General features: G+C 49.3%; 55 protein-coding genes (1 of these 55 only partly in view). 24 read left to right on the top strand and 31 right to left on the bottom strand.

Translation table 11 applies throughout. The features are described 5' to 3' along the window. Positions 1–10: 10 nt before the first annotated feature. The 4 genes from B153_RS0117760 to B153_RS0117745 are packed head-to-tail and all read left to right on the top strand — an operon-like array spanning position 11 to position 2,762. On the top strand, positions 11–478 hold the full coding sequence (locus B153_RS0117760) for a QcrA and Rieske domain-containing protein (protein ID WP_026262241.1): 468 nt from the start codon (positions 11–13) through the stop codon (positions 476–478). Between the two features lie 14 nt (positions 479–492). After that, entirely contained in the window at positions 493–912 is a 420-nt protein-coding gene (locus B153_RS0117755; RefSeq protein ID WP_020598087.1) for a ribosomal maturation YjgA family protein, read from the top strand. A 9-nt stretch (positions 913–921) separates the two neighbouring features. Further along, a complete protein-coding gene (locus B153_RS0117750) occupies positions 922–2,007 on the top strand; it encodes an AMP-binding protein (RefSeq protein WP_020598086.1) in 1,086 nt (361 codons plus the stop codon). A gap of 23 nt (positions 2,008–2,030) precedes the next feature. Continuing rightward, positions 2,031–2,762, top strand: a complete 732-nt coding sequence (locus tag B153_RS0117745; protein ID WP_020598085.1) for a hypothetical protein — start codon at positions 2,031–2,033, stop codon at positions 2,760–2,762. Between the two features lie 18 nt (positions 2,763–2,780). Here B153_RS0117745 and B153_RS0117740 read toward each other — a convergent pair whose 3' ends face one another. The 12 genes from B153_RS0117740 to B153_RS0117685 form a co-directional block, all read right to left on the bottom strand. Continuing rightward, positions 2,781–3,425 (bottom strand): class I SAM-dependent methyltransferase, encoded by a 645-nt coding sequence (locus tag B153_RS0117740; RefSeq protein ID WP_020598084.1) that lies wholly within the window; start codon positions 3,423–3,425, stop codon positions 2,781–2,783. 55 nt (positions 3,426–3,480) lie between these two features. Continuing rightward, on the bottom strand, positions 3,481–5,919 hold the full coding sequence (locus B153_RS0117735) for a hypothetical protein (protein WP_157634735.1): 2,439 nt from the start codon (positions 5,917–5,919) through the stop codon (positions 3,481–3,483). After that, a complete protein-coding gene (locus B153_RS0117730) occupies positions 5,882–6,904 on the bottom strand; it encodes a hypothetical protein (RefSeq protein WP_157634734.1) in 1,023 nt (340 codons plus the stop codon). Before B153_RS0117730 ends, B153_RS0117735 begins: the two co-directional genes overlap by 38 nt. A gap of 112 nt (positions 6,905–7,016) precedes the next feature. Continuing rightward, a complete protein-coding gene (locus B153_RS35380) occupies positions 7,017–7,364 on the bottom strand; it encodes a hypothetical protein (protein ID WP_020598081.1) in 348 nt (115 codons plus the stop codon). A 192-nt stretch (positions 7,365–7,556) separates the two neighbouring features. Continuing rightward, complete coding sequence (locus tag B153_RS0117720) at positions 7,557–8,888, bottom strand: sensor histidine kinase (RefSeq protein WP_020598080.1); 1,332 nt, start codon at positions 8,886–8,888, stop codon at positions 7,557–7,559. A gap of 282 nt (positions 8,889–9,170) precedes the next feature. Beyond that, the gene (locus tag B153_RS0117715; protein ID WP_020598079.1) at positions 9,171–11,492 is read right to left on the bottom strand and encodes a glycoside hydrolase family 65 protein; all 2,322 of its coding nucleotides are present in this window, start codon (positions 11,490–11,492) and stop codon (positions 9,171–9,173) included. A 24-nt stretch (positions 11,493–11,516) separates the two neighbouring features. Next, a complete protein-coding gene (locus B153_RS0117710) occupies positions 11,517–11,960 on the bottom strand; it encodes a type II toxin-antitoxin system VapC family toxin (RefSeq protein WP_020598078.1) in 444 nt (147 codons plus the stop codon). Further along, complete coding sequence (locus tag B153_RS0117705; RefSeq protein WP_020598077.1) at positions 11,957–12,166, bottom strand: hypothetical protein; 210 nt, start codon at positions 12,164–12,166, stop codon at positions 11,957–11,959. Before B153_RS0117705 ends, B153_RS0117710 begins: the two co-directional genes overlap by 4 nt. A gap of 9 nt (positions 12,167–12,175) precedes the next feature. Continuing rightward, the gene (locus tag B153_RS0117700; RefSeq protein ID WP_020598076.1) at positions 12,176–12,757 is read right to left on the bottom strand and encodes a DinB family protein; all 582 of its coding nucleotides are present in this window, start codon (positions 12,755–12,757) and stop codon (positions 12,176–12,178) included. Positions 12,758–12,850: 93 nt separating this feature from the next. Continuing rightward, complete coding sequence (locus tag B153_RS0117695; protein WP_026262240.1) at positions 12,851–13,456, bottom strand: nucleotidyltransferase family protein; 606 nt, start codon at positions 13,454–13,456, stop codon at positions 12,851–12,853. 97 nt (positions 13,457–13,553) lie between these two features. Then, positions 13,554–14,315 carry a tRNA pseudouridine(38-40) synthase TruA gene (truA, locus tag B153_RS0117690; RefSeq protein ID WP_020598074.1) on the bottom strand — a complete coding sequence of 254 codons (762 nt, stop codon included), beginning with the start codon at positions 14,313–14,315 and terminating at the stop codon, positions 13,554–13,556. A gap of 312 nt (positions 14,316–14,627) precedes the next feature. Beyond that, the gene (locus B153_RS0117685; protein WP_020598073.1) at positions 14,628–15,815 is read right to left on the bottom strand and encodes a helix-turn-helix domain-containing protein; all 1,188 of its coding nucleotides are present in this window, start codon (positions 15,813–15,815) and stop codon (positions 14,628–14,630) included. 251 nt (positions 15,816–16,066) lie between these two features. Here B153_RS0117685 and B153_RS0117680 point away from each other — a divergent pair, with 251 nt between their 5' ends. The 5 genes from B153_RS0117680 (at position 16,067) to B153_RS0117660 (ending at position 22,028) form a co-directional block, all read left to right on the top strand. Further along, complete coding sequence (locus B153_RS0117680; protein ID WP_020598072.1) at positions 16,067–17,497, top strand: aldehyde dehydrogenase family protein; 1,431 nt, start codon at positions 16,067–16,069, stop codon at positions 17,495–17,497. 101 nt (positions 17,498–17,598) lie between these two features. Further along, a complete protein-coding gene (locus tag B153_RS0117675) occupies positions 17,599–18,612 on the top strand; it encodes a bile acid:sodium symporter family protein (RefSeq protein WP_020598071.1) in 1,014 nt (337 codons plus the stop codon). 120 nt (positions 18,613–18,732) lie between these two features. Beyond that, positions 18,733–19,134, top strand: a complete 402-nt coding sequence (locus tag B153_RS0117670; RefSeq protein WP_020598070.1) for a hypothetical protein — start codon at positions 18,733–18,735, stop codon at positions 19,132–19,134. A 141-nt stretch (positions 19,135–19,275) separates the two neighbouring features. Continuing rightward, the gene (locus tag B153_RS0117665; RefSeq protein WP_020598069.1) at positions 19,276–20,652 is read left to right on the top strand and encodes a GH1 family beta-glucosidase; all 1,377 of its coding nucleotides are present in this window, start codon (positions 19,276–19,278) and stop codon (positions 20,650–20,652) included. A gap of 98 nt (positions 20,653–20,750) precedes the next feature. After that, the gene (locus B153_RS0117660; protein WP_020598068.1) at positions 20,751–22,028 is read left to right on the top strand and encodes an acetyl-CoA hydrolase/transferase family protein; all 1,278 of its coding nucleotides are present in this window, start codon (positions 20,751–20,753) and stop codon (positions 22,026–22,028) included. Between the two features lie 22 nt (positions 22,029–22,050). Here the strand turns inward: B153_RS0117660 and B153_RS0117655 are convergent, their stop codons facing one another. From B153_RS0117655 to B153_RS0117635, 5 genes are all read right to left on the bottom strand, one after another. After that, a complete protein-coding gene (locus B153_RS0117655) occupies positions 22,051–22,407 on the bottom strand; it encodes a hypothetical protein (protein WP_020598067.1) in 357 nt (118 codons plus the stop codon). A gap of 41 nt (positions 22,408–22,448) precedes the next feature. Continuing rightward, entirely contained in the window at positions 22,449–22,919 is a 471-nt protein-coding gene (locus B153_RS0117650; protein WP_020598066.1) for a hypothetical protein, read from the bottom strand. 20 nt (positions 22,920–22,939) lie between these two features. Further along, the gene (locus B153_RS0117645) at positions 22,940–23,227 is read right to left on the bottom strand and encodes a hypothetical protein (RefSeq protein WP_020598065.1); all 288 of its coding nucleotides are present in this window, start codon (positions 23,225–23,227) and stop codon (positions 22,940–22,942) included. 14 nt (positions 23,228–23,241) lie between these two features. Then, entirely contained in the window at positions 23,242–23,412 is a 171-nt protein-coding gene (locus tag B153_RS38010; protein WP_020598064.1) for a hypothetical protein, read from the bottom strand. Between the two features lie 76 nt (positions 23,413–23,488). Then, a complete protein-coding gene (locus tag B153_RS0117635; RefSeq protein ID WP_020598063.1) occupies positions 23,489–23,758 on the bottom strand; it encodes a hypothetical protein in 270 nt (89 codons plus the stop codon). 209 nt (positions 23,759–23,967) lie between these two features. Here B153_RS0117635 and B153_RS0117630 point away from each other — a divergent pair, with 209 nt between their 5' ends. Next, positions 23,968–24,159, top strand: coding sequence for a cold-shock protein (locus tag B153_RS0117630; protein ID WP_020598062.1), 192 nt, complete (start codon positions 23,968–23,970; stop codon positions 24,157–24,159). A gap of 177 nt (positions 24,160–24,336) precedes the next feature. On the opposite strand, the gene B153_RS0117625 is transcribed toward B153_RS0117630, so the two are convergent. From B153_RS0117625 to B153_RS0117590, 7 genes are all read right to left on the bottom strand, one after another. Further along, a complete protein-coding gene (locus B153_RS0117625) occupies positions 24,337–25,239 on the bottom strand; it encodes an SAM-dependent methyltransferase (protein WP_020598061.1) in 903 nt (300 codons plus the stop codon). Between the two features lie 56 nt (positions 25,240–25,295). Then, positions 25,296–26,378, bottom strand: coding sequence for a fatty acid desaturase family protein (locus B153_RS0117620; RefSeq protein WP_026262238.1), 1,083 nt, complete (start codon positions 26,376–26,378; stop codon positions 25,296–25,298). A 792-nt stretch (positions 26,379–27,170) separates the two neighbouring features. Continuing rightward, on the bottom strand, positions 27,171–28,064 hold the full coding sequence (locus B153_RS0117610) for a sugar phosphate isomerase/epimerase family protein (protein WP_020598057.1): 894 nt from the start codon (positions 28,062–28,064) through the stop codon (positions 27,171–27,173). A gap of 143 nt (positions 28,065–28,207) precedes the next feature. After that, complete coding sequence (locus B153_RS0117605) at positions 28,208–28,933, bottom strand: DUF72 domain-containing protein (RefSeq protein ID WP_020598056.1); 726 nt, start codon at positions 28,931–28,933, stop codon at positions 28,208–28,210. Between the two features lie 58 nt (positions 28,934–28,991). Then, on the bottom strand, positions 28,992–30,314 hold the full coding sequence (locus tag B153_RS0117600) for a PQQ-dependent sugar dehydrogenase (RefSeq protein ID WP_040761630.1): 1,323 nt from the start codon (positions 30,312–30,314) through the stop codon (positions 28,992–28,994). Between the two features lie 180 nt (positions 30,315–30,494). After that, positions 30,495–32,207: a GMC oxidoreductase gene (locus B153_RS0117595; RefSeq protein ID WP_020598054.1), complete on the bottom strand. Its 1,713-nt coding sequence runs from the start codon at positions 32,205–32,207 to the stop codon at positions 30,495–30,497. Positions 32,208–32,321: 114 nt separating this feature from the next. Next, the gene (locus B153_RS0117590; RefSeq protein ID WP_020598053.1) at positions 32,322–32,819 is read right to left on the bottom strand and encodes a gluconate 2-dehydrogenase subunit 3 family protein; all 498 of its coding nucleotides are present in this window, start codon (positions 32,817–32,819) and stop codon (positions 32,322–32,324) included. A gap of 429 nt (positions 32,820–33,248) precedes the next feature. Between B153_RS0117590 and B153_RS0117585 the strand changes: the two genes are divergently transcribed. The 13 genes from B153_RS0117585 (at position 33,249) to B153_RS0117520 (ending at position 47,355) form a co-directional block, all read left to right on the top strand. After that, positions 33,249–34,718: a S41 family peptidase gene (locus B153_RS0117585; RefSeq protein ID WP_020598052.1), complete on the top strand. Its 1,470-nt coding sequence runs from the start codon at positions 33,249–33,251 to the stop codon at positions 34,716–34,718. Between the two features lie 345 nt (positions 34,719–35,063). Further along, positions 35,064–36,137, top strand: a complete 1,074-nt coding sequence (locus B153_RS0117575; RefSeq protein ID WP_020598051.1) for a Kelch repeat-containing protein — start codon at positions 35,064–35,066, stop codon at positions 36,135–36,137. After that, positions 36,137–36,502: a DUF4907 domain-containing protein gene (locus tag B153_RS0117570; protein ID WP_020598050.1), complete on the top strand. Its 366-nt coding sequence runs from the start codon at positions 36,137–36,139 to the stop codon at positions 36,500–36,502. The genes B153_RS0117575 and B153_RS0117570 overlap by 1 nt, the downstream gene beginning before the upstream one ends. A gap of 11 nt (positions 36,503–36,513) precedes the next feature. Then, positions 36,514–37,821 carry a DUF4270 family protein gene (locus B153_RS0117565; RefSeq protein ID WP_020598049.1) on the top strand — a complete coding sequence of 436 codons (1,308 nt, stop codon included), beginning with the start codon at positions 36,514–36,516 and terminating at the stop codon, positions 37,819–37,821. A gap of 753 nt (positions 37,822–38,574) precedes the next feature. Beyond that, positions 38,575–38,823, top strand: coding sequence for a hypothetical protein (locus B153_RS0117560; RefSeq protein ID WP_020598048.1), 249 nt, complete (start codon positions 38,575–38,577; stop codon positions 38,821–38,823). Between the two features lie 100 nt (positions 38,824–38,923). Next, positions 38,924–39,337, top strand: a complete 414-nt coding sequence (locus tag B153_RS0117555) for a hypothetical protein (protein ID WP_020598047.1) — start codon at positions 38,924–38,926, stop codon at positions 39,335–39,337. 107 nt (positions 39,338–39,444) lie between these two features. Then, entirely contained in the window at positions 39,445–40,854 is a 1,410-nt protein-coding gene (locus B153_RS0117550; protein ID WP_020598046.1) for a CotH kinase family protein, read from the top strand. Between the two features lie 411 nt (positions 40,855–41,265). Then, complete coding sequence (locus tag B153_RS0117545) at positions 41,266–41,799, top strand: Rieske 2Fe-2S domain-containing protein (RefSeq protein ID WP_026262237.1); 534 nt, start codon at positions 41,266–41,268, stop codon at positions 41,797–41,799. A 35-nt stretch (positions 41,800–41,834) separates the two neighbouring features. Then, positions 41,835–42,278, top strand: coding sequence for a thioredoxin family protein (locus B153_RS0117540; protein ID WP_020598044.1), 444 nt, complete (start codon positions 41,835–41,837; stop codon positions 42,276–42,278). Next, a complete protein-coding gene (locus B153_RS0117535) occupies positions 42,275–43,225 on the top strand; it encodes an FAD:protein FMN transferase (RefSeq protein WP_020598043.1) in 951 nt (316 codons plus the stop codon). Before B153_RS0117540 ends, B153_RS0117535 begins: the two co-directional genes overlap by 4 nt. A gap of 54 nt (positions 43,226–43,279) precedes the next feature. Next, positions 43,280–43,474, top strand: a complete 195-nt coding sequence (locus B153_RS0117530; RefSeq protein WP_342664808.1) for a DUF4266 domain-containing protein — start codon at positions 43,280–43,282, stop codon at positions 43,472–43,474. 12 nt (positions 43,475–43,486) lie between these two features. Next, positions 43,487–44,692, top strand: coding sequence for a DUF3570 domain-containing protein (locus B153_RS0117525; protein WP_020598041.1), 1,206 nt, complete (start codon positions 43,487–43,489; stop codon positions 44,690–44,692). A 296-nt stretch (positions 44,693–44,988) separates the two neighbouring features. Further along, positions 44,989–47,355 (top strand): T9SS type B sorting domain-containing protein, encoded by a 2,367-nt coding sequence (locus B153_RS0117520; protein ID WP_020598040.1) that lies wholly within the window; start codon positions 44,989–44,991, stop codon positions 47,353–47,355. 19 nt (positions 47,356–47,374) lie between these two features. On the opposite strand, the gene B153_RS0117515 is transcribed toward B153_RS0117520, so the two are convergent. From B153_RS0117515 to B153_RS0117500, 4 genes are all read right to left on the bottom strand, one after another. Next, the gene (locus B153_RS0117515; RefSeq protein ID WP_020598039.1) at positions 47,375–49,069 is read right to left on the bottom strand and encodes an N-acyl-D-amino-acid deacylase family protein; all 1,695 of its coding nucleotides are present in this window, start codon (positions 49,067–49,069) and stop codon (positions 47,375–47,377) included. A 128-nt stretch (positions 49,070–49,197) separates the two neighbouring features. After that, on the bottom strand, positions 49,198–49,998 hold the full coding sequence (locus tag B153_RS0117510) for a carboxypeptidase-like regulatory domain-containing protein (RefSeq protein ID WP_020598038.1): 801 nt from the start codon (positions 49,996–49,998) through the stop codon (positions 49,198–49,200). Between the two features lie 237 nt (positions 49,999–50,235). Next, positions 50,236–50,784 carry a YceI family protein gene (locus tag B153_RS0117505; RefSeq protein WP_020598037.1) on the bottom strand — a complete coding sequence of 183 codons (549 nt, stop codon included), beginning with the start codon at positions 50,782–50,784 and terminating at the stop codon, positions 50,236–50,238. A gap of 210 nt (positions 50,785–50,994) precedes the next feature. Further along, the gene (locus B153_RS0117500) at positions 50,995–52,560 is read right to left on the bottom strand and encodes a serine hydrolase (protein ID WP_020598036.1); all 1,566 of its coding nucleotides are present in this window, start codon (positions 52,558–52,560) and stop codon (positions 50,995–50,997) included. A 111-nt stretch (positions 52,561–52,671) separates the two neighbouring features. Here B153_RS0117500 and B153_RS0117495 point away from each other — a divergent pair, with 111 nt between their 5' ends. Continuing rightward, positions 52,672–54,177 carry a M28 family peptidase gene (locus B153_RS0117495; protein WP_020598035.1) on the top strand — a complete coding sequence of 502 codons (1,506 nt, stop codon included), beginning with the start codon at positions 52,672–52,674 and terminating at the stop codon, positions 54,175–54,177. Between the two features lie 255 nt (positions 54,178–54,432). Here B153_RS0117495 and B153_RS0117490 read toward each other — a convergent pair whose 3' ends face one another. The 3 genes from B153_RS0117490 to B153_RS0117480 form a co-directional block, all read right to left on the bottom strand. Beyond that, positions 54,433–55,110, bottom strand: a complete 678-nt coding sequence (locus B153_RS0117490; protein ID WP_020598034.1) for a response regulator transcription factor — start codon at positions 55,108–55,110, stop codon at positions 54,433–54,435. Positions 55,111–55,235: 125 nt separating this feature from the next. After that, positions 55,236–56,618 carry a DUF3300 domain-containing protein gene (locus B153_RS0117485; RefSeq protein ID WP_026262236.1) on the bottom strand — a complete coding sequence of 461 codons (1,383 nt, stop codon included), beginning with the start codon at positions 56,616–56,618 and terminating at the stop codon, positions 55,236–55,238. Positions 56,619–56,820: 202 nt separating this feature from the next. Continuing rightward, positions 56,821–57,671 carry the 3' portion of a CvfB family protein gene (locus B153_RS0117480; RefSeq protein WP_020598033.1) on the bottom strand. The gene runs 1 nt beyond the window's last position, so 851 of the gene's 852 nt are visible here — the last part of the coding sequence; only part of the start codon is in view: it crosses the right edge, with 2 bases visible at positions 57,670–57,671; its stop codon occupies positions 56,821–56,823.

Genomic DNA, 57,671 nt, shown 5'->3' with positions numbered 1-57,671 from the left:
CAAAACTATTATGGATACTACGTTTTTGCCTTCAGATCAGCCAACAATGCACCGTCAGGAATTCTTTCGACTAGTCGGAATCAGTATTGGTGCCATTGTACTTAAGCGCTGTATGATTGGTTGTAGTGATCAGGTGAACGGAACTCCCCCACCTACGCCCAGCCAGAAAGTTGACTTTACCCTTAAGCTGGATGACCGAGCCAACGACAATCTGAAAATAAAGGGAGGCTATGTGATCAGCAATGGGGTAATCGTAGCGCAAACCAAAGATGGGCAGTATGTAGCGGTATCGGCCAACTGTACCCATCAGAACACCCAGCTTGTCTACAAATCCGTTGAGAACCAGTTCTATTGCCCGCTCCACCTCTCCCGCTTCGCCACAAATGGCGATGTAATCGCCGGACCGGCAGTCGTTCCACTTACACAGTATATTGTGGAACCCAATCTTACAGCAGGAACCATTCGAATCCATAATTAAGCGACCATAAACCCGTGCGCAATCGAGTTTGGTATGGACTGCTACTGGTGAGTGTAGTAGGATTGGGGCTGGCATCGAGGTCGCTTCAGAGCCATAACGCTTTTGTCAGGAATTATGTAGGGGATGCCCTATGGGCCCTGATGGTCTTTCTGGGGTTTGGATTCATTTTCCGTCGAAAATCGACAACCTCGATTGCGCTGATGGCTTTTCTTTTTGCCGTTTCTGTTGAACGAAGTCAATTGTATCATGCTCCCTGGATCGATCAAGTTCGATCCACACGGCTGGGTGGCCTGGTTTTAGGCTTTGGTTTTCTCTGGAGTGATTTAATCTGTTATGCCGTAGGAATTGCGGCTGGTTTCTTTGCCGAACGGCGTTTGTCAGCCACTCGTCCAGATACCCCTACTACCTATTCATCTCAACGTTTCAATTCCTGATCCATCGGTATGCTCTACATTCCCTCACCTGGGCAATGGCCCCAGCCTAAAACCTCCTATGAATCAGAAGCGCTGGATTTTTGCAAAGCCTGGCAAGATGGACAATCGGAGTTTGTGCTCAATACGTCAGGCTCGACCGGAACCCCTAAACCCATTCGACTAACCCGGGCGCAGATGCAGGCCAGCGCTCACCTTACCGGACAAACACTAGGTTTGCAGACAGGCGATTCGGCATTGGTTTGCCTGAATATCCGGTACGTAGCTGGTATCATGATGCTCATCCGGGGGCTGGAACTTGGCTTACCCATGACCATCATAGAGCCAACCAGCAACCCACTTGAACACGTAGATCCAACAACCCACTTTGCCTTCACGGCCTTGGTTCCCCTGCAACTTCAGACCATCCTGGAAAAATCACCCGAGAAGCTTCCTGTTCTAAATGGTATGAAAGCCATACTGGTGGGCGGTGCAGCTACTAGCCCTGCCCTGGAAAAGTCTTTGCAAGTGATCACCGCCCCCGTTTTCGCTACCTACGGCATGACCGAGACGGTTTCGCACATCGCCCTCCGCCGACTGAATGGGCCCAGTGCATCCGATGTATTCCAGGCTCTGGACGGGGTAACCCTGGGCACCGACGAACGAAGCTGTCTGCACATTACGTCGGCTGCCACCAATTTTGAGCAGATACAAACCAACGACGTGGTTGACCTACTGGATAAGCTGCATTTTCGCTTGCTGGGCCGGGCCGATACCATCATCAATTCGGGGGGGGTAAAAATCCAACCAGAATTGGTGGAGAAGCGAATCAGCCAAGCCCTAACCAACTATGGTCTGGCCTATCGGATCATCGTGGCAGGGCTGCCCGATGACCACCTCGGACAGCGCGTAGTAGCCCTGATTGAACATGACAACCTCGTGCTGCCCGACCTGTTTTCAAAAGCCTGGGAAGCTGCTCAGGGCGAAATCCGCCAGCAGATTGGTCGATACGCGGTTCCCAAAGATGTCATTATTGTCCCTAATTTTGCCGAAACGCCAACCGGCAAAATTGACCGTCGGGCAACCGTTGCCAATTATTTTGAACAATCACCCTCCTAAGGGCTGGTTTTCGATCAACATCTATGTTTAAACACCTCCAGATTCGTTATCAAACTGCTCGTTCGCTACCGGCTCCGTATGCCTATTTTTATACGCTCAGTGCCCGACCGGTTGGCTCAACTGCCCTACAGATTGAACTCGTAATCACGTATCCCGACCGCGATGATATTGATGATGATGAACTACAGGCAGAAGGTTTTACCCGTGATGACGACTTTAGCTGGAAAGGTCAGTTGCCCAAAACCTGGCTGGATACGCTGACAGCCCTGATCCGAAAGACTGAATTGCAGCCGCTGGAAGAGGATTCGCTGGAGGAAGATGACGATTTCTGGAACATGACCATCGAAGCCAACGGCAAGCAGCAAGGCCAGCCCAGCAACATCGACGATTGGCACTATCTGGTTCAGGAATTGATGCAGGCCACTTATGAAATCACGGGCCGGGAACGCCCGTTCGAACTGATTTACCTGAACCTCGACAGCCGCCAGGGCGATACAGAACTGTATCTGACGGGCTCTTTTGCCGAACGACAGCTGACAATTCGCAGCCTGCATCAGCGACGGGAGCGTTCGCTAACATTTCCCTGGACAACCCTCCAACAAATCATGAGCAAGATCTACGCCCATGACTTTTCGCCTGACGACGCGCTGCTGAAACGCCCAAAACGTGACGGGCAGTGGCTGAACCTGGGTGGTGACGAGTGGTACGACATCCATGCGATCCCGGCTTTAACCAAACTCTTTAACAACTTATAGGCAGTGCCTAAAAGGGCCTTATCGGACCCAAACATCGGCAGCTACCATTCCCTTCAGATGGCTTCTTTGCTCCCGCACCGTTAAGCTGGCGGTGGCAAGTACCTGTTGCCAGTTGGCCAACTGTTGGATCTTAATACCCGCCGTTAGCCGAAAAAACCGGATCATCGTCCAAAGCAGTGCCCGCTGCCACCCGATCGTTGTAGGCACAAAATCGGTAACCAGCCATAAGCCCCCCGGTTTCAACACGCTGTAGAGTCGGGGCACAAATGACTTTTGCAAAAAAGATTCAGGAAAGAGGTCCAATACAAATGGCGTCAGAACCACATCGAATGGCTCCTGATCGGTCAGGCTGGTTTCATCACCCAGCCGAAACTCGACGGTCCCAATGACCGACTGACGCAACAGACGCTGACTGGCACGGGCAAGCATCTGAGATGAGGTTTCCAGATATACCACGCGCTTCGGCTGGCAGCGCGTCAATAGCTGTTGAAGCAGCCAGCCCGTACCTCCCCCCACGAGCAGCACCGTGGCCCCCGTCGGAATTCGGTTCAGCCAGGTCAGTTGCGCCTGTTGTAGCTTCCTTCCAAATACAAGGAAGGCGAGGAAATCATAAATCGGCGCCACTGCATTAAAGTTTCCGCCAGCGTTCTGTTTGGCCCCCATCTGCAAATGACCAATTTAGTCGGTTTCCGATGCCCCATGCTGAACCAGCTCCACCTTATTTTTCCAGCTCCTCACCAAACGACAGAAAATCGTGGTACATCGCACATTCGCGAATCATCTCCTGATTGAACGAACCATGCCTGTGATTGTTAAAAAAGTCTTTGTAATACTGAGCATATCTGGTTTTGCGTAGGCCCAGCATGTTTTTCACAAAGGTTGAATCTTCCTCATATACATAGCCATTTCGAATCTGCTCAATCGACTTCTGCAACGAAAAAGCATTGGCCTCACACCGGGCGGCCATATACGCCGAGCGGTCGGCCAGAGCGGGGGTTTTAGCCGATTTCACCGACTTTTCGAAATACGTACGGGCGGTCGTCGTCGTGTAATAGTCCGTATGCATCAGTTCATCGAAACGCTTTTGCTTCTCTGTGGGGTTGGTTGACGTATCGTAAACGGGAGGCTCTCCGGCGCTCCAGAAGGATTTTGTCACGAGCCAGGCATTGCCGTACCAGCTCATATTCCAGGCTCCGCACCCTAACTGATAATACAATTCTGCCGCCTTATCGCCCGAAGCCGCTTTGGCCTGCTGTTCCAGTTCAGCCATACGTTGGGCAAAGGTTACAGGGGTATAGGGATTGTCTTCAGGCTCGGCGGGAAAGTTTATGTTCTTTGCCAGCAAACGGGGCATTTTTACAGCAAATGGGTTGCGGGTAAAGAAGGTAGAGAAGGCATCGTCCGTCCAGGTTTTGGGGTCGACTTTGGTGAATGCGTCGGCAGCTTCGGCATATTGATGTTCCATCATCAGCCGTCTACCCAGGAGCAGATTCAGGTGATCGTTGGTCAGGCCCGAGAGTTTTAACAGCCGTTTGTCGAAGTCGGTCTGGCTCGTCTGACTCATATAAGCAAGTGTCTGCCGAACGGTGGACGACGGAACCGAATCTTCAATAGCAATCGGGTCAGCAATACTCGAAAAATCACCGTTCCCCTTTGTCGTCAGCATGGTCAGTAAATACGCTTTTGCCTGGCTCGGGCCGTCAACCTCGGGTGTTTTTGAGCGCGTACAACTGGCGAACCACCCACGTTTAGCGTCTACTTTCTGCTGATATATGGACGCAAATTGTTTGCAGGTCGCCACAAACGCGTTGTTCAGTCGAAAGCTCTGGGTAGTATCAAACGCTTCCAGATAGCCAATCAACTGGTTCTCGATCTCGGGGGTCATGGAAGAGGTTTGGGCAGCCAGTAGCAGCATACGCTGTAAGGCAATCTGCTTTTTCAGATTCGGATTGCTGGTTGGGAACTGAGTGGCCTGATCCAGATGCGTTTGCGCGGCTTTATAGTCTTTCCCGATATAGTCCAGATAGGCAGCCGCTGTGTACCAGAAGGCTCCATCGCCTAGTGCCTTGTTCTCGGCCGCTTCAAGCGCAAATGCCCGAAGTTTATCGAAATACGAAACCGACTCGGCCCGCCGGCCTACGAATCCAACCGAATCAGGTTCGGAACTAGAGGTACTATGCATATACTCCGGCCCATCCATGAAGAAATAATACTCATTCCGGTTTATTTCCCGCGCCATGACCAGCTCGACCAGCGGATTTTTAGGTGCCAGGTGTACCAGCGCCTTTAGTAGTTCCAGTGCATCCTGCCCCGGCTGAATGGCACATAGCGCATAAACGGCTGCTCGCTCCCTATCCGTTTTGGCGTATTGCAAGGCATCGTCACGAAACTTGATTCCATATTTTCGCAGGCTCGTTTCGGCAGCTCTCCGTCGCGACGGGCACCGATCGAACACCTGCGCAAACTCATAAATTGCCTGCGACGTATCGCCCAACGCCAGTGTCGCTCCCGCCCGTCGGCAGAGCGCCCAGTCGCTCATGAACGTTTTCGTAGGCAAAGGCTTTACAAGCTGATCGTACAACTGGGCTGCCTGTTTATAATTGGCTAGTTCGCACGCTAGTTTTACCGCCTGAAACGCATACCGTTCCTTCAAAAAATCATCGTTCGTGGTTTTGTAAGCTGTTTTTGCTTCCTCTAAAAGCTGTGGTAGTCGTGCACTGTCAATAGGGGCAGCATCAGTTGACCAGGGGTTGGCCTGTCCATCATCGGCCGACCAGGCGAATTTCAGGTACGATACGGCAGGCGCTTTAGACTTTTCCAGGGCTGATGTCAACTTCGAAACGGCTTCAGGCTCTTCATTGTAAAGTGCCTTGCTGACTTCGGTTTCGGCCAGCTTCCCTCCGGCATACGCAACCCAGGCCCGCACATTGTCATCGATCACGAGGGAGTCTTCATACGTACCCCATTCGTTATCGGCATAGAGTTGGGGAGAAAAAACAAATCCCCGATCGCTCGGTAACATCGTAGCCGATTCGGGTTGAAAAAAACTCATAAACTCGTTTGGATCGAACGAGGGGCCACAGGCAAACCCCAGTAGTACAGCTACAGAAAGGGCAATTTTACGGAATCGGACGGAGGAGGGTTTGGATGGTTTCACGAGAATAAGCCGCTAAAACGGTAGAATCGAGGTGGTATAAAGCAAAAGTAACGGACGGGTTTCTAATCTGCCGAAGAACCCGCTCTTTTTCTGCCAACAGGACTTCGGGGGACACAGACTCGGTTCGAAACTGGTCACCCCGGCGGATAGAAAACCCAAAATCGGATGTATCGCGATTGGCTACAAAACGGGAGCGATCGGGCTGTGTCGACAGGAACGGGCGGTTTACCAGCATCTGCCGATCCACGTTATTTAAAAACGTCAGAAAGCGCCCGTTTCGATACACGACGGTCCAGCGAAACAACGGGAGTACCAGATCGAGGGGTAAGGGGTAGGCCTTTACGAACGATAGGTACTGGTTTGCCACATCGGCATCATAGATGGAGTTTCGGGTATCCGCCCGTTTCCAGTCGGCCACATTGTAGAGCATGAGCATGCCCCGGCTTACAGGCGGTATACCCGTCTGGTCCGTGTATTTGATCTGATGCAGGCGAATGGTAGCCGAAATCGGACAGCGAAGCTGAGTTGTCAACAGATTCAGTAGGCGGAAATAGCGATCGCGGGTGCGCGTACTCCAGTCGCAGTCGAACTGCACCTCCCGAAACGTAATCCCTTGCTGCTGACCGATTCGCCGGATGGTTTCGGCAATATGCGTAGCCAGTTCCGGTAATCCTGCCGACGATTGATTCAGTAAGGTACGATTGGTAATGAACACGACTGGCACAATGGTCCCAATCGGCTTTTGCCGAAATCGAACCAATGCCTTAGGAATAGCCTGTTGGGTTTTCACCTCCCAATCCACATCGAACAGGTGCAGATATACCTTTTTAACCTGCGCATCCCTGCATAGTTCCAGCTCTGAGGGGTCAGGGTTATAGGTTGACTTCCAGTGATAAAACGCGGTGGTAAGCTGTTTTGGGGAATCGGTTGGCTGGCAGGAAAACAGGGCTAAACTTACCGCTACCAGGCTATATCTGTTTACCAAAAAACGTTTCCGTTTACCCATTTGGCGTAGCTATGCAATTATTTATAGAACACGGGTTTTTACCATTGATAAAGATCTGTGTTAATCCTGACAATTCGTGTTCTATCATTCGTTACCGATATAGTCTGGATGGATTTTTCAGATTATTGATCCATTGCCGAACCTCGGGCAATGTACCGATCATGGCACCTGGCTGGCCCTTTACCCAACCCTGATTTGTCTCAGCATCCAGGGTTACTTCACAGGACAGTAAACCCGGATAGAGCCGAAGGTGCATCGTAACGGTCGAAGGGTTAATCCATTTCACATCATCGCCCGACCAAAGCGAGTCGAGACTAAACAAGGTTACGTTGTCGCTCACCCGTATCAGGTAAGGTTGATCGATCCAGTGGCTCATTCGTATTTCGTTACTGGCCAAACTTACTTTATAGCGCTGATCGGGCGAAAAAAATTCATTCATTGGTCGTTGTGTTTGTCAGCAGCAAAGCTAGGTGGGCAATACCGGTATCATCCAGCCCCATTTAGTAGCTGGCAATCTTGTCTGAATAGCTGGTACAGAAAAGCAAACCGTTTACAGGCGAAAGCGAAAATCCCGAATAAGTCATTGTGGTAATCCTTCAGCGCGCACTATCTACTCCACGGCATCGTTCGATCACTTGATCAGCGGGAGTGCAACGACAAAATCGGTTGACGTTTCCTCAACGGTTGGGGTCATCTGACCCAGAAGCTGGTATTTCGAGAGAATGTTCAATAGCCCTTTCTGCGTTGAATTGACCCGATTAGCCGATTTTCGCTGGAGTGTATTGCTTACCTTTAACCAGCCGTCGGGGTTGGTCGATAAATGAATTAACAAGGGGCGATCGGCTGAAACGATGTTATGTTTTACCGCATTTTCGAGCAGCAACTGAAGGGTCAGGGGCGGAAGCTTATACTGCAAAAACTGCTCATCTACGGTTTTAAACAGGTTTATGCCAGCGCCATAGCGGGTCTTGAGTAGGTGATAATATGACTCCACAAAGCCCAGCTCGGTCTGAAGGGTTGTCAATTCGCTCCCATTATTGCGCAACAGATACCGATATACACTCGACATTTCGTCGACAAATCGTTCGGCCTGTTGCGGATCATCGGCAATCAACGACGACAACGTGTTTAGGCTGTTGAACAAGAAATGTGGATTAAGCTGCGATTGCAGGGCCATCATCTGTACGGCCGACATTTGCTGCTGGAGTTTCTCGGTTATCAGCTCCGATTCAAGCCGTTGTCGTTGTAATTGTTCCCGTTCCCGGGCCAACCGCTGCTCCACAATGGCACTTTTTATGGCTGCCCTTCGCTGCCGATACCCTAAGATCAGGGTAAAACAGATCAACTCGGCCAGTATACCAAACTCGAAATAGGTTAGTGGCGCATCCAGAAACGAATCGGGGGTTTTCATTTGCATACCTATTGCTGTCAGTAGCATCGAAGCCGCTCCACCAGCCAGAATGAATCCTGATCCCAACGCTACATACTTTGGTACTACGCCATTCAACTGGCTGATCCGCCAGACCCCATACCCCGCCAGCCCGATCATAAATAGCCGCATCACCGTGTGGGCAGTATCATACAGGGTCGGATACCACGCATCAGCAACAAAGCAAAGCAACCCCATCAACACTACATAAGCCAGGATGAGGCCCTTTGCGGCTGTAAACCATCGAAACAGACTCGGCAATCGGTCGCGTATCTGAATGAGCGCGTTCGCAAAATCGAAATAGACAAAATAGGCAAACATGGGCGCAGCAACCCGAACAAAGTACCAGGTGCTATTCGACACGTAATGGTAAATCTCGGCCACCCGCAAACTAAAATACACCAACCAGGCCAGCATATACAGCGTGTAAAGGCCATAGAGACGCTCACGGTAAATGCCCCACTGTACGATGTTCAGCATTAAAATCGAGCTGACCATACCCGTAAACAGCAGATTCCAGGTGGTAAATGTCATGAAGTACGATCTCAGTTAGGTAAAAGTGCTTAAAATGGCCATTTTCGGTAAAATGCGTCAATCTTTTTCCGGATGAACCGGACCATCCGGCTTATGAAGCGTCATAAAGTGGGGATGAACCTGCATTCGGCTCCTGTTAAAACATTCGGCAAATTTAGTAAACCCCGAACCCATGAACGCCAAGTATTTCATCATTTGAACGGCACTAAAAAAAATGGGCTTCCTGTAGCCGAACAGCTCAGAAAACCCATTTTCGAGTATGAATTATCCCTTATCAGTTGCTCAAGCGCTTACTTTATTGCCAACTGTTTTTTTGCTCTCTGGGTTTATGACAACCTCTTTTCCAAGCAGACATAGGGTTATTGGCCCCGCAGAAAAATTATGTACCGTAACATCGGCCTGCGTAGTCGTTACCGCCAGCAGGGCATCACGGAATCGAATCTTAAACGAGAAGCCAGCCCAGTTATCGGGGCAATACGGGTTCAATACCAATTGCTGATTTTCGACCCGCAGCCCACCGAAGCCTTTCACCACGGCCAGCCAGGTACCAGCCATACTGGTGATGTGGCACCCATCTTCGGTATCATTGTTGTAATCGTCCAGATCGAGCCGGGCGGTACGCAGATACATTTCATACGCTTTTTCTTTCAGCCCCAGCTTCGACGCTAAAATGCTGTGTACGCAGGGCGAGAGCGACGATTCGTGGACCGTCATGGGCTCGTAAAACGCGAAGTTACGCCGGAGCGTATCGGTGTCGAACTCATCTTCAAAGAAGTAAATCCCCTGTAGTACATCGGCCTGCTTGATGAAACAGGACCGCAGAATCCGATCCCACGACCAGTTCTGGTTGATGGGTCGCTGCCCTTTCGGAATATCCGTCACGGGCATGAGGTCTTTATCCAGAAACCCTTCCTGCTGCAAAAATACCCCGAGCGATTCATCAGATGGCAGGTACATTTTGTCGATGATCTGCCGGGCCGTGGCCAGCTCTTTCTCTTCGCGGAAATGAATCCGGTCGATCAGTTCAGCGTATTTTACCGAATCCAGTTCTTTTACCTTCGCCACCGATTCGGAGGTGTACCGGAGGGTCCAGGCGGCAATGTAGTTGGTATACCAGTTGTTATTGACGTTGTTTTCGTACTCATTTGGGCCTGTTACACCCAGCATCACGTACTTTTCTTTGGCCTTCGACCAGTTGACCCGCTGGCTCCAGAACCGACTGATGGCAATCAGGACTTCCAGCCCATAATCGACCAGATACTGGTCATCGCCTGTATACCGCACATAATCGTAAATGGCATAGGCAATGGCCCCATTCCGGTGTATTTCTTCAAACGTAATCTCCCATTCGTTATGGCACTCTTCACCATTCATGGTCACCATCGGATACAGGGCCGCTCCGGCCCGGAACCCTAGTTTCTGCGCATTTTCGATGGCTTTACCTAATTGTTTATACCGATAAATCAACAGGTTTCTGGCCACTTTCTGATCGGCCGTAGCCAGGTAGAAGGGTAAACAATAGGCTTCTGTATCCCAATAGGTTGAACCACCATATTTTTCGCCCGTAAAGCCTTTCGGGCCAATGTTGAGCCGCTCGTCTTCGCCGGTGTACGTCTGATTCAACTGAAAGATGTTGAACCGGATACCCTGCTGAGCCGCAATGTCGCCCTCGATTACGATATCCGCCATTTTCCACTTATCGGCCCAGGCCTGCTTCTGCTCAAACAGCATTTTATCGAAGCCCTTACGCGTGATCCGCTGGATATACAGCCGGGCATCTTTGATGATGGTATCCGAATCATAGTTCAGCGACGAGAGGTTGACTCCGTATTTATAAATAACCGTTTCCTGCCCCTGCCGACAGTCGAGTGTAATGCGGTTGGCTACATATTTCTCATACTTGATCGGCTGCGACTGATAATCGACCCGTACGCCATCCTGCTCAATCTCCACGCACATACCCGTAGCCACGTGAAAGCCTGTTTTACGGGTCCGTAATTCGATGTATGCTTCACCATACCCGGTTTCCTTACGAACTTCATCCCAGAAGGTCTCGTCGTAGTTGGCATCACGATTCCGGATGTCGCCATCGATGTAGGGGGTTATCGTGATTTTGGCGTCGAAGTTCAGGGGTTTCAGGGCATACCGAATGGCCCCTGATTCATCATCAACAATTGAACAGAACCGTTTGGCTACGACCTGCACTTCTTTGCCACTTTTGAGCCGGGCGATAAACGAACGCTCCAGGAAGCCTTCCTGCATGTTCAACACCCGACGAAAATCGCGAACCTCACAATGGGCCAGATCGAGGGTTTCGTACTCAATATCGATGTCGATACCAATCCAGTTGGCTGCGTTCAGAACTTTGGCAAAGTATTCGGGGTAACCGTTTTTCCACCAGCCTACACGGGTTTTGTCGGGGTAATAGACCCCCGCCACGTAGTTACCCTGCAGGGTCTTTCCGGTAAATTTTTCCTCAAAATTTCCCCGCTGACCTAATCGGCCATTACCGATCGACATCAGGCTTTCGGTAATTTCGTTATAGTCGCGGTGAAAACTTTCTTCAACGATGTTCCAGGGGTCTTGGGTCAAATAGTGTTTCATTCAAATCATAGGTTATACGCTAACTTACAGGGCATTTGGGTTCCAGGTTATGTATGCCAATTCACGAGCCAAACCATTTAAGCGTTCATCAGCACTAGCCAAAATCACGGTTGAATATGGAAGTTGTCGAAACGTTGCTAATTGAATGGCATCTAATGTTCGTAATGCATATCGTACAGCAAATGTCTGAATCAACTGCTCGGCGGACCGACAAATTGCTTCACTAATTGGTTCGATATAGAAATTAGTTAATGATTGCTCAAATGCCTGCATAGCACTTTGCCATTCCTGAAGGTTGATTTGATTTGTTCGGCATTTAGTGGCTAGAGAACTCTTGATTTCAATACAAGCCAATTGCGAAATAAACAGGTAGGTATCAGGGTCCTGAATAATTGCGGTTACCTGTTCACTGCCTTTTTCATTTGTATAATATTTTACTAATGCCGACGAATCAAAGAAATAAATCATAATCGATCTTCACGTTCATCAATAATAAACTGACTCATAGAACCGCTAACATCTTTAAATGCTTTCCGCACATCCAAATACGCGTCATTCTTAACACGCCGTGGAGGCAACTGTCCCTTTAATTCTATGATATACTGTGAAACCTTTGCCAGTTCTGCTTCTGACAGTTGATTCAACTGAGAAGATACTTGTTCTTTCAGGCTCATAAACAGTTTTCATTTAGACTGAGCAAAAGTACCCATTTCTGCTTTAACTCGCAGGGCTTGTTTCAGATGCCGTTCGGTATGAGCCAGCAACATCAGAAACGCATCCCCCAACCGGATTTTGAGCCAGTTCCCAAATAAGGTCATGACTTTATCCCGATTCCAGTCGAGGTATACAGCTTTCGCTAACAGGTCTCGCAGCAGAGTTTGTAAGTTCATAAATTGCCCGATTACATCAGCCGGAATTAAATCGGCAGCCGATCGGGGTCGAACCATACCGGGGGCAGGCAGCTTTAGTTTTACCTGAGGGTCCACCGCAAACAACAACGCCTTTCCCACCCAGTCGCTTTGCAGGGTCTGGTCAGTTGGCGTCGTTTGAACCAATCCCAGTTTGTCCACTTTATGCTGTATGTTTCGAATGTAGAATCGTTCGGCCAGGTTCAGATGCTGCAGGCACTCAATAATACTCCAGCGTTCGGGCGCGGGTTTCCAGCGAAGCTGCTGGTCTGACATCGAAGCAAATTCCTGTTCTACAGTTTGCAAAACTGCCGAAAGGCGTGTTTGCAGCTCATGAGCCGTCGTGAGTTTTTGCATAGGGTATTAACGCAGGGTCACAAAAAACGGTGATAGACCAGCAATATATCGATAAATCGCTGTATACCTTACCTGTCTTTGGGTCGATCAAATTTATTGGGCCTGCATATGAGCCTGTTGAAACTGCTCCACATCCCGTTTGGTATTCAGGTCGATGGAACCCGCTTCAAAGGGCACTTCGGCGCAATCGTTGCGGTGGCGAACAATAACCCATTGCAGGCTTTTATCCCCATCCATCTGCAGCAGTTCGGTTATATAGTCGCGATTAAAGATGGCGGGCACGCCAATCTGTGTACCGTATCGGCAGGCGATAATCCCTTTGCCCGATTCGCTACGGATGTCAAGCATGTGCAGGAGTAGCCCCAGCGATACCAGGGGTTGATCGGTATGCAAAACCAACACACCGTCCATATCCTTGTGGGTCAGATAGAGGGCCGCTAATCCCGTTTTGAGTGACGATGCCTGCCCTGTCGACCAGCCCGGGTTGTCGATAACGGTGATCGGTAAGCCTGCCAGTTCCGGTATGATCTGTTCGCGATTGGCCCCAAGTACGACCACAACGGGCCCGCGTTGCAGGGCTAGAGCACTTTCTGTAACCCGTCGAATAAGGGTCTGCCCTTTGTAGAGCAGCAATTGCTTAGGTTCGCCCCCCATACGAGACGAATCACCAGCCGCTAATATGATGGTTCCTATTCTCAAAAGATTTTGTTTTTGCTTCAATATATCTAAAAACAGTGAAAGCGTGAAAAGCTGGCACAACACAATACTTTACGTCGGCCAGGCTACCTCCTCGCTCCTAACTACTCACTCCTTTTTTACTAAATACTTCCTCAGGATACCCAACCTGTACCAACGCCAGCCCCTCGGCAGGAGCAGCACGCCCAGCCCGTCTGCGATCGCGGGCCTGGATGATCGTCTCAAAATCGGCCACACTAAGTCGCTCCTGCCCTACGGCCAGGAGCGTGCCGACAATAGCCCGTACCATACCATGCAGGAATCGATTGGCCCGAATGTGAAACACTAAATCTTCGTTTGATTTTTGCTCCCAATAGGCCCAGTCGATCAGACAGTTGAACGTCCTGACATCGGTTTTCACTTTGCTAAAACTTTCGAAATCCGTATGATTCACCAGGATGGACGCAGCTTCGTTCATTTGGTCTACAGCCAGTGACGGTGTAAACACATAAGCCAGCCCTTCCTGAAATGGATCTTTCCGTCGGATAATCTGATATTGATAATAGCGGGAGGTAGCCGTATAACGAGCATGGTCGTCGGCTCGCACCGGGAAGCAGTCGTATACGGCTATATCGGGCGGAATCAGGCTGTTCAAGGAACGAAGCAAATGTGAAGGCAACGGAGCTTCGGTTTCAAAATGAGCAAATTGCTCACGAGCATGAACCCCCGCATCGGTTCGACCGCTCCCGACAATAGCGATTGGCTGTCGCAATACGGTCGAAAGGGCTGTTTCGAGCACTTCCTGAACACTCACCCCATTCGGTTGACGTTGCCAGCCGTGGTAATGGGTACCTCGATACGCCAGTTGAAGAAAATAACGCATAGTCGCAAAAATACGGACTGAGCGTTGGATCTGAGTAGCAGGGGCTTTGGTATCCGTATAAATTCGGTGTCCAAAGCCCCACTACACCAGGAGGAAGGGCCGAAAAATCGATAAGAAATCAAGGGACGAAGCCCCTTCGTTGATCAGATTTCGTACCGAGCACCGCTAATTTACTTTTCAAAGCAGGTTGTCGCTTTGTTATACTCCCTAACTACTATTCGTTAGATAGAGTTTATGTAAATGTACCAAAAAAGTAAATAATTAGGCCATTAGGCCACTATTTCCCCTTTACAGGCTAGCCGTCACTAGTTGTTAGAGCCGTTCCACTTCGAACCGCATCTCGTCTATGAGTTGCCGAAGCCGATCTGTATTGGGCGGTGGCGGGGGCATGGTCTGACTTACAAAGGCACAGATTTCCCAAACTTCCAATACGTCTTTCAGAGCAATCTCATGGTTAGGAATATCAGCCCGGTCGGCAGTCAGCAACAGTGTACCTTTTATTTTTACCTGATTATAGACCCGTCGGCAACAGATACCAGTTCCCACCGAAGGATGCGCTACCAACAGCACATACTGTTTTCCATCCGCAATATCGAACCAGTTCCGAATGAATCGCCCAACCAGTAAGGCCCCTGGAAATGCAAAATCGTCACCAGCTTCAAAGGCGCGGTAATGCCCCTCGGGTAAGGTTGGCAGTTGCATAGCAGGCAATCGATAGATGAAATCAGACTGCTGGTACCGCTGTCGGTACTCCCCAAACAATCGTTGCATGACTACCGGAATACTGGAAGCGATCGTTTGCGAACCCGCCGTCGTTTGCACCGACCCAAACGATTCCTTGTATACGTTGTTGAATGTCATGGGCTCCTCCTGTCGGGAAGCAGGCATGGCAGGACGCGAACTCGCAGGCTGACCAAACAACTCATCGACAGCAGGTTGTACGGGCGCATTCGGGGTTCGAGGGCCCGGCTGCACCGACTGATACGAGGCTGATTGCCGGGCTGGCTCCGGCCGGATCGGTGAGGTAATTACAGGTGGCCCCGGCAAAGCATGGTCGGTTGAACGGCGAGGCTCCTCCTGTGTTTTGTAATACTTATTCAGCACCGACGACAGGGGCTGTGGTTCAGGTGCCGAAGGGGATGGCTGAGTAAAAATATCCGGAAAATCAGGGTGCTGAAATGGATCATTTTCGTCCGCATCAAGCTTGCCGTCGGTTCGAATAGTCGATGACCGCGAATCGATTGGTTTGGCCGATTGCCCGAGTGGGATACTTAAATTAGGCGTTTCGCGGATTTTCCGTAGATCCTGCCGCGTCAATAATTCAACGGTTGTATTGAAGGCTCTGGCAATAGCCTGCATATTCTGCTGATTTGGGTTGGCACGACCCTCCTCGTAAGCCCCTAACAGTGAACGCTTTATATTAATCTTTCGGGAGAACTGCTCCTGGGTCAGCCCATTGAGCTTACGCAGGTAGCGGATATTATCACTAACGAGCGACATCCAGTATTGGTGATAAAGTTTCAGCTAAGATAAACGATTCATCCTGTAAATCCATATCAACCATTATTTTGTATTTTTATCGTAAAAAGTAGTCCGTTTACGCTTTTCCGTTTACTGGTTATCCTTTTTCGGGTTAAGCGGTTCATTTCAAACCCGTCGTATAGATGAACAGACGAATGAGCAAGCCCATAGCAAGCCCATAGTAAACGGATATTTACAACGTAGAAGCCGATACCCATAACTCTGTACTCATGACCACTCCCGCTCCGAAAATTGATATATATACTACGATCCGCGCTGCCTTTGATGCGCAACGTCGGCATGCTCCCCAACAAGCGTTAACCACTGTTGAACAGCGTCGCGAGCGACTTCGACGTATTCAATCCTGGATTACGGTTCATGAAAAGGACATTCAGCAGGCCATGTATACTGATTTTCGGAAGCCTTCGGCCGAAGCCATGCTCGGTGATCTGATTCCTCTCCATGCCGAAATCAAGTATGCGATCCGGCATTTGAGCCTATGGATGAAGCCCCAGTCGCTACCTACGCCGTTACCATTGATCGGAACCCGCAGCTATATCCATCATGAGGCCAAAGGAAATATCCTGATTATTTCTCCCTGGAATTATCCGATTTCGTTGAGTCTTCGTCCACTGGTGCTCGCTTTGGCGGCAGGCAATGTGGCCATTCTGAAACCTTCCGAACTAACCCCCCATACGTCGGCTCTCCTCAAACAGATGATCAGTGAGCTGTTTCCGCCGGAGGAAGTTCTTGTCTTCGAAGGGGATGCAGCCGTTTCACAGGCACTGCTTGACCTGCCCTTTAACCACATTTTTTTCACTGGAAGCCCGGCAGTTGGGCGAGTAGTGATGACGGCTGCGGCCAAACACCTGGCCTCCGTAACTCTCGAACTCGGTGGTAAGTCGCCGGCTATTGTCGACGCATCAGCCAATCTACATCAGGCAGCCGAACAACTGGCCTGGGGCAAATGCCTGAACGCGGGCCAAACCTGCATTGCGCCCGATTATGTGCTGGTACATCAATCCGTCAAAGAACCTTTTCTGAATTTGCTCAAAGAGCGATTGCAAACGATGTACGGGCCGGATGGCCAACCCATCGACTCATCTACCAGCTATGCCCGAATTATCAATAACCGCCATTTTCAACGGTTAAAACAGACTCTGGACGATGCGTTATCTAAAGGCGCAACCATTACAGTTGGTGGGAAGGCATTACCCGACCAAAATTTTATGGAGCCTACCATACTGGAAAATGTGTCGGATGCTATGCAGGTGATGCAGGAAGAAATCTTTGGCCCTATCCTTCCGATTATCCCGTTCAACGACCTGGACGAGGCCCTACAAACGATTAACCGACGCGAAAAACCGCTGGCGCTTTACATTCATAGCCGAAACCGGGCCCACACACGCTATATTCTTGATCGCACGTCGGCAGGCGACACCGTAGTCAATGATACGATGCTTCAATTTTCGACTATCGACCTGCCGTTTGGCGGAGTGAATCACAGCGGCATCGGTAAATCGAACGGTTTTCACGGATTTCAGGAGTTTTCGAACCAAAGGGGCGTCATGTATCGTGATTTCGGAACTATGAAGTTCGTCTATCCTCCTTATACCGACCGGGTAAAAAAACTAATCAATTATATCGTGAAGCTCTTATAAGACGTAGATCGGTATTTCCCCTACGCTTACTTTTGGACTAAAATACAGTACTGCCGAGTGCCCGACTGTTTCTCTGATCGCTCGCTGCCCAACGTTACACTATGACAAATTCCTCGTTAAGTAATCTGCTGGCCCGGGTTGGCCTCGACTGGTTCATTCTGGCGCTGTTGGGCATGATCGGTTTAGCCAAACTCTGGCCGGAACCAGGTATTCAGGAAGGAATCGTATCGCTTTCGGCTATTGCCACCTATGGCGTTTCATTCATTTTCTTCTTCTACGGGCTTCGCCTGAACATGGAGCAGTTGCGGGCTGGCCTGCGTAATCATCGACTACACCTGGTTATCCACCTGACTACGTTCGTTCTGTTTCCGGCGATCGTACTGCCTGTCCGCTCCCTGTTGATGACACCCGAGACCACCTTATTGTGGCTTGGTATTTTTTATGTGGCCGTTCTGCCCTCTACCGTTTCCTCATCGGTTGTCATGGTATCTATTGCGGGTGGAAATCTACCGGCTGCCATCTTCAATGCCAGTATTTCGAGCCTGATTGGGGTATTTGTCACTCCGCTTTGGATGAGTTTTTTACTAAGCAACACGACCGGGCAGTATGATCTGGCTAGTGTGATTGGCAAATTGACCGTTCAGGTTATCGTGCCTGTACTTCTTGGCCTGTTGCTCAACAAACGATTGGGCTGGTTTGCCAACCGTTATAAGACCTATCTGCGCTATGGCGATCAGCTTACCATCCTGCTTATTGTCTATACCTCATTTTCCGAATCGTTTTCGTTAAACCTTTTTGCCAATTACTCCCTGGGAGATCTGGTCTGGCTGTCGTCGCTGATGCTGGGTTTATTTTTTCTGATCTTCGGGCTGGTGTATCTACTGGGCAGGCTATTGAATTTTTCCCGGGAAGACAACATCACAGCCTTGTTTTGTGGCTCCAAAAAATCGCTGGTGCAGGGTAGTGTGATGGCCAAAGTCCTGTTTCCGCCAACAACGGCCGGGGTAATGCTCCTGCCCATTATGATTTATCATGCGCTCCAGTTGATCATAGCCAGCATACTGGCCCAGGCAATGGCTCGCCAAGGGAACATTTCCGAGGCCATTCAGAAGTAATTTCAGGGACTTCGGCAGATCGAAACCGGCATTCAGCCAGAATGGGCTATAGGCCAATTAAACGCAAAGGGCCGCTTACCTTCTAAGAATCAGTAACGCACAATAAAACAGATACTGATCATGAAAAAGACAATCGCCACCGCCCTTACATTTTTCGCTTTTGCAACTACAGTAACGTTTGCTCAGGGCGTATATTCAAAACCCTTCGATAACCGTGCTCCCCAATATGGTGGCCAGCGTTACGACAGGGATCAAATTCAGGATGAACTGAAAATCGACCGGATCGACGCCATTGTTGGGTTGACTCGCCGTCAGGAAAAACAACTCCATAAAATCGAGGACAATTACGACCGCATCATGCAGACGTCCCGCATGACCCCTGATGGCCTTCGTCAATTACAGCTCCGCAAACGTCAGGACATGCTGGCCGTACTGACCTCGGTACAACGCGATCGGTTATTTGCCGCTCAATCCAACAACCGATACAACCGCAACGTCCCTCCTTTCGGTCGTCGTGGCTAGTTCAATAGTCTGACCGATTAGGTTTCAATCGATTCCGTACCACCGTTTCCCCAATCCGGTATATTAAATTATCGGGTTGGGGATTATCTTTTTAGGGCAACCCGGTAGCTTTGCGCGTTCAGCAAACAACGTCTACACGCTGTGTTACCTAACTCAACGATTCTACCTGATTTTGACCGTAATGCCTTCGGACCTGACTTTACATGGGGGACAGCCACAGCTGCTTATCAAATTGAAGGAGCCGTAGATCGAGACGGACGCTCCCCTTCGGTCTGGGATGTATTTAGCAAACAGAAGGGAAAAATAAAAACCGGAGAAACGGCCGAGATTGCCTGTGAATTTTACGACCGATACGAGTCTGACCTCCTTCTCCATAAAGAACTGGGGTTTAATGCGTTTCGTTTTTCGTTATCGTGGTCCCGTATTCTGCCCGATGGGGTTGGGCCTCAATCGGGTGGGCGTATCAACGAAGCGGGCATTGCCTTTTACGACCGACTGATCGATCACTGCCTGAATTTGGGTATTACCCCCTGGATTACCCTGTATCACTGGGATTTACCCCATGCGCTCGAACAGAAAGGTGGCTGGCCTAATCGGCAGATCGTCGATTGGTTTGCGGAGTTCGCCAGCATCTGCACTTTGGCTTTCGGCCACAAGGTAAAACACTGGATTATTCTGAACGAGCCACTGGCCTTTTCGGTACTTGGGTATTTTACCGGGCAACACGCTCCGGGTCGGCGGAGTTTTCGAAATCTGTTGCCCGCTATCCATCATACTGCACTGGTTCAGGCTGAAGGTGGCCGAATTGTCCGGCAAAACGTACCTAATGCGCAGGTCGGTACCACTTTTTCCTGTTCGCCTATCGATCCATTTACGCCCCGCGATCAGGCGGCTGCTACGCGGGTCGATGCGCTCATGAACCGGCTGTTTATCGAACCTGCCCTTGGCCTGGGGTATCCTACGAAGGAATTGCCGTTTTTAAGCGGTATTGCCAAAAAAGTAGCGAAACCTGGTGATCTGGAGCGACTGGCGTTCGACTTCGATTTCATCGGTCTCCAGCACTACTTCCGGGCCGTTGTCGAGCAATCGTATTTTATGCCCTATCTCTGGGCAAAAGACGTTTCTCCCCTCCGACGCAACGTGCAGACAATTACCGAAATGGGCTGGGAAGTAAACCCTGAGACCATGTACCGCATCATCCGCCAGTTTGGGCAGTACGACGGGGTAAAAAAAATCTACATTACCGAGAGCGGAGCGGCTTTCTACGATACCGTTCAGCAGGGAATGGTTCACGACCCGGCCCGGATACGTTATCATCAGGATTACCTGAAAAGTACGCTCAGAGCCAAACAGGAGGGATTACCGGTAGCAGGCTATTTCGTCTGGACCTTTCTGGATAACTTTGAATGGGCCGAAGGCTATCGACCTCGTTTTGGCCTAGTGTATGTCGACTTTCGGACCCAGAACCGGATTGTAAAATCGTCGGGGCGCTGGTTTCAGCAGTTCCTCAATGATTAATATCAGGCGGACCGCCCGTAGTTATCACAAAAACAGGCAGGGCCGGTTGGTAGTTTTGCCTTCAGATTCAATTCATTTTTGACTAATACAACCCCGCAATGGCGTTTCATTTGCCCATTACCAGTCCAGAAAAAGCGGTCTCGGCCATTCAATCCGGCAATCGTGTTTTTATCCACAGTGTTTCACAAACTCCGCATACACTCATTAATGCCATGGTAGCTCGCGCCGATGAACTGCGCGACGTAGAAATATGCCACATGCATACTGAAGGGCCTTTGCCATATCTGGAACGGCAATATCAGGCTTCTTTCAGGCCCAATTCGTTTTTCATTGGGGCCAATATGCGCAAACAGTTGGCCGAAGGCATCGGTGATTACGTTCCTATTTTTCTGAGCGAAATTCACCTGCTCTTCCAGCGTAATATTCTTCCGATCGATGTTGCCCTCGTTCAGGTTTCTCCCCCCGATGAGCATGGCTACTGTTCTTTGGGGGCTTCGGTCGACATCTCGCTGGCGGCCATCCATTCGGCTAAGTACGTCATTGCCCAGATCAACCCTCGGGTTCCGCGTACCCACGGCGATGGCCTGATTCCAGTATCCTTATTGCATGCTGCTGTTGAAGTCGATACGCCTATTTATGAAGTATTGCCTGCTCCCATCAGCGATCTGGACCGAAAGATTGGCCGGTATATTGCCGGACTGGTCGATGATGGCGCTACGCTTCAATTGGGGATTGGTGGGATTCCGAACGCTACTGTAGCCGAACTCATCCATCACAAACGGCTGGGAATCCACACGGAGATGTTCTCTGATGGGGTAATCGATCTGATTGAACGAGGGGTCGTTACGGGCGAACACAAAGCGGTACTCCCCTATCGGGTTGTATCCTCTTTTGTGATGGGCAGCCAGCGGGTTTATGATTTTATCAACGACAACCCCGGTGTAGCCATGAAACAGACCAGCTTTACAAACGATACCGCCATCATCCGACGAAACCCCAGGGTAACGGCTATCAATTCGGCCATTGAGATTGACCTGACGGGTCAGGTTTGCGCCGATACGATTGGGACGTACCAGTATTCAGGTGTTGGCGGACAGATGGATTTTGTTCGGGGCGCAACGCTTTCGGAAGGCGGCAAACCCATCATTGCCCTGGCCTCTACAACCAGCCGGGGAGAAAGCAAAATCGTACCTTTTCTGAAAGAAGGTGCGGGCGTAACTACCACCCGGGCGCACGTACACTACATTGTGACCGAATACGGCATTGCTGATCTGTACGGAAAAAACCTACGTCAACGCGCCTACGCGCTGATCAACATTGCCCACCCCGATCATCGGGAAGCACTGGATCGGCAAGCACACGAACGGTTTAAGTAACGAAAAAAGGATCACCGGATAATTACCCCAGGTTAATCCATTCGGCCGTGATAGCGCTTTCGGCAGCCACCGACTTAGCAAAGGGCAAGTGGCCTTTGGGGGTTAGCAAATAGAGCTGCCCCCCTCCCAGTAAAGCTAATTGGCTAAGCAGTTTGAGCTTGGATATTAATCCATCTACGGGGTCGGTTTTAAGAACGACAGTAAAGTAGGATTTCTGCTCAAATTGCTGAGCCGTTACGTCGGGAATAAAGGTTTGCCCGTCTTGCTGGCGGCCATAGCCACCTGGTTTTGGATAGCCTTCCAGATTGGCCTTAATGTCTACGAAACCACGGGCTCTAGCCCAGGCAACCGCCTGAGTAATGTAAATCTGTTTGCTCATTTGTTGGGTTGAATCGTAAAGAAACGTACTAAGAGAGTTGTTTATGCCTGTATAGAAGCGGTCTGTTTTAGCTCGGAAATGGCCCGTCGGATGTGTCGGTTCAGATAAACCCGCTGGTCATCGATAAAGAAAGCCAGTTCCTCCTCGAATTGAACGTCGAAAAAGCAGCCATTGGCAAAATACCCCCAGCCCGCATTCGCGTATCGATTTACGCGATTTGTAGCAAGTTGACCAGGCTTTTCTGCGGTTAACTCGGGCAAACAATCATGCATCCAGCTAATTAATGAGGTTATATCCTGTATTTTCCCGTTCACCCCCACATCGTCCAGAAAATCGACACGTTTACCGGCTTGATCAGCCAGCGTCAATCCGGTATGGACCGACTTGATAAGCTGGATAAACGCGGGTTTCCAGGGATCGTCTTCGGATGTATTTAGATTCAAAGCGGAAGAATTCAGCGCCGTATCGATCGCCAGTAGGTAATTTTTGAGCGGATTGTTGTTGGGTTGCATAAGTTTGAGTGTGTATACAGTTATTCTTCGGCTGGCTTATACGGATAGACTTCGTACACCATCGCTGATGTAGTTCCATCAGAAAACTGAATGGTTTTCAGCAGACGTAGAATCCCTTGATTATAATCCGTAGGGGTCTGATTGAAGGCCACATAGAACTGACGATACGTCACCTCGGTTTCGTTACCCGATTTGACTTGCAGACTTACTTCAAAGCCATCCGTTTCAATATCCCCTAGCTGAGCACCTTTTGGCAGAGCGACTTCGTTGAAACCGGCAAATAGGATAATTGTAAGGTCCGTAAGCATAAGCAGGCATTTCGTTAGTAACCCGGGCGAAGGCCAAACTGGGGAATCAAGTCGTGCCGTTTAGCGGCTTGGTCAGCCGTCAAATACAAGACTGTACGCGGTATATCCCGTACTAGATAAGGTTTTTTACTGGCTTCAATCTGTTGACGAGCGGCTTGCTGACGTTCTTTTGACGTTACTTTCATGCGTTCTTTAAAATTAAAATTTGATTTTTCGCTGGCTCAGCACCAGACTCCAAACGAAAAGGCCATACACCCTAAGCTAGCTGAGCTTATGCCCTACAGGTGCCAAAGCGACTATCGGAAAAATAGTCCCATCTGCGTTGCGGAAGGGATAACAGTTGGGAGAGAAAAAAGGGAGGTTTACTGCCTGAGTGCGTATGGCAGCCCATTCCGTTTTTCGGATTAAACCCGTGGTGATTTCCGTAAAACGCGACGAATTCCGTTGGGTATCCTTAACGATATGTGCCCAGATCAGATGTAAATCAGCAAGAAGCGGTTTAATCCAGTTGGCAACCAGGTAGTCAATCATAAGCTGGGCATTTGACCGCCGGTTAGTATACACGCAACTACGTATACAGCTTGAACGCGCTTTCAACTAAAAAGATTACAATTTTGGATAGTATTTAGTGAAATTTCTAAAAAATAAGGTAAAAGACCATATTCCATAAAATATATTGAAAATCAATAGGATAGATGAGTTTATATCTCTAGATTTACAAAATCTTAAAAATTAGAAGAATGCAAATAGGAACTGTTAAGTTTTTTAATGAACTCAAAGGATTTGGGTTTATCAGTCCTCAGGACAACCAAGCCGACATCTTCGTTCATGCCTCCGGTCTTATTGATCAAATCCGGGAAAATGACCAGGTGAAGTTCAATGTAATTGATGGTAAGAAGGGCGTAAATGCTGTCGATGTAGAAGTAATTTAATTTGCTTTATATAGATTCAGAAAAGAAAAAACATGCCTGCAGGCATGTTTTTTCTTTTTACTGCTTACTGTTTTTCTGTTTTCTATGCTTTCATCCACTTCACTCCAAGTGCCGGAGCAAGGCTATTGACGAACGAACTGATCAGATCGGTTAGAGTGTACAAGCTATAGGCTCTTCCTATACTTTTTCAAATACCATTCGGTAATGCTCCATTGTTTCCTGCTCAAAACACACCCGATTGGGACTGACCCGAAACACAGCGATCCTATTTCGGAAGGATTTATCGGTCAACAACTTGAGCAGTAGCGAAGCATAGAGCCCATATTTTTTCAGGCTGAAAGCCCGAAATCGTTTTCGCCACTGGCCAATGGTTTCAATATAATCCAGACGACCGCTACTTTTCGAGATGAGTTTAAAATGGGGTTTTGCGTTGTGGATAACTTGTTCGGCCCCATAGGGCAGCCAGGAGCCAGGAAACTGAGCGACCATCAAGGCCAGCGCATAGGATGGCGAATCTTTGGGCGCATCCAGGCTAATTTCAGCAAAAGGGATCATGTTCTTTCCAAAAACCATGGTCTGTATATACGCCCTTCCCCCAACTGGTAGCAGATCATTCAGTTTAGCAAAGAAATCGGAATAAACAACGTCCTGTTGCCCCGCCAGATACTGCTCTACCGAACAGAAATGCTCCATTGCTCCTACGCTACTAATGGCATCGAATGTTCCGTAATCAGCAGGGGTAATCTGGCGGCAGTCTTTAATGTCTACCTTCAGGCCATTTGCCCGACAGGCTATAGCCTGGCCCTGCGAAAGCGTTACACCCTGTCCAATAGCCCCCCGTTCTTTTACATACTGAAGAAAAGGGCCCCACCCACAACCCAGATCCAGGACCCGTGACCCAGGCCTTACGCGCAAGCTATTGGCAATGAATTCGTGTTTTTGGCGCTGCGCCTGTTCCAGCGTAAGTGAGAAATCGCCATTGTACATGGCTCCGCTGAAATCGCCGGTTTGCCCCATGCTCAAACGAAACAGTTTATCAATGGTCGTGTAGGTAAAATCAAGGTCTTGCTGAGAAGCCATACGTCGAGTATTATTGGGTTAATACATTGAAGATAAATCCATAGCGTTAAGGGCTACTAGGCAGGTCGTCCCAGGGTTTGTAACAGGCGATAATGGGAATAGAGCGCTGAACCGAAGCTGCGATTCTCCAGATAAGGCAAACCAAATTCATGGGCGGTACTCCTGACAATAGCCGTAATGGCCGGGTAATGAATATGACAAATCTTTGGAAACAGATGGTGCTCAATCTGGCGGTTTAAACCGCCACAAACAAAGGATGCCAGCGCTGAATGGGGCGCAAAGTTGGCCGTCGTATACAACTGGTGCATCGCCCAAGACTCCTGCATGTTGCCTTTCTCGTCAGGGATAGGAAATGTCGTTCCTTCAACGGTATGGGCCAACTGAAAAACAAGCCCCAATACCAGCCCTTCGGCCAGATGCATGATCAGAAATCCGATGAGTATCTGCCACCAGCTTAAACTAAGCGCAACAAATGGCAGAACCAGAAAGAACAAATAATACAACACTTTAGCTACAAATAGCTTAACGTATTCACGTCGGGGATGCCTGGTTATATCGTGTTGGCCAATCCGGTTTTTAAAGATCTTGACATAATCCTTCCGCAACACCCACGAGAGCGACGCGAGAGCATATAACGGAAAGGTATACCATTGCTGGTAGCGGTGCCAAGGCCGGAGCGGCTCCTGCGGGTCTAGTCTGACCAGTCCCGGAGCAACTTCAATGTCTTCGTCGTGCCCTGGAATGTTGGTAAACGTATGATGAACGATGTTGTGGGTTATTTTCCAAACGTAGGGGTTCGCTCCCAGCAGATAGAAACTTCCACCTAACAATTTATTCACCCAGGGACGGGCCGAAAAAGCGCCATGCAACGCATCATGAGAAACGTTGAAACCGATACACGCAGCAAATACCCCGAGCAAAACAACCAGTACCAGCATGACCCCCATCCCAAACTGATTGGACAGAAGCAGTGCATAGAGCAGGACATAACCCAACAGGAAAAACAGCGTTTTAGCCCACATGGCCCTATTGGCATGGGGCGAAAGTGCACGCTCGCTGAAATAGGCATCGACCCGTCTACGAACGGTACTAAAAAAAGTGGACTTAGTGGTATTCGTAAATTTAAGTTTAGTTGGCATAATAAGCAGTTAAAAGATGAGTTTACCGAAGGGCCAAGCCAACTTATGTCGCTAAGACAGATTTATCCGTTCGGTAGGTGTAGATTCCATGTAGCATGGATTTTCGGTTTATATCTTTCGCAACCAGAGCCCCGACAAACTGGAAATTTTATTATCGCTCCAGTAGTATTGAACAGGTTGTTATTCCGGGTCAGCTCATCCAATACTACAGTCGTGTAGAGTCGTCTTTAGTGCAAACAACCTAAAACCCCTTATGATTACGAGCAGATAGGTACAGGAGTCACCCCTTGTTAAAATTTGAAGGCGCTTGCCAAAACAGGTTTACTATGAACCAGAAATCAAATGGGGCAACTACGTATTGGTTTGTGATAAGTGTATAATCAGGCAACCAATACATGACCAATGAACTGAAGACTAACGGGAATAAAAGTTATTTAAACGTTCGTTATACGAAAGGCTGTAAAAGGGAAAATGAATTTGTTGAAACTAGACTGAAAACGTAATGAAATAAAGGCCGGACAGGCTAAAAGAAGGGAGTCTGCATCGTAAGTGGACTAGTGCATACACTTACAAAAACAACCAGTGTTGTAGCGAGTAAGGTAGATTCACTTAAAAATGAATCACTATTTATGTATTAACTGGCTTCTAGAAAGGTTTGTTCAAAGCCCACCGAGTTTATTAACTAAAAAGTCGGAGAAAACGGGGGTACGTATCCTCGTTTTCTCCGACTCGCTTTTATTCAGGCAACGAGCTTCGCATAAACTGTATGCGCTTACCCCATGCCTTTTGCTATTACATCGTTTTCAACTTATCAATGTTCCGGTAGCTGATGGCAATCGATTCGAGCGGTGGGAGCTTGCAGACATCCTGTTCGACGAAATAGTGCGTCATACCTGCCGTTTTCTTCTCATCGAAAATACGCTGGAAGTTGATGGACCCCGTACCGACCGGAGCAAACGCCCGTTCGGCAGTCTTTTCCATGTCTTTCACATGCCAGAGTGGGAACCGACCGGGGTGCTTTTTGAACAGTGCAACGGGGTCCTGATTGGCAAACGTAGCCCAGTACAGATCCAATTCGAGTTTGACCAGTTTGGGATCGGTGCCGCTCAGGAGTACATCGTACGGCAATTTGCCCTCCATTTCCTTAAATTCGAAATCGTGGTTGTGGTAGCAAAACTGCATGCCAGCGGCTTTAACCACCTCCGCCGATTTATTGAACAGGTCAGCAAATTGCTTATAATCGTCCAGTTTAGTCCGTTCGTTCGGGAACAGGTAGGCACAAACCATGTATTGCTGGCCTAGCGTAGCCGCATCGTCAACGGCGCGCTTCCAGTCGTTGGTTAGCGTACCCTTTACAGTAGGCATCGTTTTTCCGGTCGTATAATGCCCGCTGGGTACAGCCAGACCAAGATTTTTCAGAATGGCCGAAAACTCTTTCGGAGTTTTACCGAAGAATTTCCCATCGGCATACCCAAACAGTTCAACCTCTTTATACCCGATTTCAGCCACTTTTTTAAGGGTACCCTCCGGGTCTTTTGCCATCAAATCACGCAAGGTGTACAACTGCAAACCGACTTTCCTGGGCGACATCGCCAAAGCATCCAGATTGGGCAGAAAAGCTGCCGAGGTTGCCAACGCACCCAGTTTAATAAATTGCCTACGGGTAATGTTCGACGAATGATTCATAATGATGGAGTCGGTTAATGAGAACAGTGGCAGGCTACTTACCTACTCACATAGTGGCTAAAGAAGCAGGAAGTCGGTGTTTACTGTTCTGATTAGTCCTCTACAAAAGGAGAATTAGCCATTGGCCTATTTTTTAATCGCAACTAAATAACGAATCGTTTTAGCATTTCTGCATTCCGTACCGCATTTCCAGCGCCATCGTTGTTGAAATAAACAAATACCTCTTTCCCCATGCTGGCCCATTCATGCAATCGATCGGCCCACCAATGTAAGTCATTGTCGGAGTAAGCGCCACCGTATAAGTGCTGCTTATCAGGCCCATGCATACGTACATACACAAATGGAGCGGTAGCCCGTAGAATACAGGGCAGATGCGCTCCACTCATGATGCAATAGGCGGTCTGATGTTGCTCCAGAAGTTGAAAAATAGATTCCTGCTGCCAGCTCGGATGCCGAAATTCCACAGCAACCCGTAGCCAATGCGGAATTTGGTCCAGAAAATAAGCCAATCGGTCGTAATCGCAGGCTTGATTAGGAGGAAGCTGCACCAGCAACACGGCTCGTTTTTCGCCAAGTTCGTGCCAGCAGGCTTTAATCCGATCCAGCCAGACTTCGGGGGCATACAATCGTTTGGCATGGGTAAGGCCACGGGGCGCTTTTACCGTAAGCAGGAAGTTATGAGGCAAACGCTGCCGCCAACCGGCAAAAGTTGACGGTTTCGGCCAACGGTAAAAACTACTGTTCAGTTCAACCGTCTGAAATCGTTGTATATAATACGCTAGTCGGCGATGAACAGGCGTTTCGGGTGGGTATAACACCCCCTGCCAATGGTCATAGCTCCAGCCTGAGGTACCAATATGGATGCCCATAAAAAAACGGGTAAGGATTTAAAACCTTACCCGTTTGAACGCTCATACTCATAAACTGTTATTTCTTTTTCGAAGCAACTGGCTTACGGGCCGATGAAGAAGCCTGGTAACTGATTTTAAACAGGGTTCCGTGCAGGTCATCTGTCACATATATGGATCCATCGGGGCCCTGTGCCAGTCCGCAAGGGCGGTGCTGAACGGGGCCGGTTGGTTTTTCCAGATCAATGCCTGCAAAATTATCCGCAAAGATTTCCCACGGACCCGATGGTTTACCATTTTTGAATGGGACAAAACCAATCATATACCCCTTGTGAATGGGCTGTGACTGACTATGGAAGGCGATAAACGCTCCATTTCGATAGCGCTCGGGAAACGCCTTGCCGGTATAAAATAGAAGTCCATTCGGACCAAGGTGTGCCGGGAACGCCATGACCGGGTTAATGGCTTTTTCACCCCCGGTTTTCTTTCCATCTCCCCCGTATTCAGGCGCCAGAATCTTCTTCTTCTGCACTGGGTCGTAGTAGATGTAGGGCCAGCCCGCATCATCGCCCTGGTGCAGTTCATACATGGTTTCGGCAGGCAGCTCCGCACTCATTTGGGGTGTATAATACTGCGGATAAAAATCATCGAACTTTCCCCGACCATGCTGCATCACAAACAACGTATTGGTTTTTGTATTCCAGTCGAGTCCGACAACATTTTTCAGTCCAGTGGCATATCGAATACCATCACCATAGGTTTGGTTAGACGCATCGGCTTTAAATCGCCAGATACCGGCTGCCGAATCCAGAATAGTACAGGGCGTCATCCCTTTGCCCGTACCCGCTTCCCGGCAGGCATCATTGTAGGAAGCTACGTTGACATAGACGTAATTCTGATTATCGACAGCGATGGATTTCGACTGATCCCGATCTCGAAGAACCAACCCTGATACTAATTTTTCGGGTTGATCGGGGCTAATAACTTCTTCATTTGCATCCAGCTTGTACCGAAAAATGCTGTTATTCGAAGAAGTGTAGAGATAGCCATTTTTAAGGAATATCCCCGTACCTGGGTAGTCGCCAAATCCAACCCGCTCGTCGATCAGGCCATCTTTGTTGGTATCCCGTAACCGATACACCCCTTTCCCATCCTTCAACTTTGACAGCTTCACATAAATATCTCCCTTTTGAGTAATGGCAATGTGTCGGGCTGGCCCCAAATCTTCAGCAATGATGGTCCCGGTAAAGCCAGACGGTAATTTTAAGGCCAGCGGAGCATCCGTTTTCTTCACTGTGGGATGTACAGGTCGGAGGGGTCTGTTGGGCGGGGTTGTAGTGTTACCATCTGTGACTACCAGCGTAGCCAGCAGACCTAAGATGCCCAAAAAAGATTTATTCATGGTTTTCAAAAAAATAATAAATTAGCCAGGCTGAGTTGTTTTAAGCCACCGGATTAAAAGCGATTTTTCGCCTGAACATACTGAAATAGCCCGGAGTCGATCACCTGCAAAAACGCCGTGTCAGGGTTTACCTCCCAACACGGCGTTCTACGATAAGCAAACATATCCCAAAAAAGCAGGTTATACTAGTCCTTTTTTCAAGCCTTTGACTGCATAATCGGCGGCACGAGCTGTGAGCGCCATATAGGTTAGCGACGGGTTTTGAGTGGATGTTGAGGTCATACAGGCCCCATCGGTCACAAACACGTTTTTACAATGGTGAACCTGATTCCATTTATTAAGAATCGATGTCTTGGGATCTTTACCCATGCGGGCACCACCCATCTCGTGAATATCGAGTCCAGGATTCCGGTGATCGTCGCGAACACGAATGTTTTTGAAACCAGCTTCGGTAAACATTTCCGTCAGTTGCTCCTGATAATCTTTCACCATCTTATCGTCGTTATCGTCATACGCGATGGCTATTTTCAGTTGCGGAATACCATATGGATCTTTCAGGGTTGGGTCGAGTGCCACATAGTTGGTTTCTTTAGGAATGGTTTCGCCCATCATATGCGAGCCTACGTACCAACCACCCAACTTCGGATTAAGCAGGCTTTCTTTCAGGTCGGCTCCTACTCCACTCTGATCGGTCCGTGAACTACGGCCAGCCGAGAAACCGGCCGCATACCCCCGCAGGAAATTCGTTTCCTGCTTTTCGACGTTGCGGAAACGGGGAATATACGGACTATTCGGACGGCGACCGTCGGTAGTTGAATCCAGATCCCCATCGTACTCGGCTGAAATACCAGCCCGGTAATTATGGAAAGCAACGTACTTACCCAGTACCCCACTATCGTTGCCGAGCCCATTGGGGAAACGATGCGAAGTCGAGTTCAGCAGAACCAGATTGGAGTTCAGCGCGGCCGCATTGAGGAAAATGATGCGGGCATAAAACTCATGCATTTGTTTGGTCTGCGTATCCACGACCCGAACGCCCGTTGCCCGACCTTTTGCTTCGTCGTAGATAATTGAATGAACGGTCGAATGGGGTCGTAGCGTCATTTTACCCGTTTTGGCTGCCCACGGAATCGTACTGGCGTTGCTACTGAAATAACCACCAAATGGGCACCCCCGCTCGCAAATGGTTCGGTGCTGACATTGCGCCCGCCCCTGCTGGAAATGAATGGGCTGGGGCTGGGTGATGTGGGCCGCCCGACCCATAATTACGTGCCGATCTTTGTACTTGGCCGCTATTTTTTTCTGAAAATATTTTTCAACACAGTTCCACTCGTGCGGAGGCAAAAATTCACCATCGGGCAATGTGGCCAGGCCATCCTTATTTCCCGTAATACCCGCAAACTTCTCGACATAACTGTACCAGGGGGCAATATCGGCATACCGGATTGGCCAGTCGACGGCATACCCATCGCGGGCAGGCCCCTGAAAATCGAAGTCGCTCCACCGCTGGGTCTGTCGTGCCCACAGGAGCGATTTTCCACCTACCTGATAGCCCCGAATCCAGTCGAAGGGTTTTTCCTGAACATAGGGGTGCTCGGCATCTTTCACAAAAAATTGCTCGGTACCTTCATAGAAGGCGTAGCATTTGCTGACAATAGGGTTGGCCTCCCGAATATCCCGCTTAAGCTGATTCCGGTGTTCAAACTCCCAGGGCTGCATGTTGGTTGTCGGGTAATCGGTCACATGCCGAACATCGCGGCCCCGTTCGAGTACCAGCGTACGCAATCCTTTTGTTGTCAGTTCTTTGGCTGCCCAGCCTCCACTGATACCCGAACCAATCACAATGGCATCATAGGTATTCTGAGCCTGCGCGTCAATATTGAAATAAGACATAGTTTATTGGAGTGAGGAGCGAGGAGTTAGGAGCGAGCATGAGGGATGCGAAAGCAGACGGATGCGCCAGCCATTCTCACCGTTTCGGGCCCGGTTCTACCTTCCCGCTCCTGTTTACTTTTTAGAAACAGGTACACAGCCGTAGTAATGGCCGGGAATAAACTGGTAATGGGTGAGGTTGGTCATCACATACTCCGAAGTCATATAGCCACGGATGGTCAGGCCTTTCACTAACGAGTAGAAGTCTTTCTGAGCCGAATCGTCCGATTTTGCCAGTTGCGTCATTAAGCCTGTGCGCTGGGCAACATCGCCCTGAGCAAATGCCTTCCCGAACGATTTCTGGGCCCATCCATCGAGGGAGTCAAGACCATTTTTGAACCGATCCTGTGCGGTTTTGTCATAACAGTCGGCTACCATTTTCTGCACAAACTGATGAACATTCAAGGCTTTCGCTCCTGGCGTGTCCGTTGCCGGAATAATTGTTTCGACCATTTCGGCCAGCAATTCAGTCTGCCCATACGTAATAAACAGTTGCGATGAGCGAATCGATTCGGCCGTCCAGCCATTTGCCCAGGCAGGCAGGCTAATTAGCCCTCCGACGGCACCCGCCATCGTTTTTAATGCATTGCGTCTTTCCACAGGTTTTGCTTACACTACTGGTTAAGTTGGTACTAACTATTCTTGTAAAGATACAACGTAAATACTCTTACTGTATGCGGCTGCCTGGCAACGCGGGTAGCCATCGGCATTATTCCGCAAAAATTTCGCGATCCGACCCACGTTACTAAACGGGTAAAGGACTTTTTTAGAACCCCCTGGTCGTGGTGTCAGGTTATAAAACCTTGCGGTATCAGATGCTTACATTTGACGGCATCCAATCGTGCTAAAACAGGGGTTAGAGAAAGCCCTCTATCCGTTTATTAAACCTTGATTAAATACGATGCAAACGAATGCCTATTGCAACATTCACTATCGTAGTTACGTATTCCTTAGTAGATAAGCAGTTTAACTTATTCGACTTAATCTATAGAACTATAAGTTATGAATTACGTACATAGCGTAACAAAGTATCTACTTACCAACCGTACTTTGGGGTTTCGGTGGTTATTCGTGGCCGGATTTATCGTGTCGGTATCTGCCTGCCAGCAAAAATCAGAGGATGTTACACCTCAGGCGTCGGCCACAACCAATGATAATACCACGATCAACGACTGGATCTTGCAGAATATGCAGGAGGTCTATTACTGGAACGATAAGATACCAGCCAATCCAGATAAAACGCTCTCACCCGACTTATTTTTCGACTCACTCCTGAATAAATACGACGCCACGACCAACCCGACCGGCGACCGTTTTTCGTGGATTGAACAAGACGCCAACACCCTTACGGCCGAACTAAGCGGACAAACCACCACAACAGGCATGGAATTCAACCTGTATTTGCGTTCGTCGGGGTCTACCAGTGTGATTGCTCAGGTACTGTATGTCCTACCCGGCTCACCAGCCGCCACTGCTGGCATCAAACGGGGCGACATTATCTCGAAAGTAAATGGCCAGTCGATAACCACGTCTAATTATTCTGACCTATTGTTTTCAGGAACCAACTTCACATTTGGTTTTGCTACGGTGAGTGGCTCGTCGCTGGTCGATACCGACAAAACCATTAGTGTAACCGCCACCACTTTTCAGGAAAACCCGGTCTTTCTGGATTCGGTGTACACAGTTGGCAGCAAAAAAATAGGGTATCTGGTTTACAATCAGTTCGTTCCTGGTGCGAATGGGAGTGATGCGGGTGAATACGATGCCCAGGTCGACGCGGTTTTCAGCAACTTTAAGACGCAGGGAGTCAACGAACTCGTTCTTGACTTACGCTACAATCCGGGTGGTTATACATCTTCATCGGCCAATCTGGCTAGCCTGATTGGCAAGGGGATCAGTTCCAGCAAATTGTATTTCCGCGAAGAATGGAACAGTTCGATTACCCCTGAACTGCAAAAAGCGTATGGCTCCAGCTTTTTCATCCAGAACTTCCTCGATAAATCGCAGAATATCGGCGCCAACCTATCGCGGGTATTTGTATTGACCACCGACCATACAGCCTCGGCCAGTGAACTTATCATCAACGGCTTGCGCCCCTATATGACGGTAACCACCATTGGCACAACAACATATGGAAAAAATGTTGGCTCCATCACCATTACCGACGACACTGGCAAAATCAAATGGGGCATGCAACCGATTGTGTTCAAATCGTATAACAGCGCCGGTACGTCGGATTATTCCACTGGGTTTACACCGAATGTAGAAGTAAATGAGCCGATCAATCTGTTACCCCTGGGCGATACCAACGAAGCACTGCTGAAAGCGGCTTTGAGCCAGATTTCGGGCAGTACGGCCAACGGCCGCCAGGCTGCCATCGCAGGAAATTCGTTGCCACAGATCGGGTCGTCTATTCAGCGGAAAGCGGGTGGAAAATCGATGATTCGTCCAATCAAAAGCCTGAACTTGTAGAGCATCCTGATGATTTTCAGTGAGACTTCATGCTGTAGCTTAACATTTTTTAACAGATGCTTTTCCCAACGGCCATCACAGAAAGCGGGTCTTTGTGTCATGGCCGTTGGGCTTTTTTAATCTGTTGTTAACCCAGCTACGTATAATTAAGAATTTTTATGAATGAGACTCATTGGTTAGTAACCCCCGTTTACTGTAATTTTGCAGGAATTAATTGATACCGTTTGCTTCCTGAATCAGCCAGTCAATTCGTTAGATCAGGACAATCAGGCTGTCGATACCGTCGTTTTTAATGCAAATAGGTGTACCTTTACGTTTTCGTTCGTTTGATCACGCTCGTTTTTCATGATTCATTTACCATTTCGATTTCTTTCGGCTCAAAGCTCCCAGTCGGAATCTGTATCATCTGAGACTCCTTTCTCTACCCACAAGAAGACCTCACGTGTCAACTGGATATTAGGCCTGCTCTGCGCAGGTTGGGCAGGAACACTCATTGGCTGTTCCACATCAGATACCGTATCAACGCTGGGCGACTGGACGGTAAAATCCGAACTAGAAGGTGTGGCTCGATTTGGTGCCGCCAGTTTTGTATCCGGCAACATCGCCTACATGGGCACAGGGGCAGACGCGAGTAACAACCGTCTGAAAGATTTCTGGGCGTATGATCCTTCGCGAAATGCCTGGACACAAAAAGCCGACTTTGGTGGGGCTGCCCGTAACATCGGTGTAGGCTTTGCTGTAGGTACAAAAGGCTACATTGGCACTGGTATCAACGCCAATGGCGACCGCCTGAAAGATTTCTGGGAATACAATACCGCCACAAATACCTGGAAGCAGGTAACCGATTTCGGTGGTACTGCCCGTCAGGCAGCCGTCGCCTTTACCATTGGCACCAAAGGATACGTAGGTACTGGTTTCGATGGCAACTACCTCAAAGACATCTGGTCGTATGACCCAACGGCTAATGCCTGGACGAAAGTAGCCAGCTATGGCGGTTCGAAACGGATGGGTGCCGTTGCCTTTGTTATCAACAACAAAGCGTATGTGGGTACGGGCAACAACAATGCTATCGTACAGAAGGATTGGTACGAATATGACCCGGCGCAGGATCTGTGGACGCAAAAGGCCGACTTCACAACCGATCAGTCGACTATTGCCCGTAGCAATGGTATTGGGTTCTCCATTAACGGTTTGGGATACATTGTTACCGGCGATGGGACAACAGCAACGAAAGATGTTTGGGAATACAATCCCTCGACCGATACCTGGGCAACCAGAGGTGTGTTTGAAGGGGCTACGCGTTCGTACGGTGTAGGCTTTGCGATCGGCAGTAAGGGATACGTTACAACGGGCCGTAATGGTACCTCCCCCCTTGATGATCTGTGGGATTTTGATCCAACGGTTGCTCAGGTACAGTAATGCCAGTTGCCTCTACGCCTACGCAACCCAAACGGTCACGAGCACGTCTTATCCAGCAGGGATTGTTGTTGATACTGGTTGGTCTAGCCTGTCTGACAGTCTACCAAGTGTATAAACAGCGTGAATCTGACATTCGGGTTGAGGTAATCAAAACACCAGGAGGCTGGGGCTACGACATACTGAAAAACAATAAACTGGTTATCCATCAGCCTACCATCCCGGGTCAGCCCGGAATGGTAGGCTTTACCAGCCAGGAACAGGCCCAGCGGGTTGGTGAACGGGTGGTTGAAAAAATTAAGCAGACGAAGGCCCTGCCGACGCTGACTAACGAAGAGTTACGCCAATTAGGCGTAAAAATTCCCTGAATTCTTTACATATGCGTACTTTCTGGTACGCCGGTTTGCTCCTGCTGACCGGTATGGTGCTATTTGCTTGTCAGTCGGGCGATCTCCTTGTCGGCCAGTCGATCATCAATCCACAGGAATTGGTGATCCAGTCGGTCGATACGGTGACGGTTCAGACATCTACAGTTATGCGGCCCGACTCGTTCGTTACTTCTGGCGATCTTAATTTGCTGGTAGGGCGCTGGTCCGATTCGCAAACCGGCACAATGACTGCCCGGTGTTTCGCTGCCGTTAACTATGCGGCCAACACCTTTTCGACGCAAACGAATCTGCGGCTCGACTCAATGGTGGTGGAACTCAACTATGCCTTTGTTCATGGCGACAGTACTTCGTTGTTTGATCTGAGTGTACATAAGCTGAGTAAGGAACTGCTTATCCAGGCCTACTATAATACCAGTTCGGTTGGCTATGACTCAAAGCCGTATTTGCGAACCAGCGTGCAGCCTCAGCCCAAAAGCCGGACAAAACAAATCCAGCTTCGTGTACCCAACGATCTGGCGCAGTCATTCTTTGATAAGTTAAGTTCGGGGCAGATTACCGATGCAACAACATTATCTGAATTTCTGCCAGGTTTTGCGTTGAACTGTAATTCTACCGCCAATACGTTTGTCGGGTTTACAGCGGCTACGAGTGGGTTGCGGCTTTATTATCATACCACAGATCTGGACCGTACGTCATCGAACCTACTGTTTCCATTCTCGTCTATTTATTTCTCTCAGTTAATAAACGATCGGGCAGGGACGCCATTAAGTGCGCTGAAAAGTCGGGTCGATGTTCTCAGCAGTCGCTTGACCAATAACACAAGTTTTATTGTACCTGGCGCTCAATTGTTCACGCGCATTGAGTTCCCATATCTCAACGACTTTATTCGTCCTGAGCGGTATGCCGATTTGAATAAAGCGATACTGGTTCTTAGACCCGTTCGGAAAAATCTGAACGATAATGCCCCCCCGCCGACACAACTGGCTCTGTATTTTACAAACAATCAGAATGACATTCTGTCAACGGCCGTGCCAGCGGGTATTGCGGGGACTACATCGCCACTGACGACCTACGCCTACGACCCAACAGCGGTGATTCTGGACGATGCCTATAAGTTTGATCTAACCTACTATATTGGTCAGGTTATCAAACGGAAAGCGCTGATCCAGCCGCTTTTGCTGGGTGCACCTACGAGTTCGTATACTCTGAAAGAGTGGGTACAACGGGTAACTCTCGGTAATCAGCAAAATATCAACGATAAACTCCAGTTGCAGTTGTACATGACGTCGGGTTCCTAGCCTCGCAACTCTTAAAACGAAAACGCCCTGTTAAATCAATTTAACAGGGCGTTTTCGTTTTAAGAGTTTTTTATTGCCCAACACCTCATACTCAGCATAGGCAAGGCAGTCAAATAACCATGCTGTTTTTGACTGCAAAGTGTACAGATCTACGCACTGACCGATTTAATGGTCCCCGTCGGTAGCCGATGCGACTAATTAAAAAAAGAAACAATTGCACTAGTTCTGATAGTTGGCCATATGGCGGCTTAACAGTGTTAAATATGAATTCTCAACTGCTTTTTGAATAGATCTTCGATTCGCTTACGTCATCCTTTCCACGTTATCCGGGATTCGGAATTAAACGGCCGTATTTTTTTCAGAAAAAAGAAGCCGATTCAGATTGGTTCGTTTCGTCAATGACATAAGACTAAAAAGCGGCAAATGGTCTATAAGTAGGGTCCTGCCAAGAGGCTTTGCGCAGATTGTTTAAAAAAGCTTAAATTCCTGAATTGAACACCTACGGTCGCCACGAAGTTACGTCAGGCTTCGTACAGACAAATAGCACATAAATCCCCAGAATACTCATCGATAAGGCAATTCTGGCAGATTAGCTTATAAAGCCCATTTGACAATTGCTTTAGGCGAACAGTCAGATGTTTGTTAAAAAAGGCTAAATAAAACCCGATCCCTCAAACCTGCACATGCGATTGACGAACCTGTACGTTACCTGTTTAAACCGAGAGACAGCGGATAATCTGAATAGCTCAACTCATGCAACGTACACCCTTCAACTCACCTGCCGAAACCAACACCCCTAGTTTACAGACTTTATTATCGCAATCAGAAGATGGTTTTTACGGGAGCCTACAGCGAATTTGGAATCATGTCCTGCAACTGGAAGATATGGGCCTGATTCATCAGGAAAATGACAAATTTGTCTACGCGTATCGATTTGCCGAAGCCGAACTTCAACGAGCCTATTCAACGCCACCCATAGCCCATCAATCCCCATTGCGGTAAGGTGCGTCTGGCAATTGACGAACGAAGCCGGCCAATATATAGCGATTAAGGCCCTGGCCAGCTTCGTTCGTTGTTTCTTACAAACGGAATCAACTTGTATATGAAAACCTACCGGAACGAACATGTCTGGGTGGAAGTAGACTGTAGTGTCCATTTGCTTCGACAGACCTGGCTTGGCGTCCCTTCCAGCGAAAATTTCCGTGATGGTTCACTGGCTATTTTAGCTCTGGCCAAACGGCATCGGGTCAAACGGTGGCAGATCGATCTGCGGAAGCTCCGGCTATTTAATCCCGTCGATCTGCACTGGTTTATTGACCATTGGCTACCTCAGGCAAATGCGGGAGCGGGATTAACGCCACAGGCACGAATTGCCGTGGTGCTGAACGACCCCAATCAGTTTGGAAAATTAGGGGCCGACCTGATTCTGAGGGCTTCTGGCCAACTCAACCAGGCCTTATCCAGCCGCTATTTTGTGGGTACCGACGATTACCATCAATGGCTGCTCGACGGTTGACCCTTCCTTCTGCCTTGTTACCTATTTTTAATCTCTTCATAACTCCTTTGCAACGGAGCCTGATGCGTATGCGTACAAGCGGTATATAGCCGAATTGTGTACGCTACATGAAAATTACTACCTTCTTCATCTTTATAGGATCGCTTATCTGGATTGGACTGGCATGCCAGCCTAAATACTCGGAAGTGTCGCCTAATCCAGGCAGTACGACCAATCCAGACTGGACTACCGAGTCGCACAGTGGTGATGCCCCCCCCAGTTATTCCGTGGCCTTCTCGCAAACGGATGTCAAAACCATGGAGATAACCATGACCGCTGATCAGTGGAAATCGATCCAGAGCGATATGACGGCTAAAGCCTGGGGAGCGTTTGGCAGTGGCAATACAGGGGGTGGTATGCCAGGGGGCAACCCAGGCGGTGGTGGATCATTTGGCGACGACCCGGCGTATGTAGCGCTGCCCGTTCGGATCAATGGTAAGCTATGGGACAATGTTGGCTTCCGGCTCAAAGGAAACTCAAGCCTTTCGTCGGCCTGGCGATCGGGTATTTATAAACTTCCTTTCCGGCTCAAAATGGATGAGTTCGAGGATACGTATCCCGACATTAAAGACCAGCGGTATTACGGGTTTAAAGAGTTAAGTATGTCGCCGGGTTTTAGTGATAACTCCCTGCTGAGGGAAAAAATCGTAGCTGATATTTTCCGACTGGCTGGTGTACCCGCAGCACAAACAGCTTTTTATCGGGTTTATATCGACTTCGGCTCTGGCAAAAAGTACTGCGGTGTGTATACGATGGTCGAAGTGATCGACGATACGATGGTAAAAACCCAGTACGGTGAGAAAAAGGGGAACATTTATAAGCCCGAATCAACGCTACAGACGTTTGTGCAAAGCCAGTTTGAAAAGAAGAACAACGAAGACAAAGCTGACTATTCCGATGTTCAGGCGTTTATCTCGGCCCTCAACGCTGCCAACCGCACCACTGATCCGGTAACCTGGCGTGCGAATCTGGAGAAAACGTTTAACGTCGACCTCTTCCTTAACTATCTGGCTGTCAACAACACCATTGTGAACTGGGACAGCTATGGAGCTATGGCGCATAATTATTACCTCTATAACTCCCCGACAAATCACCTCACCTGGATTCCCTGGGACCACAATATGGCAATGAATAGCCTATCGGGCAATGGAGCCGGTGGAGGGAAAGCCGTTTCGCTCGAGATGACCGAAGTAAACAGCAGTTGGCCACTCATCTATGCCATTGCTCGTGATGCTGTTTACTATGCCCGATACAAACAGTATGTCAAAGATTTTAAGGAAAATGTATTTACCCTAAGCCGTATCAACGACATCATCGACCAGAACTTTTACCTCATTGCGCCTTACGTTACGGGCACAGAACCCGAGCAGAAACCCTACTCTTACCTGACCAGCACAACCGATTTTACAACCGGGATCATGGCCTTAAAAAACCATGTGGCCAACCGTGTTCAGGCTGTCAACTATTTCCTAAAATAGTCCGGCGACTCACCCCTGAAAAGCGGAATACAAGCCTTTCTCTGAGCGCGAATAAAGCGCTATTTACCAGCATACTACCTTTTTATAAACTGAGTAAATCTAACCAATGCATAAAGTATTTGCCAGGTTGCCACGTTTTATAATTACGATACGTATTGGTAAATAAGCGGCAAATCTATTACGAAATCAGGGCGAACATATATAGCGTACATGGCTCATCGTTTATAGTACCATATACCTTAAAAAACAACTGTTTATGCCAACTAATCAACTTCCAGACACGGTTTCTGAAACGCACCCTGCTTGTTTTTTGCAAGTAGGTCATGAAAGGCAGATGATTTTGCTAGAATCCGTAAAAACAACTAATACTTGTTTAAAAAACGTTTGGAGTACACAAACCCACTCTCTTGTATGACTCGCTTAGAATTTTTGAAATCAATGGGCTTTACAGGTTCTGCCCTGATGGCTTTACTAACGTCCTGTGTGCACGAAGAGGATACGGTTGTTAATGCGCTTTCTTTGTCAGGTACGACCACCACAACTCCGTCAACCACCACAACCGGAGCTACCAGCAGTACTACTACCAGCACTACCACTACCAGTGGAACAACTACGAATGGTACCGACCTGAACAGCATAAAAAACCGACTCCTGACCATCGATCTGGCCTCTTCGGCAGCTTCGGCCCTAAAAACAGTGGGAGGCTACATTACGCAAAGCGGTATTGTGGTTGCTCAGTCTACCGCCGGCGTTTACGTTGCGGCCACACAGACCTGCAGTCATGAGCCCAAAAAGGCCATCATGTTCAACAAAACAGAATACTACTGTACACAGCATGGCGCCCGTTTCGATCTTACCGGCAAAGGGAAAAACAGCTTCGGCAGTAGAGGATTAACGGTTTATAAAACGGCTACGGATGGAAAAACACTGGTCGTTTACAGCTAATGCACTTATCCACTTAACGAATACATCAAATCACCATGAAAGCCCTATTAACAGTCGTTCTCTTCAGTTTCTTAACGAACACAATCAACTGGCAGTTGAATTTCGATCAGGCCAAAACGGAAGCCTCTCAGGCTCACAAACTCATCTTACTCAATTTTTCAGGTTCGGATTGGTGTGGCCCCTGCATAAAACTCAAAAAGACAATCTTTGAATCGGACGAGTTTAGTCAGTTTGCGGCCGACAACTTAATTCTGGTTCGGGCCGACTTCCCTCGACTGTCGAAAAACCAGCTCGATGCCAAACAAACGGCCCACAATGAAGCATTAGCCGAAAAATACAATCGGCAGGGCAAGTTTCCGTTTACGGTGCTGCTCAGCTCCGACGGAAAAGTGTTGAAAGAATGGGAAGGCTATCCGCAATCACTGACGATTTCGTCGTTCATTGAATCCATTCAGACCGTTCGGCTGGCCACAAAATGACCACTTCGCCGGGCATTCATAAACGCGTACAACGACTCATGGGCAACCGCTTTGAGCTGAGTGTGGTCAGTGCGGATGGTACCTGGGCCAACGATTGTCTGGATGCTGCTATTGATGAAATCAGTCGAATCGAACGGGTACTGACTACGTTTCGTGAGGATAGCCAGACCAACCAGATCAACGCGAATGCAGGTATACGGCCCGTTCAGGTCGATGCTGAAGTCTATGGCCTGATTGAGCGTTCGTTACGGCTGTCGGCACTAACGCAGGGCGCGTTTGACATTACCTATGGTTCGCTGGACAAACGGTTCTGGAACTTCGACACAACCATGACAGCCCTGCCTGACCCCAAAACCGCCCGGCGCATGGTCCGATTAATCAATTATCGAAACGTGCTGCTTGACCCTGACCAGCAAACGGTGTTTCTGAAGGAGAAAGGGATGCGCATCGGATTTGGCGGTATTGGTAAAGGCTATGCGGCAGAACAGGCCAAACGGGTGTTGCGCGAACGGGGTGTCGAGAGTGGCATTGTCAATGCCGCTGGTGACCTGACCACCTGGGGCATGCAACCAAATGGAAAACCCTGGACTATCGGTATAGCTGACCCAAACCTATCCACGCGCGAAGCGTTTTCCTATCTGGCTATCAGCAACATGGCCGTAGCCACGTCGGGTAGTTATGAAAAATACGCCCTTATCAATGGCAAGCGGTATGCGCATACCATTGACCCTAAAACAGGCTACCCGGTATCCGGTATGAAAAGTGTGACCATCATTGCCCCCAACGCTGAACTGGCTGATGCCTTAGCTACCCCCGTTCTGGTTATGGGAGTTCGGGTCGGTCTGGACCTGATCAACCAGATGCGGCACATTGCCTGCATCATTATCGACGACAACGACGTACTCTACACATCGGCTAATATCCGGCTCACAGCACCAGCCATATAACTTGTATAAACCTACGATATGAACAAGAACCTGTTTCGTAAAACCTCAGGCCTGATGGCCTGTCTTGGCCTACTCAGCCTTACGGGTTGTACAACCGTTAAAGAGTACCAGAAAAGCCGGATCAACGACGCCGAAATGGAATTATCGGCTCGTAAATCGGAGAAGTTTGAACAAAATTTTTATCTCTATCGCGAAGGAGCTGCCGGGGCCAATGGTGGTAAAAGTGGCGGTGGCTGTGGCTGTAACTAATAAACGCGAACCATGAAAAAAATCTGCATTTCGGTTGGCGTTTTGCTTAGTCTGTTCCGGGCGGGCTACGGTCAGTCTGTTGCGCAGCCTACCTACGAAAAACGTAAACTCAAGCTGGAAGAAATCAATCTGGTATCCTCTTATTATCAGCAGGATGGGAATAACTCGGCCGTAACGGGGGGTATCGGTACAGAAAAACTCACCGATTTTGCCCAATCGTTCGATCTTGTACTGAAAACGACAGACCAGCGCAACCGTCAGCATACCATCGCGTTCGATTTCAACATCGACCATTATACCTCGGCTTCATCGGATAATATCGACCCCCTGACGGTTTCATCGGCTTCCCGGAGCGATACGCATATTTATCCGTCAATAGCCTGGAATGTTCATAACGATAATAACCGGACGACCAAAGGGCTTGCTCTCTCGTACTCAACGGAGTATGATTACAAATCATATGGCATCAATCTGAATTTTGCCAAGGCGTCCGCTGATAACAACCGGGAAGTCAGTCTCAAAGCGGGTGCCTTCTTCGATACCTGGAAAGCGATACTTCCTCCTGAGCTTCGGCCCGATGGCTACGGCTCTGGTGCCCATGGCGATCGTGACCCTATCGATTACAAACCCCGTAACTCGTACAACCTGAGTTTGGCTTTATCTCAGGTCGTGAACAAACGGATGCAGCTTCTGTTTACGGTCGAACCCTCGTTTCAGCAGGGCTTATTGAGTACCCCCTTTCACCGGATATATTTTCAGGACGGTGGCGAAACAGTCGAAAAACTACCGGGTAGCCGACTCAAGCTTCCGATTTCTTTCCGACTGCATTACTTCATGGGCGATCGTGTCGTGGTACGAACGTTTTATCGCTACTACATCGATGACTGGGGTATGCAGGCGCATACCGCTAACCTGGAAGTTCCGGTCAAGGTGACCTCCTTTATTTCGGTGAGCCCGTTTTATCGCTTTAGTCACCAGACGGCTGTACGCTATTTTGCCCCGTACGAACAACATAAGCAAACGGAAAAATACTACACGAGCGACTATGACATTTCTGGATTCAACAGCCAGTTTATAGGTATCGGATTCCGGACAGCTCCACCCGGCGGCCTGTTTGGCATTGGCCATTGGCAGAGCGTAGAGCTACGATTGGGCCATTACACCCGCACTACGGGCATGGTGGCCAACAGTGTAACGTTACTAGCCAAGATTAAATAAGTGGTACGGCTGATTCGCAAAGACGCGAAGTCACCAGGAATACATGCTTACGCGATTCTGTTCCTGGTGCCTTTCGCGCCTTTGCGGTTCAACCAATCCATACCCTCAATAAAGTGCGTATAACTACATGAAGTTTTTCTTTTCCAGAAAAAGCAGCGTGTAGCCATTTCTAGCTAAGTGTTTAAGACGTAACTTGTTAGGCTATCCAGCCAAAAGCTAAAGTAAGCGTGCCTACAGTATACAACCTGTGAAGTCGTAATGTGAGTGAGTGATCGATGTTTTAGAACGGCTTGTTTATGCGTACATCTACTTTTGGATTCCTTGGCTGGCTCTTTATGCTGGGTATGCCACTGCTTTCACTGGCCACCCACCAGGTAGGCGGGCAGATAGAGATGCAGGCAATTGGTGATATCCCCGGCCACTTTAAGATCATTGTTACCAATTACCTGGAAGATAACACGCAGGGAATAACCCGACAGGCAGCAATCGGTAACGTTGGCATCTTTCGGATACGCGATAATGCGCAGATGACCGCTTTTACCGTTACCCAAACGGGTGTGAAGTCGCCTGTCGTTTATTCCAATGCTTTCTGCGCATCACAGCGCAATCTAAACTTTGTAGTCTGGGTATACGAAGCCACCATCCAGCTTAACCCCGGCACCTATACTGATTCACAGGGCTACTACATGTCGTACCAGACGCGGAATCGAAATGCAGGCATCAACAACATCGTCAGTCCCGACCAAACGGGGTTTACCTTCTATCTGGAATTTCCCGCTCTTCAGCAAAATGGTCAGTACGTTCAGAACTCATCGCCCCAATTCAATAAAATAAACGGTGAATACGTCTGCCTGGGCGATGCCTTTACCTTTGCCTTCGGCGGAAACGACCCCGATGGGGATGAGCTTCGGTATTCGATGGTAACGCCATTGAACCAGAAAGGAACAGCCCAGAATGCCGTTTCGGCAGGCCCCTACCCCGACATCTCCTGGCGCCCTGGGTACAGTGCCACCAATGCCATGCCGGGAAGTCCAACCCTACAGGTGAATCCGCAATCGGGACAATTATCCGTTACAGCTACCGAATTAGGCCTGTATGTTTTTGCTGTGAAAGTGGAAGAATACCGAAACGGGGTAAAAATCGGTGAAGTTCGTCGGGATTTTCAGTTTCTGGTTATCGATTGTCCTCCCCAGACGACTCCCGATCCTGCTGTTCAGTTTCGAAACTTCCCCACCACACGGACACGAACCATCTGTCTGGGCGATTCGGCCGTGATCCAGGCTGCGTTTAATGCCAACTGGAACTATCAGTGGCGTAAAGATGGCATCAACATTACGGGGGCAACCAATTCATCGCTGGCCGTTCGGGAAGCAGGTACATATATGGTGGTCGTCTCTCAGAAAACAACTTGTAGCAAAACTGGCAACTCCGAAGACATGGTGGTGAAGGTGATTGGCACGCAGGCAAAAGTTTTTGAAGGTGGGCATTTATGCGCTACGACCGGAACCGTTCACCTGACAGCCGTAGGCGACAGCAATGTTACTTATCAATGGTACCGAAATGGGCAGGCACTGGCGGGCCAAACGGCCGATTCCATCGCCGTAGATCAGCCGGGCAATTACTGGGCCGTTACAACCGATCTGACTTATGGCTGTAAGGTTCAAAGCGATGTGGCCCTTCTCCAGCGTTCGGCCGCCGTACAGGCCGTCATTCAATCGGCATCAGGGCAGAATCGGATCTGTCCGCAGGAGTCTTTGTCGTTGAATGGGAGTGGTGGAGTAAGTTATAGCTGGCAGAAAGACGGGGTGACGGTTGGCGGTAGTTCGGCCCAATATACTACCAGTCAATCCGGCACTTTTGTTCTGATCGCTACGGATACGTACGGGTGCACCGGCACCTCCGCCCCCGTGACGATCATTCAGTTGGACCCAATTGATGTTCGGCTCGATACAATTCCCGAAGTGTGTGGAGACAACTCGCCGGTGTACACGCTCGTGGGGAGCCCGCCCGGTGGTGAGTATTTCGGGCCGGGCGTGACCAGCAACAGGTTCGATCCCAAAGCGGCCGGAATTGGCGAACATCAGGTGACTTACACGGTTAAAGCCGCTCCTGAATGCAAGGGAATAGTAGCGACGCGGCTGGCGGTTGTTGCCCCCATCCCAACCATTCAGCTTGCCGATTCGATGGTGACTTACAAAGGAAACACCTTTACCATGAACCCGGTTTATACAGGCAATCCAAACCAGTTTCAATGGGTTTCGTCAACGTATCTGGACGACCCCAGCGCGGCCAACCCAACCGTCACATCCATCCAAGAGGACATTACCTACACCATCGATGTAAAAAACAAAACGGGTTGTGAAGCCAGAGATACCATCCACATAACGGTATACGCCCGGGTCTGGATCCCCGATGCGTTTTCGCCCAATGGGGATGGAAAAAATGATACGTGGGAGTTGTTTGGGATTGAGGCTTTCCCGGATGCCATCGTCACCATTTTCAACCGCTGGGGCGAAATCATCTACTCATCGGGCAAGGGCTATACCAAACCCTTCGATGGAACCCTCAACGGTTATTCGCTCCCCCCGGGCCTCTATGCCTACACGGTCCGAACGGTTCCTGAAAAACCCATCATTCGGGGTAGTTTAATGTTGGTAAGGTAAATTTTATCCACTTGTAGACCTACTTCTTACTTTTTCGGCCAGGTCCCCAGATTGTACGGCCGGGAAAAGCCCCTGTATGTTCCCCATCTTTCAGCACCATTTTACCGTTCACCAGCACATACTGAACACCAACCGAATACTGAAATGGCTCGGCAAAGGTGGCTTTATCGGCAATGGTAGCAGGATCGAAAATAACCACATCGGCATAATAGCCGGGTCGAAGCAACCCCCGATTTACTAACTTATGATTACTGGCCGGCAGGCTCGTCAACCGCCGGATGGCTTCTTCCAGCGAGATTACGTGTTCGTCGCGGACGTATTTACCCAGTAGCCGGGCAAAGTTGCCAAAGGTTCGTGGATGTACAACGCCCACTTCTTTGCGATCTTCGGACAATGACCCGGCATCTGAACCGAACGACACCCAGGGCTGGCGTATGCCTTTTTTCACATTCTCTTCCGACATCAGAAAATACGTCGTTTCCACCCGTGTCTTATCGGCCACGATCAAGTCCATAATGGTTTCAATTGGGTCTTTATGCCAGGTTTTAGCGATCTGTCCTAAGGTCATCCCGTTGTATTTTTTCAGCGAGTCGGCTTCAAACGCCGTCAGCAGAATATTCTCGGTTGATCCGGCCAGATCATACATATTTTCCCAGTCTTTCCCCTTCTGCTGTACTTCGGCCTTTAGCTTCTGGCGGGTAGCGGGGTCCTGCAACCGTTTCCAGCCCGCCATGAATCCACCATTGAACAGGTAGGGTGGCAAACACGACGTAAGTCCGGTGGCTCCAGCCGTGTAGGTATACATATTCGCGGTTATGTTCTGCCCCCGCTGACGCGCTCGATTGATGAGGTCTATCGTCGACTGCATTTTGGGCCAGTTACGTTGTCCTGAGGCTTTAAAGTGATACAGTTCGACGGGTACATTGGCCGCTTTCCCAATCTTGATCAGTTCACCAACAGCCTCTTCCAGCCGATCGCCTTCACTCCGAATGTGCGCAATATAACGACCGCCATAGCGCCCGGACTCTTGACAAAGTGCGATTAGTTCGTCCGTGTCGGCAAATGAATTGGGCGGATAAATCAATGCTGTGGTAATTCCTAAGGCCCCTTCTTCCATGCCTTTCCGAACGATAGCCCGCATCTGATTCAACTGGTCGGGGGTTGGCTTTACGTCGGCTTCCCCAAGAATTGCCTGGCGCACCTGAGCTGCTCCCAGATAGGAGGCAATATTGGGCGTGATGCCCTTTTTCTGAAGCTTGGTCAGAAATTCAGCCAGGGTTGTCCAGTCGCAGGTTTGGTTGTAGGGTTTCAGAAACAGATTTACCTGATCGCGCATGTCCTGCGTAGCAATTGGCCCCCAGGAATCTTCACCAAACACTTCAGTGGTTATCCCCTGTTTGGTATCGCTCATCGACCGCCCGTCTCGTAATAATTCAATACCTGTATGCGACAGTACATTGATAAATCCCGGCGCCACGGCTTTCCCTTTGGCATCAAGAATGGTTGTCGCTTTAGCCCCAGCTAGTTTCCCGACAGCCAGCACCCGATCGCCCAGAATACCTACATCCCCCGACACTGGCGGTTGTCCTGACCCATCATAAATCAGACCGTTACGGACAAGAATATCGAAATGACGGGATGGTGTTTTTGTCGATTGAGCAACCAGATCATAAAAACTGGTGATGACGATCAGCAGGAGAAACGTAACGCGCATAATAGGTTGTTTGGCAGCCCAAAATACGAATTACCCGGCAAAAATGATTAGTAAACAGCGAAATCCGGTTAAAACGGGTTCATTGTTTTAACCGGATTTCATGGTTTAAAAATGGGGAAGAAAATAGTTTAACGACGGTTTGTATACCCTACACTCATGCTGTTGTAGCGCACAGCCGATTCGGTTCCTAAGAAATCCATTGTAACTGACGAATCATATCGGATGTCGTCATCAAAGTCCCAGGCATTACGAACCAGTAGCTGCTCACCCGTTGGTTTGTAAACGGCCGTAACCTTATAACGCCCCATCGGAATATCTTTAATCTCGCTTTGATACCGCTTTTTAGCCTGAAGTTTCAGCACTTTCCCCGTTGACCCATCAATTAGTGGCCCAACAGGCGTCAAGGTAAATTCAATGTTTTCTGCATCCACCATATCATACATATTCGGATCGCGGGATAGTTCCATAGTACCGCCATAATAGAGATCGAGGCTCAGATCGGGGATATGTCCAGTTAGTTTCCACTGAAAGTTGCGAACGGGCTTTTCGTCGCTCGTAAACGGTTCGTCGTTCTCAGGATCAAGCTGGATTTTGTAGACCCGGTCATTATACGATTTCAGTATGTACCCTTTGGCTACCCACTCGCCCGCCAGATTGATCATCTGAATTTTATAGCTCCCATCAGCAGCCGATTTCACCTCGGGGCCATTCCCGGTAATTACGGTGTGGTCAATAAAAACAGTGGCTTTGGATAAGGGCTTTCCCTGCGGATCGGTAACGTTACCTGTCAGGTATCCGTCCAGACCGGTTGAGCCGTTGCCCGGTGCTGGAGTCGGTTCATTGGGGTTTGTCTGGCAACTGGTGGTTATGAGCAAAGTACCCAGAAGGAATACGCCCATGATGGCACGGAAGGAATGGTTCATGTTCATACAGTTCTTGTTGTTTGATGAGTCAAAATTGGCTCATCCATGCCCTGGACTTCAATCGGGAAGCGCTGGGCTGCCATAAGTACCGTATGAGTTGCCGAAAAGTGTAGGCAGATTGTGAACGCAACCGTTTGTCCGTACGACTTAACTGTACTGCCTTAACGCGCAATGCGGACCACGACAACGAATGGTCGAGGCCCGCATTGCTTTTCAATCAGGTTGTCTGTATTTTCTGGCCAATTAGGCTTGTTTTGTCAATTGAATGTTCAGAACGAGTTTTACGTCATCGCTCACCACAACGCCACCGGCTTCGGTAACTGCGTCCCACGACAGACCAAACTCTTTCCGTTTGATGGTACCCGAAAGCTCAAAACCCGCTTTGGTCTGACCATAGAAGTCGCCCATCTGACCGCCGTATTCAGCTTTCAAGGTTACGGGTTTCGTGGTGCCCCGGATCGTCAGATCGCCAGCTACTTTATAGGTATCGTCGTCAACTTTCGTCATGCTGGTTGATACGAACGTCAGTTTTGGGTGGTTTTCAGCATCAAAGAAATCGGCTGATTTCAGGTGTCCATCCCGTTGCTCATGCCCTGTGCTGATGCTGTCGATGTCGGCCGAGAATGAAACTTTCGCATTATTGAAATCATCCCCTTCGCTTTCTACCGTGCCTTCAAAAGTTCCGAATGAACCCGTAACGGTTGAGATAACAAGGTGTTTTACTTTAAATTGTACTTCAGAATGTGAAGGATCGATTGCCCAGGTTGTCGTAGTGGCGGTTTCCGTTGCCATAGTTGTATGTATTTTGAAAAATATGTGTTAAGGTATTTGATGTATATACATTTAATTTTCCAAAATTGTTCACGGATTTTAAAAATTCTTTTGACCTGGGTCAGCTTAGTCAGGTATGGTCAAGAAATTGTCAGGCATAGTCAATAAGCAGTAGGCATCTTAACCACTTCTTGCCTACACTTGACCACCTCCTGACTACTTTATGACCATTCATCGTGTAGAGATGGGTTTATCGGCCGGGTCAGGCGTTTTGGCAAGCTCCATGCCTCCACCAGTCAGCTTAGCCACTTTCCCCTGCTGGTCGAGAACAAAGCTGATTGTATCTTTTCCGTTCCAGAACTGATCGTAGGTGAGTCGGAACGTATCGTAATGCCAATGATCCAGGTATCCGGTAAGAACCGTATTCATGGAGGCATATAAGAGTCCATTTTTCAGGCTTACGATAATCGTACCATACAAAGGATCGGTGTACGAACCGATATAGGCCGTCAGGGGCAACGACGGTTTCGTATTCAGCACGCGGGCGCTATCAGCCTTACGTTCAGCCTGTTTGGCCTGCTGTTTGAAGCTCGCGTACAACTGCCGAAATTCGCTGTTCCAGTCGTGTTCAACGCCCAGTGCAAACTCATCGAATGCCCGGTACATCAGCGCATGACGGAGTTCGGCATGATCGAGATTTCCCTGGATGTAGACGGCCAGCTTTTGATCGGGCAGTTGACCATGAATCGCAATCATACCTGTCAGGCTTCCGGTGTGGAAATTGACCCGATGGCCGCGATAGTCGTGCTGAAACCAGCCCAGGCCGTAGGTTTTCCAAACAGGTTTAGTCAATAGCTGTGTCGGGTAGAACTGACTGTCGGTCACCAGGGTCTGTGGTTTGAAGAGTTCAGCCCAGGTTGTCGGTTTGAGCAGAGTTTTACCGGCATAACGGCCACTGTCGAGCATACACTGCATCCAGGCCGTAACATCATCGGGACAAGTCCAGACAGAACCCGCAGGCCCGACGGCATCTACCAGCCCTTCCTCCCTTAAACTATTCACGACCCGTATAGTATCATTGATTTCCATATGTGGCTTAGCCCGGTTCGCATCGGCGACCTCTTTAAAAAGGGCTCGGGTCCGGCTCATGCCTAGTGGTTCGAATAGTCGAGTCCGGATGAAGGTTTCCCAGGGTATTCCACTTACTTTCTCGATAACCTTCCCAGCGGCCAGATACATGATATTCTGGTAAATAAAGCTCGATCGCAATGAATAGGATGGTTTAATCAACCGCACTCTGCGCAGGATTTCATCGGATGGAATCTCCATAGCGGCCCATAGTACATCAGCATTGCCTATCCCTGTGTTATGAATGAGCAGATCACGCACCCGCACTTCCCGGGTAACAGCCGGATCATAAAACTGAACATCGGGCAGGTAATTCATGACCGGATCATCCCAGTGCAGTTTCCCTTCGTCGACAAGCATACCCAGGCAGGCAGCCGTCATGGCTTTGGTCGTCGAGGCCATGGCAAAGAGCGTTTGGGTATCTACAGCACCCGGTTTTCCCAATTCCCGAACACCATAGCCTTTTCTGAGCAAAACTTTCCCATTTTTTACGACGGTCACAGTCATGCCTGGTATTTTCCAGTCTTTGACAGCCTGTTGAATATAGGTATCGTAATGGCTTACCGGATCAACGGTTGCTTTTTTCGATTGGGCCTTGGTTAGTTGCCCGCCGAGGCTCAGGGATACAAGGACAACAAATGGTTTTACAAAGAGGAGAAATTGTTTCATGGTCGGTTGTTTGTTGCCCTAATATAAGCTTTTATGGCCGTGTACTGACCCAGAATAGCGCTGTGCTGTGTAGATTTGTTCTCTTCCAAAACTTTGTCTGGCAATACAACCATGAGTCTTCTCAACAAACGAACAGGACTGAAACGGCTTACCTTGGCGCTGGTGCTCCTGTCAGTGAGCGTATCCCTCACATGCCGTGCTCAGCCCAAACCTACCCCAACGGGAAATGCAGCATCTGCCATTAAAGAAAGCGACATCAAACGAGACCTGTTTGCGCTGGCAGGTGATCACTTTCGCGGTCGGGAAGCGGGCTCCCTCGATGAACTGAAAGCGTCGGTCTGGATTGCCGATCAGCTACGGGCCATGGGGCTTCAACCCGCTGGTGACGACGGCACTTTTTTCCAGTTCTTTCATATTCAACGCACCCGCATCACCGAAACCAGTCGACTTACGATCGGCTCCCATGCCCTGACGCATGGGCAGGACGCGTTTATTCTGGCTCCTGCCATTGCGTCGGTCGATGCCCCACTGGTTTTTGTCGGGAAAGGTACAGCCGATGAATTGGCTCAGGTAGACATTAAAGGGAAAGCGGTTGCGCTGGAATTTTCGGGAACGCCCCCCGCCGAACTGAGCTATCGTCGGTTTCTGACGGGCACCATGAATCGACGGGCAGCCGAGTTGGTCAAAGCTGGTGCCCTCGCAGTCGTCTGGATTTCCAATGCCGATGCCCAGTTTTATTTCGACCGCTGGACAACGGGCCTGGAACGGGGCCGGTACGATCTGCCGGGCGGTCCCAACACCCGTGTTTTTTCACAAGCCCCCACGGTCTGGCTCCCGGCGAGTGCCCTCTCCTGGATCAAACAGCCGGGGCAGCAATTTACCAATGTGGTCAATGTAGAAAGCTTCAGCTATCCGTCCGTAAACATCGTCGCCAAAGTACCGGGCACTGACCCCACCCTCAAAAATGAGTATGTTCTGTTCAGTACCCACCAGGATCACGATGGGGTTCGGCGGGCAGTTGCCGGCGATTCGATCTGGAACGGGGCCGATGACAATGCCAGTGGCTGTGTGGCAACCATGGCGATTGGACGCGCATTTGCGCAGAAACCCGGCAAACGTTCGGCCCTCTTTGTTTTCCACGGTGCCGAAGAACGGGGTTTGTTAGGCTCCCGATATTATGTCGACAAACCAACCGTACCGAGAGAATCCATTATTGCCGTTCTGAATGCCGAAATGATCGGTCGCAATGCCCCCGATAGCGCCTGTATTCTGGGTCAGCAGCCGCCCCACCGCAACTCTACGGATCTGGTCAATGCAGCGCTGGCGGTCAATCAGTCGGAAGCACACTTCAAACTCGACACCTTATGGGATAAACCCGATCATCCCGAAGGCTGGTATTTCCGGTCCGATCACCTCCCCTACGCTCGTGCCAATGTTCCAGCCATTGCTTTTACGACGCTGTTGCATACCGATTACCATACGCCCAAAGACGAGCCCGACCGCATCAACACCGCAAAGGTGACCCGTATTGCCCGATGGATTTACCTCACTGGCTGGGACGTTGCCAACCGACCGCAACGGGTACGGCTAGACAAAGGCTTTAAACTGGAACGGTAGATTGATTGGTGTTAAGAGGTCATTGAAAATACATTAGATTATTTTTTATCATCCCGACGCAGGAGGGAACTTCGGTAATCACTTTTTATCTCATTTTCGAAGTTCCCTCCTGCGTCGGGATGACAAAAACGATCTCACAGTATATCCTAAACTATTTTCCCATAAGTACTTAAGTGGTCATTCGGTGGTCATATATGGTCATTGATAGCATTTCGGGTTAAGGAGCTACAACCGAATGACCACCAATGCCAACCGTTACGGTGCCCGCAGTACATAGCCTTCGCCAATGACGGTATGGATAAGTTGGGGAGAACCGGGCTGATCGATTTTTTTGCGTAGAATACCCACATACACTTCGATCGAATTGCTGCTCATGGTGTATTGCATATCCCAAACCTGTTCGGCAATCGAAGCCCTGGATACTACCCGGCCCTGATTCTGCATCAGGTATTCGAGTAGCTGAAACTCCTTCGCGGTTAAATTGATGGGCCGATTACCCCGCTTGGCAGTACGTTCGTCCTGATTGAGTACCAGATCACTAACCGTCAGGGTGGGTTCGGAATTCAACCGTCCCGTATGACGGCGGGTCAAAGCCCGGACACGGGCCATCAGAATATCGAACTGAACAGGTTTGACCAGGTAATCGTCGGCACCGACATCCAGACCCGTGATAATATCGTTGGATGTGCCAAGCGCACTGAGCATCAGAATCGGCGTATCAACCTGCTGGCGACGGAGCGTTTCCACCATATCCCGACCATTTTGCCGGGGCAGATTGACATCCGCAATGATCAGGTCGTAAGGGTAATCAAGGGCCATTTTTTGCCCCATCAGCCCGTCGGAGGCAATTTGAACATGAAAACCATTCGATTCCAGCCCCTTTCGTAAAAAACCGGCAATCGACGCTTCATCTTCAACGATGAGTATGTGCATAGTGATAAATGTTGGGGCGAAATTAGAAAAACTTCTCCACCAACATACCAACCCTATTTGTAATCAGTTTATGAAAAACGTCGGGCTGGCCCAATCGAATTAATCGTGCCAGCCCGACGTAGTACTTATGCTTGCTCGTCTCTACCGACCACCGTGAAAACCACCACCAAAACCGCCGTGGAAGCCTCCGCCACTAAATCCCCCCCACCGAACGAACGAGCCCCACCACCCCAGGCCTGTGAATGATACGTGTTGGCATTCGTACCCTGATACCGACCGGGTGAGGCTATCCGCGATGACCCAGCACTGTTCCAGTTGCCTGAACGGCTGTACTGACCAGGATTGGTGAGCCAATTAGCCCGAGCATTGGGGGTTCCTGCCCCAAAGGCACGATGGGCGGCCGACATAAATCCGGCATTGGCCGGAGCCCAGACGTGACGTTCGCCAACCGTGCGGACATAATAATTATTGAAACGGTTATACAGATGCGGGTACGCATAACGGCCTGTGTGAAAGAACCAGTTCGAAAATCCCAACGAGGGCAATCCAAACATAACCATATTACCACCAAGCCCGAAATAGAAGCCCGTTCCGTACCACCAGGCCGACGGATACCACAGTGGCGATGCATACCAGTAAGGATACCCAAACCAGAACGGATACGGATTCTGATAATAATACGAGCTATTTACCCAGGCCGGATTCGGATTGATGCCCGTATTATAGCCGTTGGCTTGTGCATACGCCTGACCCGCCTGTTGAAGCTCCTGTTTAGCTTGTGGGTCATTGTTCAGTTCGTTCTGATAGGCAGCCAGTTCCTGTTGGTTCTGCACTGTTAAGCTATCGTGCAACGCGGTCAGATCTTTGGTTACCTGATCGGGGTTAGCGCGATACGCATCACCCAGACGGGTCGTTTTGTCGATCTGGTCGGTCAGTTGGGTGAGCACGTCCGGCATGTTGATCAGTTGCCGGAAGGCATTCTGCGTCGGGATATCCAGCGGATCAATCAGGTTATCGAAGGCCAGATCGGCCTGTTGATTCAGGTTATCGACCTGCACCAGATCATCATGATGATGACGATAGAGCTTCCAGGACGTTTCCTGCAAATCGGAAGGCAGGTTTTTCGTCAGGTCTTTTACCGACGATTCGCTGGTTCCGGCAGGCAGGGTTGCCAGAGCGTGCATCACATCCGGAAAACGGGCGATGTCGTAAAACCAGGCTTGTTTCTTCTGTCCATAGGTCTGGATCAGGTTCGTAAAAGTCTGTTCGCTGTTGGTGCGTTGCTGAGCCAGGGCCGTTAACACCTGGGGTTGCTGACTCGCTAATAGAATGGACCGACGAACATCGTCGCGGTAAGGGGCAATGGCTGAGATAATCGTTTGATCGGTTATGGGAGCCGATTGCGGTTCGGGTTCACTGACTTGCGCAAAGGAGGGGTGTAAACCGGCCCCGGCTAAACCAAGCGCAAGCAACAGCGCTTTGGCGGGGAATTGAATGAACGCTTTCATGACTGCTAATGAAGGCATTAACTGTCTTCTGTTTCAAGTACGACTTGTTGTATTCACGGTCGGCAGTCGGCCCCAATAAAAGCGAAAATTCGGCGATCAATGGGACCTTTTGCTGACCATACAAAAAACGTCAGGCAGCCTGAAGCGGGGCTAAAGCAGGGGTTAATGTTTGGTTAAAAAATAGTTGACAGTACTTATTACCTTATACCAGCCGTATGCCCGTCTCTTCGAGCACAATTTTTCGTTCGCGATAGAGCGTCCCAATCGCTTTTTTAAAGGTCTTTTTACTCATTTCCAGCGCCTTGTAAATTTCTTCGGGCGGGCTATTATCGGTCAAGGGCAGAAAGCCGTTTTCAACTTTGAGTAAGGTGAGAATCCGCTGGGCATTCGGCTCTACATTGTCGAAACCGGCCTTTTGTAAACTAACATCCACCAGGCCATCGTCCCGAATGGTTTTGATATAGCCAATAAGCGGATCACCCGGCCGAACGGTTCGAAAGATTTCGTTGGCGTAAATCAGCCCTTTGTAGCGATTGTTGATAATGACATTCATCCCCAGATCGGTGGTTTCGTAGGCCAGAAGTTGTACTTCATCGCCTTCATGTAACGCACTGACATCCGGGTCCAGAAATCGGCTTACCTTGCTCGATGCCACCAGTCGGTTGGTACGTCGATCCAGGTACATAAATACTACATACCATTCTCCTATCTGCATAGGCCGGGCCTGTTCGCGGTGAGGTACGAGCAGATCTTTTTCCAACCCCCAGTCCAGAAAAGCGCCCGCACTGGTTATCGAAACAACCTGCAATGTCCCAAACTCATTGCGTTGGATGGCAGGGGTCAAGGTTGTAGCAATCGGTCGATCTTCGGAGTCGGTGTAGACAAACACGTCAATATCGTCGTCTACTTCCAGCGTTTCGGGTACGTACTTATTGGGCAGGAGAATGTCATTACTAAAATCCTGCGTTCTCCGGTCTGACAAGTCACCGAGGAAAAACCCAACACTGGTCTGACGGAGCGCCGTCAATGTATTTATTCGTCCGATTTCAATCA

Origin of the sequence: Spirosoma panaciterrae DSM 21099 (assembly GCF_000374025.1) — a bacterium.
GTDB classification, from domain to species: domain Bacteria; phylum Bacteroidota; class Bacteroidia; order Cytophagales; family Spirosomataceae; genus Spirosoma; species Spirosoma panaciterrae.
This window is presented reverse-complemented; position numbering and strand designations above follow the sequence as displayed.

Excerpts from the sequence above, each read along its gene's own strand:
- B153_RS0117515 (WP_020598039.1), bottom strand. The coding sequence starts at position 49,069 with ATGCGCGTTACGTTTCTCCTGCTGATCGTCATCACCAGTTTTTATGAT.
- B153_RS0117590 (WP_020598053.1), bottom strand. The coding sequence starts at position 32,819 with ATGGCGGGTGCCGTCGGAGGGCTAATTAGCCTGCCTGCCTGGGCAAAT.
- B153_RS0117510 (WP_020598038.1), bottom strand. The coding sequence starts at position 49,998 with ATGAACATGAACCATTCCTTCCGTGCCATCATGGGCGTATTCCTTCTG.
- B153_RS0117680 (WP_020598072.1), top strand. The coding sequence starts at position 16,067 with ATGACCACTCCCGCTCCGAAAATTGATATATATACTACGATCCGCGCT.
- B153_RS0117540 (WP_020598044.1), top strand. The coding sequence starts at position 41,835 with ATGAAAGCCCTATTAACAGTCGTTCTCTTCAGTTTCTTAACGAACACA.
- B153_RS0117610 (WP_020598057.1), bottom strand. The coding sequence starts at position 28,064 with ATGAATCATTCGTCGAACATTACCCGTAGGCAATTTATTAAACTGGGT.
- B153_RS0117485 (WP_026262236.1), bottom strand. The coding sequence starts at position 56,618 with ATGAAAGCGTTCATTCAATTCCCCGCCAAAGCGCTGTTGCTTGCGCTT.
- B153_RS0117630 (WP_020598062.1), top strand. The coding sequence starts at position 23,968 with ATGCAAATAGGAACTGTTAAGTTTTTTAATGAACTCAAAGGATTTGGG.
- B153_RS35380 (WP_020598081.1), bottom strand. The coding sequence starts at position 7,364 with ATGAATGAATTTTTTTCGCCCGATCAGCGCTATAAAGTAAGTTTGGCC.
- B153_RS0117655 (WP_020598067.1), bottom strand. The coding sequence starts at position 22,407 with ATGAGCAAACAGATTTACATTACTCAGGCGGTTGCCTGGGCTAGAGCC.
- B153_RS0117740 (WP_020598084.1), bottom strand. The coding sequence starts at position 3,425 with ATGGGGGCCAAACAGAACGCTGGCGGAAACTTTAATGCAGTGGCGCCG.
- B153_RS0117530 (WP_342664808.1), top strand. The coding sequence starts at position 43,280 with ATGGCCTGTCTTGGCCTACTCAGCCTTACGGGTTGTACAACCGTTAAA.
- B153_RS0117635 (WP_020598063.1), bottom strand. The coding sequence starts at position 23,758 with ATGATTGACTACCTGGTTGCCAACTGGATTAAACCGCTTCTTGCTGAT.
- B153_RS0117710 (WP_020598078.1), bottom strand. The coding sequence starts at position 11,960 with ATGATTTATTTCTTTGATTCGTCGGCATTAGTAAAATATTATACAAAT.
- B153_RS0117565 (WP_020598049.1), top strand. The coding sequence starts at position 36,514 with ATGCGTACTTTCTGGTACGCCGGTTTGCTCCTGCTGACCGGTATGGTG.
- B153_RS0117505 (WP_020598037.1), bottom strand. The coding sequence starts at position 50,784 with ATGGCAACGGAAACCGCCACTACGACAACCTGGGCAATCGATCCTTCA.
- B153_RS0117600 (WP_040761630.1), bottom strand. The coding sequence starts at position 30,314 with ATGAATAAATCTTTTTTGGGCATCTTAGGTCTGCTGGCTACGCTGGTA.
- B153_RS0117490 (WP_020598034.1), bottom strand. The coding sequence starts at position 55,110 with ATGCACATACTCATCGTTGAAGATGAAGCGTCGATTGCCGGTTTTTTA.
- B153_RS0117685 (WP_020598073.1), bottom strand. The coding sequence starts at position 15,815 with ATGTCGCTCGTTAGTGATAATATCCGCTACCTGCGTAAGCTCAATGGG.
- B153_RS0117595 (WP_020598054.1), bottom strand. The coding sequence starts at position 32,207 with ATGTCTTATTTCAATATTGACGCGCAGGCTCAGAATACCTATGATGCC.
- B153_RS0117625 (WP_020598061.1), bottom strand. The coding sequence starts at position 25,239 with ATGGCTTCTCAGCAAGACCTTGATTTTACCTACACGACCATTGATAAA.
- B153_RS0117715 (WP_020598079.1), bottom strand. The coding sequence starts at position 11,492 with ATGAAACACTATTTGACCCAAGACCCCTGGAACATCGTTGAAGAAAGT.
- B153_RS0117750 (WP_020598086.1), top strand. The coding sequence starts at position 922 with ATGCTCTACATTCCCTCACCTGGGCAATGGCCCCAGCCTAAAACCTCC.
- B153_RS0117520 (WP_020598040.1), top strand. The coding sequence starts at position 44,989 with ATGCGTACATCTACTTTTGGATTCCTTGGCTGGCTCTTTATGCTGGGT.
- B153_RS0117495 (WP_020598035.1), top strand. The coding sequence starts at position 52,672 with ATGAGTCTTCTCAACAAACGAACAGGACTGAAACGGCTTACCTTGGCG.
- B153_RS0117500 (WP_020598036.1), bottom strand. The coding sequence starts at position 52,560 with ATGAAACAATTTCTCCTCTTTGTAAAACCATTTGTTGTCCTTGTATCC.
- B153_RS0117700 (WP_020598076.1), bottom strand. The coding sequence starts at position 12,757 with ATGCAAAAACTCACGACGGCTCATGAGCTGCAAACACGCCTTTCGGCA.
- B153_RS0117585 (WP_020598052.1), top strand. The coding sequence starts at position 33,249 with ATGAATTACGTACATAGCGTAACAAAGTATCTACTTACCAACCGTACT.
- B153_RS0117525 (WP_020598041.1), top strand. The coding sequence starts at position 43,487 with ATGAAAAAAATCTGCATTTCGGTTGGCGTTTTGCTTAGTCTGTTCCGG.
- B153_RS0117645 (WP_020598065.1), bottom strand. The coding sequence starts at position 23,227 with ATGCTTACGGACCTTACAATTATCCTATTTGCCGGTTTCAACGAAGTC.
- B153_RS0117555 (WP_020598047.1), top strand. The coding sequence starts at position 38,924 with ATGAAAACCTACCGGAACGAACATGTCTGGGTGGAAGTAGACTGTAGT.
- B153_RS0117545 (WP_026262237.1), top strand. The coding sequence starts at position 41,266 with ATGACTCGCTTAGAATTTTTGAAATCAATGGGCTTTACAGGTTCTGCC.
- truA (WP_020598074.1), bottom strand. The coding sequence starts at position 14,315 with ATGCGTTATTTTCTTCAACTGGCGTATCGAGGTACCCATTACCACGGC.
- B153_RS0117620 (WP_026262238.1), bottom strand. The coding sequence starts at position 26,378 with ATGCCAACTAAACTTAAATTTACGAATACCACTAAGTCCACTTTTTTT.
- B153_RS0117570 (WP_020598050.1), top strand. The coding sequence starts at position 36,137 with ATGCCAGTTGCCTCTACGCCTACGCAACCCAAACGGTCACGAGCACGT.
- B153_RS0117760 (WP_026262241.1), top strand. The coding sequence starts at position 11 with ATGGATACTACGTTTTTGCCTTCAGATCAGCCAACAATGCACCGTCAG.
- B153_RS0117670 (WP_020598070.1), top strand. The coding sequence starts at position 18,733 with ATGAAAAAGACAATCGCCACCGCCCTTACATTTTTCGCTTTTGCAACT.
- B153_RS0117675 (WP_020598071.1), top strand. The coding sequence starts at position 17,599 with ATGACAAATTCCTCGTTAAGTAATCTGCTGGCCCGGGTTGGCCTCGAC.
- B153_RS0117745 (WP_020598085.1), top strand. The coding sequence starts at position 2,031 with ATGTTTAAACACCTCCAGATTCGTTATCAAACTGCTCGTTCGCTACCG.
- B153_RS0117560 (WP_020598048.1), top strand. The coding sequence starts at position 38,575 with ATGCAACGTACACCCTTCAACTCACCTGCCGAAACCAACACCCCTAGT.
- B153_RS38010 (WP_020598064.1), bottom strand. The coding sequence starts at position 23,412 with ATGAAAGTAACGTCAAAAGAACGTCAGCAAGCCGCTCGTCAACAGATT.
- B153_RS0117575 (WP_020598051.1), top strand. The coding sequence starts at position 35,064 with ATGATTCATTTACCATTTCGATTTCTTTCGGCTCAAAGCTCCCAGTCG.
- B153_RS0117650 (WP_020598066.1), bottom strand. The coding sequence starts at position 22,919 with ATGCAACCCAACAACAATCCGCTCAAAAATTACCTACTGGCGATCGAT.
- B153_RS0117550 (WP_020598046.1), top strand. The coding sequence starts at position 39,445 with ATGAAAATTACTACCTTCTTCATCTTTATAGGATCGCTTATCTGGATT.
- B153_RS0117605 (WP_020598056.1), bottom strand. The coding sequence starts at position 28,933 with ATGGGCATCCATATTGGTACCTCAGGCTGGAGCTATGACCATTGGCAG.
- B153_RS0117705 (WP_020598077.1), bottom strand. The coding sequence starts at position 12,166 with ATGAGCCTGAAAGAACAAGTATCTTCTCAGTTGAATCAACTGTCAGAA.
- B153_RS0117660 (WP_020598068.1), top strand. The coding sequence starts at position 20,751 with ATGGCGTTTCATTTGCCCATTACCAGTCCAGAAAAAGCGGTCTCGGCC.
- B153_RS0117535 (WP_020598043.1), top strand. The coding sequence starts at position 42,275 with ATGACCACTTCGCCGGGCATTCATAAACGCGTACAACGACTCATGGGC.
- B153_RS0117720 (WP_020598080.1), bottom strand. The coding sequence starts at position 8,888 with ATGACATTTACCACCTGGAATCTGCTGTTTACGGGTATGGTCAGCTCG.